The 57,671-nt window shown below is 38.3% G+C and carries 52 protein-coding genes, 2 riboswitches and 1 other annotated feature (1 of these 55 only partly in view); of the genes, 15 read left to right on the top strand and 37 right to left on the bottom strand.

The window, feature by feature from the left end; translation table 11 throughout:
• Positions 1–544: 544 nt before the first annotated feature.
• Entirely contained in the window at positions 545–895 is a 351-nt protein-coding gene (locus CD31_RS13075) for a YojF family protein (RefSeq protein WP_016993386.1), read from the top strand.
• A 13-nt stretch (positions 896–908) separates the two neighbouring features.
• Entirely contained in the window at positions 909–1,598 is a 690-nt protein-coding gene (gene bshB2, locus CD31_RS13070; RefSeq protein WP_016993387.1) for a bacillithiol biosynthesis deacetylase BshB2, read from the top strand.
• A gap of 40 nt (positions 1,599–1,638) precedes the next feature.
• On the opposite strand, the gene CD31_RS13065 is transcribed toward bshB2, so the two are convergent.
• Positions 1,639–2,382 carry a TerC family protein gene (locus tag CD31_RS13065; protein WP_016993388.1) on the bottom strand — a complete coding sequence of 248 codons (744 nt, stop codon included), beginning with the start codon at positions 2,380–2,382 and terminating at the stop codon, positions 1,639–1,641.
• A 300-nt stretch (positions 2,383–2,682) separates the two neighbouring features.
• On the opposite strand from CD31_RS13065, the gene ilvA reads away from it, so the two are divergent.
• Positions 2,683–3,945 carry a threonine ammonia-lyase IlvA gene (gene ilvA / locus CD31_RS13060; protein WP_036078191.1) on the top strand — a complete coding sequence of 421 codons (1,263 nt, stop codon included), beginning with the start codon at positions 2,683–2,685 and terminating at the stop codon, positions 3,943–3,945.
• 100 nt (positions 3,946–4,045) lie between these two features.
• Here ilvA and CD31_RS13055 read toward each other — a convergent pair whose 3' ends face one another.
• The 3 genes from CD31_RS13055 to CD31_RS13045 all read right to left on the bottom strand — a co-directional run bounded on the left by CD31_RS13055 (position 4,046) and on the right by CD31_RS13045 (position 6,969).
• On the bottom strand, positions 4,046–4,840 hold the full coding sequence (locus CD31_RS13055) for an ABC transporter ATP-binding protein (protein WP_036078189.1): 795 nt from the start codon (positions 4,838–4,840) through the stop codon (positions 4,046–4,048).
• Positions 4,841–4,871: 31 nt separating this feature from the next.
• Positions 4,872–5,861 carry an ABC transporter permease gene (locus CD31_RS13050; protein WP_016993391.1) on the bottom strand — a complete coding sequence of 330 codons (990 nt, stop codon included), beginning with the start codon at positions 5,859–5,861 and terminating at the stop codon, positions 4,872–4,874.
• Positions 5,862–5,946: 85 nt separating this feature from the next.
• On the bottom strand, positions 5,947–6,969 hold the full coding sequence (locus CD31_RS13045; RefSeq protein WP_016993392.1) for an ABC transporter substrate-binding protein: 1,023 nt from the start codon (positions 6,967–6,969) through the stop codon (positions 5,947–5,949).
• Positions 6,970–7,290: 321 nt separating this feature from the next.
• Positions 7,291–7,335: riboswitch (PreQ1 riboswitch) on the top strand.
• Between the two features lie 6 nt (positions 7,336–7,341).
• On the opposite strand from CD31_RS13045, the gene CD31_RS13040 reads away from it, so the two are divergent.
• Together CD31_RS13040 and trpB are read left to right on the top strand one after the other, a co-directional pair.
• The gene (locus CD31_RS13040) at positions 7,342–7,824 is read left to right on the top strand and encodes a QueT transporter family protein (RefSeq protein WP_016993393.1); all 483 of its coding nucleotides are present in this window, start codon (positions 7,342–7,344) and stop codon (positions 7,822–7,824) included.
• A 68-nt stretch (positions 7,825–7,892) separates the two neighbouring features.
• Positions 7,893–8,092: a binding site (T-box leader), on the top strand.
• A 58-nt stretch (positions 8,093–8,150) separates the two neighbouring features.
• A complete protein-coding gene (trpB, locus tag CD31_RS13035; protein WP_016993395.1) occupies positions 8,151–9,314 on the top strand; it encodes a tryptophan synthase subunit beta in 1,164 nt (387 codons plus the stop codon).
• Positions 9,315–9,356: 42 nt separating this feature from the next.
• Here trpB and CD31_RS13030 read toward each other — a convergent pair whose 3' ends face one another.
• The 3 genes from CD31_RS13030 to CD31_RS13020 all read right to left on the bottom strand — a co-directional run bounded on the left by CD31_RS13030 (position 9,357) and on the right by CD31_RS13020 (position 14,143).
• Positions 9,357–10,976, bottom strand: coding sequence for a long-chain fatty acid--CoA ligase (locus CD31_RS13030; RefSeq protein ID WP_036078187.1), 1,620 nt, complete (start codon positions 10,974–10,976; stop codon positions 9,357–9,359).
• 192 nt (positions 10,977–11,168) lie between these two features.
• The gene (locus tag CD31_RS13025; RefSeq protein WP_004225462.1) at positions 11,169–12,122 is read right to left on the bottom strand and encodes an L-threonine 3-dehydrogenase; all 954 of its coding nucleotides are present in this window, start codon (positions 12,120–12,122) and stop codon (positions 11,169–11,171) included.
• Between the two features lie 350 nt (positions 12,123–12,472).
• Positions 12,473–14,143 (bottom strand): methyl-accepting chemotaxis protein, encoded by a 1,671-nt coding sequence (locus CD31_RS13020; RefSeq protein WP_036078184.1) that lies wholly within the window; start codon positions 14,141–14,143, stop codon positions 12,473–12,475.
• 244 nt (positions 14,144–14,387) lie between these two features.
• On the opposite strand from CD31_RS13020, the gene CD31_RS13015 reads away from it, so the two are divergent.
• Entirely contained in the window at positions 14,388–15,554 is a 1,167-nt protein-coding gene (locus CD31_RS13015; protein WP_052125379.1) for an FtsW/RodA/SpoVE family cell cycle protein, read from the top strand.
• 57 nt (positions 15,555–15,611) lie between these two features.
• On the opposite strand, the gene CD31_RS13010 is transcribed toward CD31_RS13015, so the two are convergent.
• The 14 genes from CD31_RS13010 to CD31_RS12945 form a co-directional block, all read right to left on the bottom strand.
• Entirely contained in the window at positions 15,612–16,592 is a 981-nt protein-coding gene (locus CD31_RS13010) for an N-acetylglucosamine kinase (RefSeq protein WP_036078179.1), read from the bottom strand.
• Positions 16,593–16,604: 12 nt separating this feature from the next.
• Positions 16,605–17,606 (bottom strand): asparaginase, encoded by a 1,002-nt coding sequence (locus tag CD31_RS13005; RefSeq protein WP_016993399.1) that lies wholly within the window; start codon positions 17,604–17,606, stop codon positions 16,605–16,607.
• 18 nt (positions 17,607–17,624) lie between these two features.
• Entirely contained in the window at positions 17,625–18,776 is a 1,152-nt protein-coding gene (locus CD31_RS13000) for an ROK family transcriptional regulator (RefSeq protein ID WP_016993400.1), read from the bottom strand.
• Positions 18,777–18,790: 14 nt separating this feature from the next.
• A complete protein-coding gene (locus tag CD31_RS12995) occupies positions 18,791–19,672 on the bottom strand; it encodes a sugar phosphate isomerase/epimerase family protein (RefSeq protein ID WP_026023428.1) in 882 nt (293 codons plus the stop codon).
• Between the two features lies 1 nt (position 19,673).
• The gene (locus tag CD31_RS12990; protein ID WP_036078178.1) at positions 19,674–20,732 is read right to left on the bottom strand and encodes a Gfo/Idh/MocA family protein; all 1,059 of its coding nucleotides are present in this window, start codon (positions 20,730–20,732) and stop codon (positions 19,674–19,676) included.
• 13 nt (positions 20,733–20,745) lie between these two features.
• Positions 20,746–21,624 carry a sugar phosphate isomerase/epimerase family protein gene (locus tag CD31_RS12985; protein ID WP_036078176.1) on the bottom strand — a complete coding sequence of 293 codons (879 nt, stop codon included), beginning with the start codon at positions 21,622–21,624 and terminating at the stop codon, positions 20,746–20,748.
• Between the two features lie 18 nt (positions 21,625–21,642).
• On the bottom strand, positions 21,643–22,608 hold the full coding sequence (locus tag CD31_RS12980) for an ABC transporter ATP-binding protein (RefSeq protein WP_036078174.1): 966 nt from the start codon (positions 22,606–22,608) through the stop codon (positions 21,643–21,645).
• A complete protein-coding gene (locus CD31_RS12975; RefSeq protein ID WP_036078171.1) occupies positions 22,601–23,593 on the bottom strand; it encodes an ABC transporter ATP-binding protein in 993 nt (330 codons plus the stop codon). Before CD31_RS12975 ends, CD31_RS12980 begins: the two co-directional genes overlap by 8 nt.
• 11 nt (positions 23,594–23,604) lie before the next feature.
• On the bottom strand, positions 23,605–24,501 hold the full coding sequence (locus CD31_RS12970) for an ABC transporter permease (protein ID WP_052125378.1): 897 nt from the start codon (positions 24,499–24,501) through the stop codon (positions 23,605–23,607).
• A 13-nt stretch (positions 24,502–24,514) separates the two neighbouring features.
• On the bottom strand, positions 24,515–25,438 hold the full coding sequence (locus tag CD31_RS12965) for an ABC transporter permease (RefSeq protein WP_016993406.1): 924 nt from the start codon (positions 25,436–25,438) through the stop codon (positions 24,515–24,517).
• 66 nt (positions 25,439–25,504) lie between these two features.
• Complete coding sequence (locus CD31_RS12960) at positions 25,505–27,088, bottom strand: glutathione ABC transporter substrate-binding protein (protein WP_036078168.1); 1,584 nt, start codon at positions 27,086–27,088, stop codon at positions 25,505–25,507.
• Between the two features lie 488 nt (positions 27,089–27,576).
• The gene (locus tag CD31_RS12955; RefSeq protein WP_036078166.1) at positions 27,577–28,929 is read right to left on the bottom strand and encodes an aspartate aminotransferase family protein; all 1,353 of its coding nucleotides are present in this window, start codon (positions 28,927–28,929) and stop codon (positions 27,577–27,579) included.
• 33 nt (positions 28,930–28,962) lie between these two features.
• Positions 28,963–30,492 carry a CoA-acylating methylmalonate-semialdehyde dehydrogenase gene (locus tag CD31_RS12950; RefSeq protein ID WP_036078165.1) on the bottom strand — a complete coding sequence of 510 codons (1,530 nt, stop codon included), beginning with the start codon at positions 30,490–30,492 and terminating at the stop codon, positions 28,963–28,965.
• 22 nt (positions 30,493–30,514) lie between these two features.
• Entirely contained in the window at positions 30,515–31,927 is a 1,413-nt protein-coding gene (locus CD31_RS12945; protein WP_036078163.1) for an amino acid permease, read from the bottom strand.
• Positions 31,928–32,160: 233 nt separating this feature from the next.
• Here CD31_RS12945 and CD31_RS12940 point away from each other — a divergent pair, with 233 nt between their 5' ends.
• A complete protein-coding gene (locus CD31_RS12940) occupies positions 32,161–33,729 on the top strand; it encodes a PucR family transcriptional regulator (protein ID WP_036078160.1) in 1,569 nt (522 codons plus the stop codon).
• Positions 33,730–33,781: 52 nt separating this feature from the next.
• Here the strand turns inward: CD31_RS12940 and CD31_RS12935 are convergent, their stop codons facing one another.
• A complete protein-coding gene (locus CD31_RS12935; protein ID WP_036078158.1) occupies positions 33,782–34,576 on the bottom strand; it encodes a carbon-nitrogen family hydrolase in 795 nt (264 codons plus the stop codon).
• A 96-nt stretch (positions 34,577–34,672) separates the two neighbouring features.
• Between CD31_RS12935 and CD31_RS12925 the strand changes: the two genes are divergently transcribed.
• Entirely contained in the window at positions 34,673–35,842 is a 1,170-nt protein-coding gene (locus tag CD31_RS12925; RefSeq protein ID WP_036078156.1) for a pyridoxal phosphate-dependent aminotransferase, read from the top strand.
• 42 nt (positions 35,843–35,884) lie between these two features.
• On the opposite strand, the gene CD31_RS12920 is transcribed toward CD31_RS12925, so the two are convergent.
• Positions 35,885–36,388: a PPC domain-containing DNA-binding protein gene (locus tag CD31_RS12920; protein WP_036078154.1), complete on the bottom strand. Its 504-nt coding sequence runs from the start codon at positions 36,386–36,388 to the stop codon at positions 35,885–35,887.
• Between the two features lie 122 nt (positions 36,389–36,510).
• A riboswitch (SAM riboswitch) is annotated at positions 36,511–36,615 on the top strand.
• Positions 36,616–36,703: 88 nt separating this feature from the next.
• Here CD31_RS12920 and CD31_RS12915 point away from each other — a divergent pair.
• The 6 genes from CD31_RS12915 (at position 36,704) to CD31_RS12890 (ending at position 42,490) form a co-directional block, all read left to right on the top strand.
• Entirely contained in the window at positions 36,704–37,534 is an 831-nt protein-coding gene (locus CD31_RS12915) for a MetQ/NlpA family ABC transporter substrate-binding protein (protein WP_036078152.1), read from the top strand.
• A 105-nt stretch (positions 37,535–37,639) separates the two neighbouring features.
• Positions 37,640–38,665 (top strand): methionine ABC transporter ATP-binding protein, encoded by a 1,026-nt coding sequence (locus tag CD31_RS12910; RefSeq protein ID WP_036078150.1) that lies wholly within the window; start codon positions 37,640–37,642, stop codon positions 38,663–38,665.
• On the top strand, positions 38,658–39,329 hold the full coding sequence (locus CD31_RS12905; protein ID WP_004225517.1) for a methionine ABC transporter permease: 672 nt from the start codon (positions 38,658–38,660) through the stop codon (positions 39,327–39,329). Before CD31_RS12910 ends, CD31_RS12905 begins: the two co-directional genes overlap by 8 nt.
• A 13-nt stretch (positions 39,330–39,342) precedes the next feature.
• Entirely contained in the window at positions 39,343–40,122 is a 780-nt protein-coding gene (locus CD31_RS12900) for an enoyl-CoA hydratase/isomerase family protein (protein ID WP_052125377.1), read from the top strand.
• A 14-nt stretch (positions 40,123–40,136) separates the two neighbouring features.
• Positions 40,137–41,297, top strand: coding sequence for an alpha-hydroxy acid oxidase (locus tag CD31_RS12895; protein WP_036078146.1), 1,161 nt, complete (start codon positions 40,137–40,139; stop codon positions 41,295–41,297).
• Positions 41,294–42,490, top strand: a complete 1,197-nt coding sequence (locus CD31_RS12890) for a CaiB/BaiF CoA transferase family protein (protein ID WP_036078144.1) — start codon at positions 41,294–41,296, stop codon at positions 42,488–42,490. Before CD31_RS12895 ends, CD31_RS12890 begins: the two co-directional genes overlap by 4 nt.
• A 130-nt stretch (positions 42,491–42,620) precedes the next feature.
• Here CD31_RS12890 and CD31_RS12885 read toward each other — a convergent pair whose 3' ends face one another.
• The 14 genes from CD31_RS12885 to CD31_RS12820 all read right to left on the bottom strand — a co-directional run bounded on the left by CD31_RS12885 (position 42,621) and on the right by CD31_RS12820 (position 56,602).
• Complete coding sequence (locus CD31_RS12885) at positions 42,621–43,820, bottom strand: glycine C-acetyltransferase (protein WP_016992223.1); 1,200 nt, start codon at positions 43,818–43,820, stop codon at positions 42,621–42,623.
• Between the two features lie 58 nt (positions 43,821–43,878).
• A complete protein-coding gene (locus CD31_RS12880) occupies positions 43,879–44,955 on the bottom strand; it encodes a nucleotide kinase (protein ID WP_036078141.1) in 1,077 nt (358 codons plus the stop codon).
• Between the two features lie 101 nt (positions 44,956–45,056).
• Positions 45,057–45,692, bottom strand: a complete 636-nt coding sequence (locus CD31_RS12875) for a YczE/YyaS/YitT family protein (protein WP_016992221.1) — start codon at positions 45,690–45,692, stop codon at positions 45,057–45,059.
• A 120-nt stretch (positions 45,693–45,812) separates the two neighbouring features.
• Positions 45,813–46,307 (bottom strand): Cys-tRNA(Pro) deacylase, encoded by a 495-nt coding sequence (gene ybaK, locus CD31_RS12870; RefSeq protein WP_036078139.1) that lies wholly within the window; start codon positions 46,305–46,307, stop codon positions 45,813–45,815.
• A 24-nt stretch (positions 46,308–46,331) separates the two neighbouring features.
• Positions 46,332–47,060, bottom strand: coding sequence for a hypothetical protein (locus CD31_RS12865; protein ID WP_036078137.1), 729 nt, complete (start codon positions 47,058–47,060; stop codon positions 46,332–46,334).
• Between the two features lie 327 nt (positions 47,061–47,387).
• Positions 47,388–47,963, bottom strand: a complete 576-nt coding sequence (locus CD31_RS12860) for a VanZ family protein (protein WP_238542710.1) — start codon at positions 47,961–47,963, stop codon at positions 47,388–47,390.
• 123 nt (positions 47,964–48,086) lie between these two features.
• Complete coding sequence (locus tag CD31_RS12855; protein WP_016992217.1) at positions 48,087–49,625, bottom strand: acyl-CoA carboxylase subunit beta; 1,539 nt, start codon at positions 49,623–49,625, stop codon at positions 48,087–48,089.
• A 52-nt stretch (positions 49,626–49,677) separates the two neighbouring features.
• The gene (locus CD31_RS12850) at positions 49,678–50,460 is read right to left on the bottom strand and encodes an enoyl-CoA hydratase (protein WP_016992216.1); all 783 of its coding nucleotides are present in this window, start codon (positions 50,458–50,460) and stop codon (positions 49,678–49,680) included.
• Positions 50,457–51,374, bottom strand: coding sequence for a hydroxymethylglutaryl-CoA lyase (locus tag CD31_RS12845; RefSeq protein ID WP_016992215.1), 918 nt, complete (start codon positions 51,372–51,374; stop codon positions 50,457–50,459). Before CD31_RS12845 ends, CD31_RS12850 begins: the two co-directional genes overlap by 4 nt.
• A gap of 14 nt (positions 51,375–51,388) precedes the next feature.
• A complete protein-coding gene (locus tag CD31_RS12840) occupies positions 51,389–51,601 on the bottom strand; it encodes an acetyl-CoA carboxylase biotin carboxyl carrier protein subunit (protein WP_016992214.1) in 213 nt (70 codons plus the stop codon).
• 68 nt (positions 51,602–51,669) lie between these two features.
• On the bottom strand, positions 51,670–53,028 hold the full coding sequence (locus tag CD31_RS12835) for an acetyl-CoA carboxylase biotin carboxylase subunit (RefSeq protein ID WP_036078135.1): 1,359 nt from the start codon (positions 53,026–53,028) through the stop codon (positions 51,670–51,672).
• Positions 53,029–53,043: 15 nt separating this feature from the next.
• On the bottom strand, positions 53,044–54,678 hold the full coding sequence (locus CD31_RS12830; RefSeq protein WP_036078133.1) for an AMP-binding protein: 1,635 nt from the start codon (positions 54,676–54,678) through the stop codon (positions 53,044–53,046).
• A 43-nt stretch (positions 54,679–54,721) separates the two neighbouring features.
• Entirely contained in the window at positions 54,722–55,864 is a 1,143-nt protein-coding gene (locus CD31_RS12825) for an acyl-CoA dehydrogenase (protein WP_036078132.1), read from the bottom strand.
• A 120-nt stretch (positions 55,865–55,984) separates the two neighbouring features.
• Entirely contained in the window at positions 55,985–56,602 is a 618-nt protein-coding gene (locus CD31_RS12820) for a TetR/AcrR family transcriptional regulator (RefSeq protein WP_036078131.1), read from the bottom strand.
• A 374-nt stretch (positions 56,603–56,976) separates the two neighbouring features.
• On the opposite strand from CD31_RS12820, the gene CD31_RS12815 reads away from it, so the two are divergent.
• On the top strand, positions 56,977–57,671 hold the beginning of the coding sequence (locus CD31_RS12815; RefSeq protein WP_036078130.1) for a DNA topoisomerase III. The gene runs 1,495 nt beyond the window's last position; 695 of the gene's 2,190 nt are visible here — the first part of the coding sequence; its start codon is at positions 56,977–56,979; its stop codon lies off the right edge, out of view.

The raw sequence follows: 57,671 nt of genomic DNA, 5'->3' as shown, positions 1-57,671 counted from the left end.
AATACATAGCCTACACTAATTTTTAATAAAAAACCGCGACTCTCCGTCATAAAAGAGAGTCGCGGTTTTTATTATACTATGATAATGAGCTTCATCATTCTTCCCTTTTTCACAGCTACCAATTTTAGCCTGTTCAAGGAACGTCATCTATTGTACCAAGATAGAATTCGTTATTTCTGAAATAATACTCCCTTCAACAATTGGAGCTGTCTACACACACGAATTAGGAAGAAATCATGGTTGCAATATCTTTTCAGATGTGAAAACGGATACAATACGAAACGACACATTTTGTACATATTTATTTCCACATTCCCTATATTGATACATTACAATAATTTTTTCAAGAATATTGCTTAGGAACTTGTCATAGATTTAGAGATGATGATTTATTTCCCTTGATGTTTCACACTCTCAAAAAATTCGAATCCCGTGGCGCAGTGGTATATAAATACAATCAATTTTTCATATCAAAGCAATCAATTTCCCTTTGCGAATTTTTTTTACTATACTTAAAGGAGAAATGATCGAGAGGAGTGTTAAGATGCAAGAAGTACAAGTAGAGACGTTGCAAACATTGCTGAATTCTTTCGCCAACAAAGACGTTTATATTCATCTTGAGACGACAAACGGATCTTACGCAGCACACTATGATGAACAGTTTTTTAATGCAGGTGCTTTTATTCGTAATGCTAAAATTAATTATGAACTTGCTAAGGTTGTAGATCATGCACCTCATCGTGTTGGTTTAAAATTACCTCATGGCTGGGTTTATGCTCAGGGCATTACACATTTCGAATTAGATGATTTAGGCCGTTTATTAATGGCTGGACTAGACTACTCTGGAAAATTGGCGATTGCACTTGAAATTAGTGAAACGCCATTTACTTACTAAGGGGGACGACTATTTGAATTTACAACCACAACGTCATATTTTAATTGTGTACCCTCACCCAGATGACGAGGCTTTTTCAGTTGCTGGGACCATCGCCTACTATACAAAGAAAATGAATACACCTGTTACATATGCCTGTTTAACATTAGGCGAAATGGGACGTAATTTAGGTAATCCACCCTTTGCAACGCGCGAGTCTTTACCTGAAATCCGCCGTAAGGAATTAGTTGCAGCAGCAGAGGCAATGGGTATTCAAGATTTACGTATGCTTGGTCTACGTGATAAAACAATTGAATTTGAAGATGATGAGAAGATGGTAAAGCTAATGGAAGGGCTAATCGAAGAACTAATGCCCTCTTTAATTTTCACTTTCTTACCTGGCTTTGCTGTCCACCCAGACCATGAAGCAACAGCACGTGCGGTAGTTGAAGCTGTACGTCGTATGCCAAAGGCTGCTCGTCCACAAGTATTCGGCTGTGCCTTCGCCAATGATACGATTGAAAAAAATGGAGAACCACATGTTGTTTACGATATTCGTGAAATGCGAATGGACAAATTAAAAGCATTACAAGCCCATGCATCTCAGACTGGTTGGATGATGCAGGAAACTGAAAAACGTATTGATGACGGCGAACCAATGAGTGAGAGCTGGCTAAATGTTGAAAAGTTCTATATTGTTGACCCAGATAAATATGTAAAATAAAAAAAGTACTGTTCTCATTTTTGGAGAACAGTACTTTTAATTAGGCAGCTCTTACTCTCTTCATCATATGCACAATGATTGTAATGGAAAAAGCAATCACTAAGAAAAGGAAGAATAAATAATGAGGTATATGGACATTGAAGACACTCACTAACATTTTTAAGCCGATGACACCTATAATAATGAAGGCCGTTGCTTCAAGCTCTGGAATTTTTTCGATAATGATTAAAAAAACACCTGCAATGGTCCTCATCATTAATATCCCTAACATCCCTCCTATTAAAAGTACCCAAACTTGATCTGATATCGCAAAGGCAGCGAAAATTGAGTCAATTGAAAAGGCAATATCCATTAGCTCAACCGAAATGACAGTTGCCCAAAACGTGCCAAAAAGACGTACCATCCACCCTGACCTCTTTACCTCTTTCACACTATCCTCATTCCCTATATGAAGGAAATGAGCTATACAAAGCCAGCCTAAATATAAAGCACCTAATACTTTAATAAACCAAAATTCTACGAGATAAACACCTATACCAATAAATAAAAATCTAAAAAAATAGGCACCTAACATACCATACATTAATGCCCGTTTTCGCTGTTTATCTGGTAAATGTTTCACTAGTACCGCTAATACCAATGCATTATCTGCTGACAGCAAACCTTCTATAATAATTAATGAGGATATTAGTCCCCAGGAGACAGGGTCCATTAATACTTCTTGCCACATCGCAAAATCAAAAAATTTCCAATATGTTGATAAAATTCCTTGAATGATTTCCACTACATACCCTCCTACTTGGCCTAAGCTAATCTAGTATATGCTTGACCATTTTTGTTATGAGAGTTGTATTTTTTAAGATTGATTCAACAGAGTTTGAATGATTTTCCTCACTTAAAATGCACTATTTGGAGGTCTCACACATCGCTTTTTTGACAAAAAAATAGGCTATATAAAGATAAAACGCTTACATCTTCAAATAGACACGGAAAATTTAGAATTTACTAAAAATTAATCACAAAAAGCAAATAAAGTGTGCTATCATAGATAAATGTTTTAAACGTATAACGGAGGATGAATACTATGGAAGTTGCTGATACTAGAACCGTGCAAGTGGAGAATGTCTTGATTGCACATCATTTTTTAAAAGATGTAGTTGTGCATACACCACTACAAAAAAACGACTATTTATCCGAGAAATACGGAGCTAATATTTATATTAAACGCGAAGATCTACAGCATGTACGCTCATTCAAGCTTCGTGGTGCCTATTATAAAATTAAAAAAATCGAGGATGAAGCACGCAATGCTGGAGTTGTCTGTGCAAGTGCAGGCAATCATGCACAAGGAGTAGCTTATGCCTGTGCCCAATTAAAAATTCAAGCAAGCATTTTTATGCCTCAAACAACGCCGAAGCAAAAAATAGACCAAGTGCGTATGTTTGGACGCGAATATGTAGAAATTATTTTGGCGGGAGATACATTCGATGATTCTGCTGAAAGCGCGTTAAGCTATTGTGAAGAGCATGGTAAGATTTTCATTCACCCATTTGATGATTTCGATGTCATTGCTGGTCAAGGGACGGTAGCCGTAGAAATTATGAATGATATGGAGGAGCCTATCGACTACGTATTCGGTAGTATTGGTGGTGGTGGCTTAATGTCAGGCGTGTCTGCCTACATTAAAAATCTCTCTCCTTCTAGCAAAATTATTGGTGTGGAACCCGCTGGTGCTGGTAGTATGAAGGCTGCCTTTGCTGAAGGTGGCGCAGTTGCCCTTGATTGGATTGATAAATTCGTGGATGGTGCTGCTGTAAAATGCGTCGGTCACCACACTTATGATGTTTGTCGTCGCTATTTAGATGATATAGTTCTTGTACCTGAAGGCAAAGTATGTACGACCATTCTAGATCTATATAATAAACACGCAATTATCGCTGAGCCAGCTGGAGCATTATCAGTGGCAGCTCTTGATTTTTATAAAGAAGAAATTAAAGGTAAGTCAGTTGTTGTCATCATCAGTGGCGGTAATAATGACATTGGACGGATGCAGGAGATTAAAGAAAAGTCACTTATTCATGAAGGCTTACTTTACTACTTTATCGTCAGCTTCCCTCAGCGTGCAGGAGCATTACGTCAATTCCTCACTAGCGTACTAGGACCAAACGATGACATTACTACCTTTGAATATACGAAGAAAAACAATAAAGAAAGTGGCCCTGCACTAGTCGGTATTGAGCTAGGTGATCGTGCTGAATATGAAGGACTACTTGCCCGAATGGATGAATTCGGCTTTAAATACAAGGAAGTAAACAACGACATTCAACTATTTGGCTTACTCGTTTAAAATGAAGAGTCTCACTTCACTGCAAGTGAGGCTTTTTTATGTTTATCTTTCATTTTATTACCCTAAAAAACGCCCATACTATTGTATGAGCGTTTCGTTATTAGCCTAATAGAGCACGGTCTGAATTCATTTTTTCACCACGAATACGTTCAAACTCAGCCATTAAATCAGGGATTGTTAATTCATGTTTGCGATCTTCACCAACTTCTAAAATGATTTGGCCTTTGTCCATCATAATAAGACGATTGCCTAAATCTAATGCTTGCTGCATATTGTGCGTTACCATTAATGTCGTTAAATTATCTTTTTCCACTAAATACTTCGTAATACGAGTAATTAACTCTGCACGTGATGGATCAAGTGCAGCCGTATGCTCATCCAGCAATAAAATAGATGGCTTTGTAAAGGTAGCCATTAAGAGCGACAAAGCTTGACGTTCCCCACCTGAAAGTAAGCCTACCTTAGCAGAAAGGCGATTCTCAAGATTTAGACCAAGCATCTCTAGTGATTCTTTAAAAAATTCCCGACGCTTTTTATCCACACCATTACGTAGCCCTCTATGCTTATTGCGAGAGTATGCTAGTGCTAGATTTTCTTCAATTGTCATCGTAGGCGCGGTTCCCGCCATTGGGTCCTGAAAGACACGACCAATGTATTGAGAGCGTTTATATTCAGGCAAACTTGTCACATTATTACCATCAATTAACACTGTCCCAAAATCGGGTGTTAAGGCACCTGAAATCATGTTCATCATCGTTGATTTACCTGCACCATTACTACCAATGATTGTCACAAAATCACCTGGCTTTAAATGTAGGTTTATCTCTGCAAGTGCAATCTTCTCATCTGGTGTTCCTTCATTAAATACCTTATTAATACCATGTAATTTAAGCAATGCCTTTTCCTCCCTTCTCTACTGTTTTTACTTACGAAAGTTCTGCAGCTCGTTTGGCTTTACGTTTACGTTCTTTATTCTTATTGATAAATTGCGGTAAGATCAGCGCCAAAATAACAATGATCGCCGTAATTAATTTCATGTCTCCTGAATCAAGGAAATCTACACGTAATGCTAATGCTAATATAATACGATAAATGATAGCTCCTGCAATGACTGCAAAAGTTGTACGGATAATAGTTTTTGTCCCAAAAATTGCTTCACCAATAATAACGGATGCGAGACCAATCACAATCATACCAATCCCCATGCTAACATCGGAGAATTTCGAGTATTGTGCGATTAAAGCTCCAGAAAATGCGACAAGTGCATTGGAAAGTCCTAGCCCCAAAATGATAAGTGTATCTGTATTTGCTGAGAAGCTGCGAATCATTCGTTTATTATCACCAGTTGCTCGGATAGCTAGCCCGACCTCTGTCTTTAAGAACCAGTCTGCTATTAACTTAATTAAAATCGTGATGATTAATACAACAATCAGCACACTCCATGTACCTGGTACATGCTGAAAGCCTATGCCTTTTAATAGGTTATTAAGAGCAGCATCGATCCCTAAATTGCTCCAAAAAGCTTGAAACTTCGAAAAGATGGTTTCAGAGTTTAATAGTGGAATATTCGGGCGACCTATCGTATTTTCTGCAGTTAACCCCATGATACGTAGATTAATCGAGTATAAAGCAATCATCATTAAAATCCCTGATAATAACGGATTAATCTTTCCCTTCGTGTGAAGAATTCCTGTCATACATCCAGCAATAAATCCAGCAACAATTGCCACTAAAGTCGCTAAGATTGGGTGGTAGCCAAGCAAAACCATTGTTGCTGCCGTTGCCGCCCCTGTTACAAAGCTTCCATCAACCGTTAAATCCGGAAAATCTAACACCCGAAATGTTAAATATACACCAAGTGCCATAATTGCATAGATGATTCCTTGCTCCACTGCGCCAAATAATGCTAAAAACATCGTTGAATCATCTCCTAAATCTCTTTATTATTTATATCGCTTGTAAAATGAAGATAAAGCGGGGATAGTTCTCCCCCGCTTCGTTTTACTGTTCTAGAATTTCGGCACCCCAAGAATCTTTAATTTCGATTCCTAAATCATCTGCAACTTTTTTATTGATTAATAGTTTCAGATTTTGTGGGTATTGTGCGGGTGTATCGGCAGGTGTAGCTTCACCTTTTAAAATTTTCACAGCCATTTGACCCGCTTCATAGCCGATATCGAAATATTCAAAACCATAAGCGGCTAAACCGCCACGTGCCACAGAATCCAGTTCTCCTACGATTAATGGCAGTTTATTCGTATTGGCAACATCAATTACCGATTCTAATGCAGAAACTACTGTGTTATCAGTAATAATATAGAAAGCATCTACCTTACCAATTAGAGATTCTGTCGCTTGTTTTACATCTGCGGAAGTGGATGCTGATGCTTCTACCACCGTTAAACCTTGTTCATCCATAACCTTTTTCACTTCTGAAACTTGTGCAACTGAGTTTTGCTCACCTGCATTGTAGACCATCCCTACCTTTTTCGCACCAAGTTCTTTTAGGAATGCTACTGTTTTAGAAATCGTTTCAGGATGTAAATCGATTGTGCCTGTAATATTTTTCCCTGGCTTTTCCATTGAGTCAATTAACTGTGCACCAACAGCATCTGTAACCGATGTAAAAATAATTGGAATATCACTTGTTGCTGTTGCAGCGGCTTGTGCAGAAGGTGTAGAGTTTGCAAAAATTAAATCTACGTTTGCACTTACTAGATTGTTAGCAATTGTTGTGTTAAGGCTATTATCCCCCTGTGCAATTTGTGGATCGTAGTCAACTTTTAAGCCTGCATCTTCAATTGCTTTTTTAAAGCCTTCCGTTGCTGCGTTTAACGATGGATGCTCCACAATTTGAGTAATCCCGATTTTATATGTTTTATCATCTGCATTTCCGCTCTCACTTGCATTGTTTGATTCATTTCCTTTTGAATCTGTTGTACCTGAGCCACTGCTACCACAAGCAGCAAGAAGCAACACTAATCCAAAAAGAAGGAATGACAACTTCTTTACATTGCTTTTCACAAATAATCCCCCCGATTATATTCTCGAATATCTATCGCACTTTATCCAAACAAAGTGTGAATGTATCGCTATATTATCGTTATTATCGAGCTCCGTCAACAACATTATGAATGTTCTGACTTTTAAAAGTGACAAAATATTTTAGTTTTTCATTTAATTTGGCGCTTTAAACCGCTAAACTACGCTGTTTTAGTTATTCGATTTCTTTTTTCAACATAGTAAAAAATATTTATGACAATTTTGCGACGATAGGACATTATAGACAAAGTCTGACATTTGACTTCTACTAGATATCTATAATAAAATATTTACTTGTGTGAAAGCACCGTGGTTCGTAACCATCCCACGAAAAAAAACTAAGGAGAAATGAATATGAAGATAAAATTTTTAGCAGCAAGTGGTATCATTGCGGCTCTCTATATAGCTGTAACCATGCTTGTTGCACCATTTGGTTTTACAGAGGTTCAGTTCCGAGTTTCTGAGATGTTTAACCATTTAGTGGCCTTTAATCCACGCTTTGCCGTAGGGATTATTATTGGAGTATTGATCTCTAACCTATTTTCACCACTTGGCATTTACGATTTAGTGTTTGGTGTAGGTCATTCAATGATTACACTCGGACTGTTTATTTTAATCTGCAAATTTGTCAAAAATATTTGGGCACGTTTAATTATTAATACATTGCTCTTTACATGTACTATGTTTATTATTGCCTTTGAGCTGAACTTGGCTTTAGAGCTACCATTCTTTTGGACTTGGCTAACAGTCGCTGCGGGTGAATTTGTTGTATTAGCTGTAGGTGCACCGATTATGTATGTATTAAACAAACGCCTTCACTTTAAAAGTTTGATTTAACTGACGGGTCTTTTTAGATTCGTCTTTTTTCTTGACACTATTCTGAAAATACTCTACAATTCTTTCTAATAAATGCAAGGAAGAAGAGTAGTAGCAAGCATTGTTACTTCAAGAGAGCTGGTGGTTGGTGCAAGCCAGTAGTACAAACTTGTGAATGGACTTCAGAGCAGCCTTATCAAATGTAAGGCCGTTTCGCTCCCCGTTACCGGAGCAGGAAAGCGCGCAAAAATTGCGAATGAAGGTGGCACCACGGTTACTCGTCCTTTTTATAAGGGATTGGAGTGGCTTTTTTTTTGGAAAAATTAGCATAGAGGAGTCGAGGAAAGATGAGTACAGTAGTAGAGAAAAAGGGATATTTCGGTGAATTTGGTGGAAGCTTTGTTCCAAAGGAGCTTCAAAATGTTTTAAATATACTAGATGAGAATTTTCAAAAGTATAAAGAAGATGATGACTTTAAACAAGAATTAGATTACTATTTCCGTGAATATGTCGGTCGTAAATCCCCTCTTTATTTTGCAGAAAATTTAACAAAGCAATTAGGTGGCGCAAAAATTTATTTAAAACGGGAAGACCTTAACCACACAGGCTCCCATAAAATCAATAATGTATTAGGACAAATTCTACTAGCCAAACGTATGGGCGCAAACCGTGTGATCGCAGAAACTGGTGCAGGTCAACATGGTGTAGCAACAGCTACAGCGTGTGCCATGTTTGGAATGGATTGCACGATTTATATGGGCTTGGAGGATACAAAACGTCAGGCATTGAACGTATTTCGCATGGAACTTCTCGGCGCAAAAGTTGTAGCGGTTGATAAAGGGCAAGGCCGCTTAAAGGATGCAGTAGATGAAGCATTTGCTGACTTGGTAGAAAACTATGAAACAACATTCTATTTATTAGGTTCGGCAGTTGGACCACATCCCTTCCCATCAATGGTTAAACATTTTCAATCAGTGATTAGCCGCGAAAGTCGTGAACAGATTTTAGAAAAGGAAGGAAAGCTGCCAACAGCTGTTCTTGCCTGTGTAGGAGGCGGTAGTAATGCAATTGGGGCATTTGCTGACTATATTGCAGACGAAGATGTTCGTCTGATTGGAATAGAGCCGGATCAAGCTGCTACCTTAAACGAAGGAACACCAGGAGAGCTACACGGCTTCAAATGTTTAGTTCTTCAGGACGCAGAAGGTAATCCACTTCCTACCTATTCAATAGCAGCTGGTTTAGATTATCCAGGTGCTGGGCCTGAGCATAGCCATTTGAAAACAATTGGCCGTGCTGAGTATGTGACCGTGACAAATGAAGAAGTTTTAGAAGCCTTCCAAGTACTTTCTAAGGTAGAAGGTATTATTCCTGCTCTTGAAAGCTCACATGCAGTTGCCCATGCTCTAAAATTAGCACCAACTTTATCACCTGAGGAAAGCATTATTATTAATATCTCTGGTCGTGGCGATAAAGACGTTGAACAAGTTTTCCACATGTTAGCTAAATAATAAAAAAAGAGCGACTTCCATTTATGGAAATCGCTCTTTCACCTATACCAATGATTTAGGATAAATTTCAGCTACATTATCTCGCAGCTTCGCTTTCAGGAATTTCCCGACAGATGTCTTTGGAATTTCTTCTAGAAATACGACTGCATCTGGTACCCACCACTTGGCAAATTGATTTTCTAAAAAGGCAAGAAGCTCTTGTTCAGTTACTGATTGTCCCTCTTTCAATACAACACAAGCTAATGGACGCTCCTGCCATTTAGCATGAGGCATGGCAATGACAGCTGCTTCAAAAACTGCATCATGCGTCATTAGTGCATTTTCCAAATCAACAGAGGAAATCCATTCCCCACCTGATTTTATAAGATCCTTTGTACGGTCCGTGATTTTAATAAAGCCATCCTCTGTTCGTACTGCAATATCACCAGTATATAACCAACCATCTCGATAGGCATCTGCTGTTCGTTCATCACGATAGTATTCGTCGGAAATCCATGGGCCTTTTAAACGTAATTCCCCCATCGTTTCGCCATCCCAAGGAACCTCACCCGCCTCATTAATAATACTAGATTCGATACCTGCCATTGTCATCCCTTGCATCGCTCGAGCTTCAATACGTTTTTCAATCGGCCAATCATCCATCCACGACATATAATTGGACAATGCCACGATTGGTGTAGTTTCCGTCATGCCGTAGACAACAATATAAGGTATTCCGTATTTTTCCTCAAATGTCCGAATGAGTCGAGTTGGTGAAGCCGATCCACCACAGCAGATCGCTCTTAAAGAACTAATATCTCGTTCTTTCTTTTCCTGCTCCTGTAAGGCGCCTATCCAAATGGTTGGTACACCAGCAGTTAATGTAACCTTTTCTTGTTCGATTAAATCCATTATTAATGCTGATGTAAATTGTGGACCTGGCAAAACTTGTGTAGCACCAACATTAACACTAGCAAAAGGTAAGCCCCATGCATTTGCATGAAACATTGGTACAATTGGCATCACAACATCTCTTTCCGCAATTCCCATAGAGTCAGACATACTCAGCATGATACTGTGTAATACTAGACCCCGATGGGAATAGACAACTCCCTTTGGATTCCCTGTCGTGGCACTTGTATAGCACATACCGGCAGGTGCTTCTTCGTCAATATCCTCTGGAAATTGAAATTCTTCATCAGCAGTAGCTAATAAGTCCTCATAGGATAAAACATTTTGTAGTGTAGTCTTGGGTAAAGCTGGTTCATCCGTCATAATAATATAGTGTTTCACTGTCTTAAGTTTTGGCGCAATATTTTCAATGATCGGTAATAAATCAACATCGACCATTAAAATCTCATCTTCTGCATGATTAATAATATAGATCAAATGCTCTTCTGATAAACGAATATTTACCATGTGTAAGATTGCCCCTGAGCAAGGTACAGCAAAGTAGGCTTCTAAATGCCGATGCTGGTTCCACGCAAAGGAGCCGACTTTTGTTCCTCTTGTCATCCCAAGCTTCGTAAGGGCATCTGCTAAACAACGCGTTCTTTTCGCCCACTGTCCATATGTTAAACGGTGTATTTTGTGTGGGCTTGTCCGTGAAATAATTGATTTTCTTGCAAAATAGCTCTCTGCTCGTTTGAAAAAACTAGTTAAAACTAATGGTGCTTGCATCATAAAACACATCATCCCTTCATTTGTGAATTTCCCCTTGTGAAATCTTCATAGCATCAATTTAACTGAATACTATTAATATTCCGAATATTATTATATTTTAATTTCATAATTTAATCTATATATTCCAATAATTTTCTTTTATATACATATATAAAACGGATGAAGTCTAGTTCTTCACCCGTTGTCCATCTATTATGAAATTGCTTTTTTATGCAGTTTAATTTTTAATTTCTCTAACATATCTACCGTCATTTTAGCTAAATCATACTCAGCTTTGAAGCCCCACTCTTTTTGAGCCGCTTCAATATTTAAAGAGTTTGGCCAGCTATCTGCAATGGCCTGACGAACTGGATCTACCTGATAGCTCATTGTGAAATTCGGTAAGTGCTTCTTAATTTCTGCCGCGATTTGCGAAGGTTCAAAGCTCATAGCTGTAATATTAAAAGCATTGCGATGAACGAGCTTACTACCGTCTGCCTCCATTAAATCTACGATAGCTTGTAGAGCATCTGGCATGTACATCATATCCATGAACGTACCTTCTTGAATATACGATGTATACTTGCCTTGTTCGATTGCTTCATAGAAAATTTCTACTGCATAATCTGTTGTACCACCACCTGGAGGCGTTACATAAGAAATTAATCCTGGGAAGCGTACTCCACGTGTATCAACACCAAAACGATTGAAATAATAATCGCATAATAACTCACCCGCTACTTTATTTACACCATACATGGTTGTTGGTCTTTGCAAAGTATCCTGTGGTGTATCTTCCTTAGGTGTAGACGGACCAAACGCACCAATTGAGCTTGGCGTGAAAAATTGCATATTTAGCTCACGTGAAACCTCCAACGCATTCATTAACCCGCCCATATTTAAATTCCAAGCTAACAATGGATTTCTTTCTGCTGTAGCTGATAATAGCGCAGCTAAATGCATCATTGTATCTGCACCGAAGTCCTTTGCTAAATCATGCATTCTTTGTCCATCTGTCACGTCCAATATTTCAAATGGGCCCTTAGTATGTTCAAGCTTTCTAATGTCTGTAGCAAGTATATTGTCCTCTCCATAAATACCACGAAGTTTTTCTACAAGCTCAGAACCAATTTGACCAAGTGCTCCAGTAACAATAATCTTTTTCATTTCCCAAAACCTCCACATGTGAACAATTGTACTTCTGTAAAGTACAAAAATGTATTGATAAACATTGATTTAATAACACTTTCAATGAAATTCATTATAATGTGTTCGTTTTGAAAATACAACAATTATATTAATAATATTCCTTACAAAGAACATACAATCCCTTATTCACAGTATATGAGGACATAAAAAATATTGTGCTACAAAAATATATAAAACACAATTGTACACCTCAAAAATACACAACATTTACGCTTTCATTAGCTAGTTTTGTAGCCATGCAAAAAAGAATCTTCTTTGCTATTTTTTGCAAAGAAGACCCCTTTTCAATATTATTCTTTACTATTAAATTATATCGAAAAACGTTTGACAGCTATTTGCAAAACTTTTGATACTTTGCGCAATTCCTTAATATAATTATGGAACTGTTGCTGAGCTGTTAATTGATCAGCTGTTAATGCAGCAACATGCTTAGTAGACACGGCATTCGTATCGGATAAAGCTGTCAGCATACCTGCATCCTCACTTACCTTCTTCGTGTGATTGGCAATCTCTTGAACTGTAGCAGATACTTCCATAATATAAGGCTTAATCGTATGTACTTTTTCTAAAATTTGATCAAAACTTGACGCAGTTTGTCCTGTGACAGCTACACCTTTTTCAGTCGCTACTAAAACGCCTTCCATCATTTGTACCGCATAACTCGAATCTAAATGGATGTTCTGTACAATGGATGTAATCGTTTGTGTCGATTGAACAGTTTGCTCTGCAAGCTTGCGAACCTCATTAGCCACTACTGCAAAGCCTTTACCATGCTCTCCTGCTCTTGCGGCTTCAATAGATGCGTTTAAAGCCAGTAAGTTAGTTTGTGCTGTTATTCTTTCTATTACCTCAATCATTTGATCAATCGATGCAGCCCGCTCTACTAAATTAAAGATAGCTGTATTAGATTTTTCAACTGCCTGCTTAATAGCTTGCATTTGTGTTAAATTGGCCTGTACAATTTCAGTTCCACTTTCTGCATCTCTGGCCGTTTTTTGTGCAAAACTTTCTACAACCTGAACCTTTTCTAAAATAACCTGTACATCATTTAAAACTTCCTCTAAGGAAGCAGTATTCGAAGCTAATTTATTAGAAGAAGCAGACGTTGATTCTGAAATCGATTGTACATCCTTCGCTATTTTTAATGTCGTTGTTGATGATTGCTCAGAGGATTTCTGCAATTTCCCTGTCATTTCTTCTACTTCATAGGCACTGTCTGTCACCGTATGGAGTAGTCGTTTCACCTCTGTTACCATTTGATTGTAAGACAAAACTACTTCACCAAGCTCATCATGAGCCACATAACTTGCATTGGCAGTGAAATCACCTTGTTCTGCACGTTTTAATAATGATTTTAGCTGACGTGTTGGTACATTGACTGCCTTCGTTGCGATAAAGCCTATAAGGATAACAAGCAAGACAACCGCTAAGCATACACCACCTAATAACCAATAACCGAATTGCACATCTTTTTGATAAGCCTGCTGTTGGTCTTTTGCTCTTTGAACCAAATAATTTTGCGTATCTTCTAATAATGCATGACTCTCCTGACTAATTGGTAAGAATATTTGCAAATAAAATGGATCTAGCTCATCATGTTTCAATTGTTTAAAATCCTCAATGGCTTCTTCCTGCTTCTTAAGCAATGACTTATACTTCTTAATTTGATGACTCATCTTTTTATCAATTTCATGGCTATCTAGTTGCTCTAAAGGCTGTGCCATGTTTTGTAAAATGGCTGTCATTTCTTTTTCGTCACCTTTCGAATCTACTATAAAATCTAGTCGGCGCTGTGATTCTTCAAGCTCATTTAGCCATCCAATTGGGACAAGTCCCTGTGTGTAACTCTCACTTGCATGCCACGACATTTTCCTTAAATAATCTACACTGAATACACCTAGCAATACATTCGATAATACACAAACAATCATGAGTACAAGTAACTTGTCCTTCACCTTAATGAAACGGAAAAAATGCATGGTCCTTGGCTCCTCCTCCAACTCTTACCAATAATGATAGTATAGAGATATAAAGCCAGTGTTATGTTTTTGTAAATTTTGATCGAAATATTAAGAATTTATACCCATCATTTAGTTCTTTTTAGGTAATTTAACTCGCTAAATTAGCCATACTATAGCTTCTTATTCATACTATTATTTGAAAAAACATCCGCAACCTTCCATACATTGTCAGCGTTGATAATAGAGAATGGAGGTGTTACATTTGACGCAATTGAAGAAGTTAGATTGGAGTTTAGTAATAAGTCTTCTAATACTCGGCGCTATTAGTTGCCTTTTTGTCCATTCTAGTAGTGTAAATTTTGAACAGTATGCAAGCTCCTTTATTATCAAGCAATTCTTATTTTATCTCATCGGATTAACCATCATGTTTGGAATATCCTTACTTGATATTGAACAGCTAAAGAAGATTGGATGGCCCTTTTACTTCCTAATAGTTGCTTTAACGGCTGGGCTTATTGTTGCACCTGAGAGCATTGCTCGGACGATCAATCAGGCAAAATCATGGTATCAAATCCCGTTTTTAGGTTCTCTCCAACCATCAGAGTTTTTAAAATTCGCTTTTTTAATAGTTGTAAGTAAGGTCATTATTGCTCATCAAGAAAAAAATGTCCGCCCCTCTTATCTAGCAGATTTTTGGCTACTTGTAAAAATCGGGCTAATTGTCCTTCCTCCTACACTACTTGTTTATAGGCAACCCGATACAGGTATGGTTATGTTGTATATGGCGATGATTTTACCAATGATTTTCTTTTCAGGTATTCATAGAAAGCTTCTAGTCGTATTTACGGCTGTTCCTCTAGTTATTATCAGTACGCTAGTAGTGCTCTATGTCCGATTTAATGAATTTTTTACAGAGAAGGTTTTAGGTGCCCTATCAGGACATCAGATTTCAAGAATTTATGGATGGCTTCAGCCTTATGAATATACAGATTCTTCTTTTCAAGTACGCCAAGGCTTTATGGCCATCGGATCAGGAGAATTTGTGGGCAAGGGCTATCTACATAACAATGTCTATGTACCAGAAAAACATACCGATTTTATATTCTCCGCTATTGCAGAAGAGCTGGGTTTTGTTGGAGGAGCATTTGTAATAGCTCTACTATTTTTTGTTATCTATCGTATTGTTGTTATTACGGTAGTAGCGCGAGACCCCTTCATGACCTTAATGGGTGCAGGTATTTCAAGCTTACTAGCCTTTCAAATTACTCAAAATATCGGCATGACCATTGGGCTTTTACCTGTCACAGGTGTCACCCTACCTTTTTTAAGCTATGGTGGAAGCTCGTTACTATCCAATTTTATGCTTATTGGAATCGTCATGATTATTCATAATTCATATAAGGGTTATATGTTTAAAGTAGGGGACTAACAAAAGTGCAAGTAGAGAAAAATTCATGCATTCTCTACTTGCTAGATTAAAGGGGGATTAATTCGTTAAAAACTCCTTCATACTCGCATTATATTGATCGATAAATAGCTGGGCTTCCTTACTTGGTAATTTTAATGCAGCTAAAGCGGCACCACCTACAGGTAAGCTATAAGCACCCACGAAGTCATACTGATTACTATTCTTTTTATCAATAGTGATTAACTTTTTAATAAATAGCTCCAATTCATTAAAAACGCCACCAGCTAAGACTACTTTGACTCGCTTATCTGTGAATGGATTTTTTTTGTAACAAGCATCTATACTTTGATAAAAAACATAGCACACTTGATCAATAATTGTATTGGCTTCTCCATCACCACGTTTAGCACATTCAATTGCTATCTTACTTAAAGGAGATATGGTATCACGCGGATGTGCTTCACCATAGACCACTTCAATTATCTGCGGAACGGATTGTAATTGAAAATATTCTAATACTGCTGCTGTTAGAAGCGTTTCAGGACCTCTTTTATCAAATGCTTTAAATACCGCTTTTAATGTACGAATGCCAATATCATAGCCACTGCCCTCATCATCAAAAATATAACCCCATCCTGCTGTACGCTCAATTCTTCCCGAATAATCAATACTAAGTGTAATCGCACCCGTACCAGAAATCTGCACAATGCCAGGCTGACCCAATGTTCCCGCATACAGCGCGTTCAACCCATCATTCGATAGTGATAGTTGACAGTCTTTCGGTAAAAGCGAGGTTAATAATGCATGGGTAATTTCTTCATTATTATTTTCTGTTACACCAGACAGGCCCGCATGGCACTTTGTAATGTGTTGAAATTCGTGAGGTTGTTGTCTTTTTAAATCATTTATTAATTCTGTTATCGTCTCAGTAAATTGCTCGAAGCTCATGGATGTGGGATTACTTTTTCCTGTTTCTGCTAGCGCCATAATTTGCCCACGACAAGTTGAGATTGTCGCAAGTGTTTTTGTTCCACCACCATCAATTGCCAAAACATACAAGTGCCTTCACCTCTATACGATTTTAATTGTAGAAACAATTTCTCCTACCTCAACCCCTGCATCATTACGCACAAATGCAGGAGACAATGCTTTAATACGGTCAATTGTTTCTTGATTTGTATACTGAATTTGTTCCAATACAGAAGCAATTACATTCGGCCATGGACTTTCTGAACCATTCATAATTTTCAAGGCAAAACTTAATCCTTCGTTTCTAAGAGCAAAACAGTATACGCCCTGTGCCCCGCCCTTTGCCACAATATTGGGGTCCTTTAATAATGCCGTACAAATAAAATTTTGTGCTGCAATGATAGGATTCTCTTGATTCATTACTGTCGTAAGCTTTATTACTGCTTCACGAATCAGTCGATCATCAATTAATTCTGGTCGTGCTAACTTTAAATAAGCAATGGCCATGTTTTTTAACGGAATCGCAAAGACGGGCGCACCACAGCCATCAATCCCTGTACGAATTTTCTCTACCTCATATTCACTTAAATAAGCAATATATTTTTTTATCATCTGTTGCAGTGGATGTTCTGGATGACAATATTGCTTGACATCATAGCCATTTGCTAAACATGCAGTTAAAAATCCTAAATGCTTGCCAGCGCAATTATGAAATAGTTTCCTCTTTTCAAATCCCTGTTGAATATACTTTGTTTTAGGTTCCTCATTTAATGGATAGGATGCTGCACAAATTAACTCATTTTCATTAATAGGAAGTTTTTCCAGCAAAGAGACTAATGCCTCTTGATGATATATTTCGCCTCTTTGTGAAGCTAGAAATAATGCACTTTCTTTTGAAGTAATCCCGTACTTTTCTATAAAATCAGTCATAAAAATGGGAATGGCTTGAAATGGTTTTGCTGCAGAACGAAAATACACAGGCTCATAATCTTGACCTACAGAGACGAATTCTTCCTTCGTTAGATTCACAGCACTTATTTGTCCATAATGCACATTTTCCATTAATCCTGAACGATACTCCTTTAAAAATTCTGAGTAAGCCACGAATCAACCAACCTTTCTTTAAACAGACAGCAACTGCTTTTGTGCTTGTAATGCCGCTCCTTTAACAACCCCTTCTTTTAATTGATTGGAAAACTGTAAATCAAAGTAGGGTTGTAATTCCTTCCATATATACTGTTTACACTTATCACTAAGCAGTTTTTGAAATGTCACATTGTGCTCAATAATTTCTCCACTGACGATGACAGCCTCTGGTTCGTATAAACAAACTAGATTATTGATGGCAATAGCTAGAAAAGTAGCTACATCTTGCTGAATATCAACCGCCCATTGCTCGCCTTGATCAACACAATGCAAAATCTCTTCTATTGATTGAATATTAAGATTTTTAGGTGTTCTTTTTAACAGCGTAACTTCAGAAACATACATGGATAAGCACCCTCTTTTACCACAGTGACACATCTCACCAAAGGGATTAATCGTTATATGGCTTATTTCTCCAGCTTTATTTTGAATGCCACGATACACTTCTCCATTTAATAATATAGATGCTCCTATTCCTGTTCCGATTCCGACTAAAATACAATTTGAATACAGTGGTGTATAGATATCACCAATTTCAGCAATAATTTGCATTTTTAATTCATTATCTACGATGACTTCACAACCAAAAACTCCATTTAAATCTTCTCTTATATGGCAGTTTTCCCACTTCAATTGCTCAGAGGAAACGATTATCCCTTCCTCGTTATTGATTACTCCTGGAATTCCTATCCCAATGCCTAGTAATTTATCGTGAGCAATCTGATATTCTGTCATGATATTTTCTATAGATCGTTTTAGTAGATGTATAGCTTCTTCGTATTGATGCTTGATGTTACATTTGATTTCCTGAAAGGCAATAAGCTTCCCTAAGAAATCTAATATACCTATTCGAATAGTAAAACAGTCAATTTCTATACCAATCGTATATAAAGCATCTTCGCGCATATGAATTAACGTAGGACGTCTACCAATGGCTGTTTCTTCCGATACCCCTTCAAGAATAAAGCCTTCAGCTTCTAGTTCTTGCACAATACGCGTAATGGTTGTAGGGCTCATTTTTGTATATTTTGATAATTGAATTCTTGAAATTGGCGCCATCTGCCTTATTGCGTCAAGCACAATATATTTATTTTGTCTTCGCATTTGTACTTGATCTTGCTTTTTCAAATTAGATTCAACCCCTATTTAAACTTTTCTATGAATTGTACAGCTTCTTTGATGTCTTTTTCGGGATTTGATCTCACTTCTCGTTCAATAGTTAAATAGCCATTGTATCCGATTTCTTGTAAAGCTGAAAAATAAAGCTCGAAATTGACATCTCCATGACCTAATGGAAGTTCTCTGAAAAACTCTCCATTTTCCACCATTTCTTCTATTTTATCATGAGATGTTCCAGAATCGTATCCTAAGTACCCATACACATCTTTAGGATTCGTTGGTTGCAGTTGAATACCATCCTTTACATGTGTATGTACAATATATTTCTTTAATAGTTTGACTCCAGCTACAGGATCATCTTTTGTTACCATCACCATATTGGCAGGATCAAAATTAACCGATACACCATTCGTTGATAGCTTATCTAAAAACCCTTTTAATGTTTTACTCGTTTCTGGCCCTGTTTCAATCGCAAAATAAGCATCTAATGATGTAGCATATTGTCCTAATTCTTCGCAGGCTTCCAGCATTGTTTGATAAATTGGATCATTTTCATCTTCAGGAATAATACCAATATGAGTTGTAACAATGGATGTTCCTAGGTCTTTGGCTAATTGCAGTATTTCTTTTGATTTTTTTATTTTTCTGGCATTTTCTGCTTTGTCTTGGAAGCCATGACCACCTAAATCTCCACATAATGCGGAGATTTCTAGACCTAGCCCTAAGATATACGCCTTCAATTCTGCTCTTTGTTCAGCATTTAGGTTATCGGGGTCCAACTCACCTGAAACGGCATACATTTGTACCCCCTGTGCACCAACTTCTTTCGCCTTTAACAAACCTTCACGAATAGGTAAACGAAAGCTGTCTACTATCACACCGATTTTATTATCCAATTTCACCATTTTAATAAACAACTTCCTTTCCTTCAGTTGCAGAAATATAAATACCTTCTAAGATTTTCATAATTTCTACTCCATCCTCTACAGGTGCAACTGAATCATAATGATGAAGGCAACAATCAACAAATGAATTGATTTCATTTTGAAAGGCTGTCGCAAAATCAAATGTTAAATCGTTAATTTGAGGATGAATATTTAAAATCGTATTATGCTCTTCACTTACAATTTTTAATTCTGGCTCTAGCTCTGCACCACCGTTCGTGCCATATAGCTTAATACTTATTTCATCTTTTATGGCATGTAGTGTATAGGAAACGTCTACCATTAGTGACGCTCCATTCTCAAATGTAATGAGGGCATTTGCTAAGTCTTCTACTGTGTTTTTAGTTGCATCATAGTCTGCAGCCTTGTAAAAAGATAAATTTTCTATATGATTTCGATTTCCTAACTGATTGTAAGTATGACCTGTTATACGTTTCACCTTTGGTCTCCCCATTAAGTACCAGCATATATCAATTACATGTACCCCTAGATCAATTAAAGGTCCGCCTCCAGATTTATCAATTTCTGCAAACCAGCCTCCTGGATTCCCTAATCTTCTTAGGCAGGAAGCTTTGGCATAATAAATATCGCCCAATTTGTTATCGTCGATGAAGCTTTTCAGTACTTTGGTATTTGTGGCAAACCGTCTTACATAGCCCACTTGAAATACTTTCTGATGCTTTTCTGCAACCTTTTGGATATTTAGAGCCTCTGCATAAGTCATAGATAGCGGCTTTTCTATTAGAACATGTAAGTCATTTTCCAAAGCAAGAATCGCCAATTCGGCATGTGTATTATTCCATGTACAAATACTTACAGCATCCACATTTTTATCTGCGAATAGCTCTTCTTTTGAAGAAAAAACATGTGTTGCTCCAAATTGAACTGCTTTTGCTTTGCCTCGTTCAATAGAAGCATCATACACGCCATATAACTCAACGAATGGATTATTCGAATAGGAACCTAAGTGAAAATCTGAAATAGAACCTGTGCCAATGACACAAACTTTTAATTTGTCCATGTTCTTTCCTCCTTTAGAGCTTGCATTCGTCCCATAAACGACGTACATTATCCATCCCTATTTTTGAACCAACTTGGCAATCTTCCATCCCTTCAAACTCAATAGTAAGATAGCCATCATATCCACTGCCTTTTACGAGTTTAATAATTTCTCGAATATTTATATCGCCATGTCCCACAATAGCACCTCTGATGTAGTTGTTATGAACTGTACGGAACCATTCGCCCTCACCTGGATTTTCATAATAAGGACGAATATAAAAATCTTTAAAATGCACCGTAGCAGCATAAGGGACGTTTTTCATAACACCAATTAGAGGTTCTTCATCAATACATAAAAAATTACCGATATCTAAAGTTGTTTTAAAGTTGTCTCTGTTTACCGCATGAATTAATTGTTGTACACGATCACTTGTTTGAACATTAAAGCCGTGATTTTCAATCGTTGTCGTAATATTAAATTGTTTCGCGTAATCTGCAATTAACTGACAGCCTCTAACCATCTCTTCGAAGTGCTCGTTGTAATAATGAATGGACGTTTGCTCCTTTGGTAAAGTAAAGAGAGTAACGTCATGGCGCATAATGTGAATGCCCATATGATGTACGACATCAACATGCTTCTTTAAACGTTCAACCTCTTCTAAAAAAGCTTCCTCCGTATCCTGAATAAAGTTAGCTGGTAACGAATAGGCGGATAGCTCTAATCCTAGCTCTGCTGCTTTATCTTTTATTTGAGTTGCAAGTTCATAGTTATCTACAACGGTAAATTCATAGGGTACTAATTCTACATGCTGTCCACCGTTGTCTGCTACCCATTGTAAGACATCCAGTACATTCATTTCCCCCTGTCTCATTTTTTTGACCATACTATATGTGCTTAACCCTATTTTCATTTCTATACACCCTTTCGATTAGTTGACAAAGTGACATGCGACACTTTGCTCTTCGTTAATTTTTTTCATTTCCGGAATAGCTTGCTTACATATATCTGATGCAAAGGGGCACCTTGTGTGGAAGGTACAACCACTTGGCGGATTTTTAGGATTTGGAATATCACCAGTTAAAACGATCTTCTTTTTTCGTAATGTTGGGTCTGCGATCGGTACGGATGCAATGAGCGCTTTTGTATAGGGATGCTTTGGTTCATTAAATATGGTTTCTTTACGCCCGATTTCTACAATGGACCCTAAATACATGACCCCTATATAATGGCTAATATGTTCTACAACACTTAAATCGTGAGAAATAAAGAGATAAGATATTTTATATTCTTGCTGCAATTGCTTTAATAGATTCAATATTTGCGATTGTATAGATACATCCAACGCAGAAACGGGCTCATCAGCAATAATTAATTTTGGCTTTGTTATTAATGCGCGTGCAATACCTAAACGCTGCCTTTGTCCTCCACTGAACTCATGCGCATAGCGATCAGCATGTTCAGCATTTAATCCAACGACTTCCAGCATTTCAAGCACTAGTTTTTCACGCTCTGCTTTTGAAAGTTTTGTATGAATTTCTAAAGGCTCCCCAATAAGCTCCTTGACCTTCATTCTTGGATTCAAAGAGGCATATGGGTCTTGAAAAATCATTTGAACAGTTTGCCTTAAATGCTTTAATTCAGATTGCTTTGCAGTTGCTACTTCTTTCCCGTCCACAATGATACTTCCATTCGTTGGTGCTATTAATCTAGTGATTAATCTACCTGTAGTAGATTTACCACAACCACTTTCCCCAACTAAACTAAACGTCGTACCTTCTTCTATTTCAAAGGAAACATCTATGACCGCGTTAACATATTGCTTTTTTTGAAATAGCCCTCCTGCTATTTGAAAGCTCTTTTTTAAATTCTCCACTTTTAATATACTGTTAGGCATTTACTTCCACATCCTTTTTCACATATAGCCAGCAGCTACATTGGCGAGTAGCTGAAATTTTTACTGTCGGTGGACTCTCCTGATGGCATATAGACATCGCTTGATTACATCGTGGAGCAAATTTACAACCATTCGGCATATTTTGTGGGGATGGTACTTGACCATTAATAGATTCTAATACTTCTTTGTTATCACCAATTTTCGGTACGGATGCAATTAAACCTTTTGTATAGGGATGCTTGGGGCTAGCAAATAACTCAAAGACATCTGCTTCCTCTACAACCTGCCCTGCATACATTACAACTACTCTATCGCACATTTCCGCTACAACACCTAAATCATGTGTGATTAATAAAATAGCTGTTTCATTTTCTTCCTTTAGTTTTTTCATGAGCTCTAAAATTTGAGCTTGTATCGTGACATCAAGCGCAGTGGTTGGTTCGTCAGCAATAAGTAAATTAGGATGGCAGGCCATAGCCATTGCAATCATAACTCGCTGGCGCATTCCTCCTGATAGCTGATGTGGATATTCATAAATGATTTCCTCAGCTCTTCCTATGCCAACGCTTTTTAGCATTTGGATTGCATGATGCTTACTTTCGTTCTTCGGCAGCTTTAAATGCATCTCAATTGCTTCCATTAACTGCTTGCCTATTTTTAAGACAGGATTTAAAGAGGTCATGGGCTCTTGAAAAATCATGGCCATTTGCTTGCCACGAATCTTCCGAATTTCTGATTCGGACATTTTCGTCAAGTCATGTCCATTGAAATGTATAGAGCCATTGACGATTTTGCCTGTAGTACCGTGAAATAATTGCATGATGGATAACGATGTTAAGCTTTTTCCACTACCCGATTCTCCCACTAAGCCTAATATCTCTCCTTTACGGATGGAAAAATTGACACCTCTTAAAATCTTGATTTCCCTTTTATCACGCGTAAAGGACGTTTCTAAGTCACTTACTCGCAATACATGTTCTGGCATAGGCATTCTCCTTAATTATTTTTTATTTTTGGATCTAAGACATCTCGTAATCCATCACCTATTAAGTTAAATGCTAGTACGGTTAAAAATATGGCAATGCCTGGCATGATGACTACGTGCGAAGATGTCCCTAAATAGTCGCGCCCACTACTTAGCATTACTCCCCACTCAGGCATCTCAGGGCTTGCACCTAAGCCTAAAAAACTTAAACCAGAAGCTGCTAAAATGGCTGTTCCTATACGCATTGTGACAAAAATGATTAATTCACTAATGGTTTCAGGGAAAATATGTTTCCACAGCACTCTAACATGTGAAGCTCCCATTGATTGTGCTGCTTCTACGTAAACATTCTCTTTCGCATTCAATGTAGCACCTCTGACTAAACGTGCAAAAGATGGCACACTAAAGATCATCACAGCAATGATGACATTATTAATACCAGGACCCAATAAGGCTACAATGGCAATTGCTAATAATAAATCTGGGAATGAAAACAATACATCACAGCTACGCATGATGATTTTGTCAATCCACCCACCAAAGTAACCGCTAATTAAACCTAAAATAGTTCCTAGTATTAAGCCTAAAAATACGGCACTAAAACTCACCATCAAGGATATTTTTGCACCTACTATCAAACGACTAAAAATATCTCGACCATACTCGTCAGTTCCTGCCAAATGACTTGCACTTGGTCCCTCTAATAAAGCATCATAATTCGGTTCAAAAGGGTCGTACGGTGCGATATAAGGACCAATAAAAGCGACTACAATTAACAACACTATAAAGATACTTGCTACCAAAGCAGCCTTTTGTTTTTTAAAAGACTTCCAAAATTCTTTAAGAGGAGAGTATTTTTTTTGTGTATTTTGCACTTGGCTATTTTGCATAGTAGTTGGTGAAGTCATTTTGTTCCCTCCCTTAAGAATTTAATTGGATTTTTGGATTTAACACGGTATAAAGCACATCAACTATTAAATTGACTAAAATAAATTCAAATGCAAATAACAGCAGTGCAGATTGAATGACGGGATAATCTCGAAAGGCAATCGAATCGATTAGAAGTCGTCCCATCCCTGGAAAACTAAAGACTGTCTCCACTACCACCGATCCTCCTAATAGAAATCCGAATTGTAGGCCGGCTACTGTTACCACAGAAATTAAGGAATTTCTTAAAGCATGGGTCACAATAACAGAGTGTTCTTTCAGTCCTTTTGCTCTCCCTGTTCTTATAAAATCTGCTTGTAACGTTTCCAGCATAGAAGAGCGAGTAAATCGAGCAATCATTGACATAATGCCAGCCCCTAAGGTCAAGGAGGGCAAAATATAACTAGAAAAGCCATCTAATCCACCTGTTGGAAATAACCCTAGCTGCACTGAAAATAATTGAATCAATAATAAGCCCAGCCAAAATCCTGGAATTGAAATACCAGAAACAGCCGTTACCATTCCAAAATAATCAGGCCATTTGTTTTTATTGATGGCTGAAACAACACCAATTACCAAACCCATTAATGTAGCCCAAAACATGGAAAGGAAAGTAAGATGAAGAGAAGGCATAAACCTTGTTTTAAACATATCTATGACAGGTAGTCCTGTTGTTAAAGATGTTCCAAGCTCACCCGTCACAAGATTTTTCATATAATCCACGTATTGTTTAAGAATGGGTTTATCTAAACCTAACTCATGGCGTACGTTTTCAACATCTTCTAGCGTGGCATCCTTCCCAGCTACTAACCTTGCAGGGTCACCTGGTATGAAATGAATAAATAAGAATGTTAATATGGAAATGACGATTAATATTGGTATCATTTCAACAGTTCTTCTTGCTATATACTTCCACATGCTGCCTTCCTCCTTTCTATTTTTGTAGAAAAGGAATTGACGAGCATCAATTCCTTTTATTGTTCATTACTCGACTTTGGCATTCTTCACATCAAGTCCACCTGTAGGGTTTACTTGCACACCGCTGACATTTGAACGTACACCATATACAACCTCATCTACCCCTAAGAAAATCCAAGGTGTATCTTGATAAACAATTTCCTGTAACTTTTCATATAATTCAGCTTGGCGATCTACATCTGAAATGGAGTTAGCTTCATCCATTAATTGATCTGCCTCTGTATTATGATAGTAAGCTGTATTTGCACCATTCGGTGGGAATGATACGCTATGGAAAAGAGGCTTTGTCGCATTCGTTATATCCGAAGCATAGGCTGACCAGCTCACATACCACATTTGTAATTTCGCATCCTCTGGTGTTTGTGCACCATAGATTTCGTCTGATAAAGTACCTTCTTCCATTGATTTAATTTCTACTTTTACACCGATTTGACCTAACTGTTGTTGAATAAACTGCATACCCTTCATCGTATCTGAGTTTGTGTTCCCCCAAATTTCAATATCGAAGCCATCAGGATAGCCTGCCTCAGCCAATAATGCTTTTGCCTTTTCAATATTGTGTTCATACATTTTTTGCTGCTTATAATAAACGGTTTTGGAAGGAATAATGGAGTCTAATGGTAAACCTAGTCCAGCATTCACCACTTTTAAATAAGCATCCTTGTCCACCGCATAGTTAAAGGCTTGTCGAACTTTAATATCATCCAAAGGTTTTTTATAGGTATTTAATGAAACGTAGTGTGCAATTGTAGAAGGGACCTTATTTACCTCTACACCTTTACTATTAGAAAGCTCATCAATATTTTGAGCTGGCACTGGATAGATAACCTGTGCATCACCCGCTTTTAGCATCGCTACGCGTGAGCCATTTTCTGGCACTGGTTTATAGGTGATTTTAGCAACACGTTCTCCTCCATCCCAGTAGCCGTCAAAGTTTTCAATTGTTAAATGATCTCCTTGTACCCATTCAACAAATTTATAAGGACCTGTACCAACAGGTTTTTTAGGTATATCTGCTGAATTTTCTTTAATCATTTTTGGACTAATCATTTTGGCAACTCCGAAACGTGTAATCATTGGTCCATATGGTTCTTTTAAAGTAACTTTAATTTCATAGTCGCCTAGAATTTCAACATTGCTGATTAAGCTAAAACCACGAGAATATAAACGTAAGCTTTCATCATTCATGATTCGCTCAATGTTGGCCTTTACAGCCTCAGCATTAAACTGTTCCCCGTCATGGAAAGTAACCCCTTCTTTAAGTTTGAACGTATAGACAAGAGCGTCTTCACTAATTGAATAATCATCTGCTAAAACCTTAATAATTTGACCATCTGCATCGAAGCCTAACAATCCTTCTAGCATTGTCTCCTGTACAGAACTCGAATTTGTATCCCCAGTGTTATGCGGATCCATTGAAATAAAGTTTTCATTTACAGCGATAACAAGTTCATTTTTTGAACTAGCTGTACCTGATTCTGTAGTAGACTTGTCCCCAGTATTTGATGCGTTAGAATTGTCTTTCTCTGAGCATGCCGCTAAAAGCAATGTACATAGAATTACAAAAACCAATTTTTTAACATAATTCATCTCATCTACTCCCTTTGTAAAAATATATAAAAATATTTCTTATAACTTAAATTAAGAAATATAATTACCAAAATGAATTTATTTTCTCCACTGATGAAAATAAATAGGCAAAAAATAAACTATATTTTCTTAAGATTAGACAATTCAATTCAGGAAAGATATTGCTTCCTCAACTATCACAATTGCTTTTAACTCAGAAAGTATAGTTCAAAATACAAGGTATATTTATTCCACTGCTGAAAATAAGTGATTAAAAAAATATTCCCTCTCAGACCATTGTTTTATTATCAGAAAATTTCATTATTTTTAACAACTATAAACGATGAAATCTAATATTTCCAGTATTTTTTTAATAAATTTCAGAATTTTATATTTATTTTTATTGAGCTATAATAATGCTCCCTACAGCTGATTGTTGCTCCAAAGCCCATTAATAAAAGTTCTAAAAGCCCTTATGATATGGCTTTTAGAACCTACATGAATAGTTACTATAGCGTATTTATACTATTCACAACCACACTAAGTATGCGGTCAAGATCTTCTTGTGCAATATTAAGTGGTGGCGATAACGTTAAGACGTTATTAAATCCTGCTACAGTAGCTCCATTTTTCCCAATGATGACACCTTGCCCTTTACATGCTGCAATGACTGCATTCACTTTCTCCACAGGTAAAGGTTCTTTCGAGATTTTATCTACAACTAATTCAATTCCAATCAATAAGCCCTTACCTCGTACATCCCCCACATTTGGGTGTTGCTGCAATTCTTGCTGCAATGTTTTTAGTGTTGCTGCACCAACTTCCTTGGAACGGTCAAATAATGCCTCTTGCTCAAGAATCTCAATATTTTTTAATGCGACTGCACATGCCACCGGTGAGCCACCAAATGTATTTACATGGCGGAAATAGCCGTATGCATCTGATCCAGTAAATGCCTCATATATTTCACGCTTTACTGCTGTAGCTGATAATGGTAAATAGGCACTTGTAATTCCTTTAGCCATGGTAATAATATCAGGCTGTACACCATAATTCATAAATCCAAATGGCTTTCCTGTACGACCAAAGCCACAAATAACCTCATCCACAATCATTAAAGCGCCGTGTTTTTTACATACTTCTTCAATACCTTTTAAATAGTTTTCTGGAGGCATAATGACACCACCACCTGTAATAATAGGCTCTAAGATCATCGCTGCAATTGTGTCGCCCAGCTCCCATGTCATCGTTTTGTCTACGGCCTTTACACTCGCTAAATCTAATGGCGCAGTAGTATCACTTTCATGCTCACGGTATTGATCAGGTGGTGCAACATGGATAAAGCCAGGTGATAGAGGCTCATATTTATATTTACGCTCCGCCTGCCCTGTTGCCGCTAAAGCCCCAAAGGAGTTCCCATGATAAGCACGGTAGCGAGAGACAATTTTATAGCGCGAGCTTTGTCCTTTTTGCTGGTGGTATTGGCGTGCTATTTTAAAAGCTGTTTCATTCGCCTCTGAACCACTGTTAGAGAAGAAAATAACATAATCTCCACCAAGCATTTCATTAAGTTTTTCGGCTAGTTCGACTGCTGGTAAATGTCCCTGAGATAAAGGTGCGTAAGCATTTTTCATCATTTGCTCATGTGCTGCATCCGCTAATTCTTTACGACCATAGCCAACATTGACACACCATAGCCCAGCCATCGCATCAATATATTCCGCACCATCTGTATCTGTGATTTTTGCACCATCAGATTTCTCTACTACATACGTGGCTTGCGGATTATAGGGTTTCATCGAATGCCATACATATTGCTCATCCTTTGCTAATACATCACTTTTAAGATTGATCTGCGTCATCGCCAAACACCCCTCATTATTATTTTCCTTACATTAGTTTTTCACATCGTTATTACTCGGGAACGCAAAGGAGCTTGTTGTATCTTCTGTTTCATCTGGCCAGCGCTCAGAAATCGTTTTTGCCTTTGTAAAGAATCTCGCCTGATCTGGGCCAAACATATGCCCTTCACCGAACTTAGAGCGTTTCCATCCACCAAAGTTGTGATAGCCAACTGGAATTGGTATTGGTACATTTACTCCTACCATGCCCACTTCTATTTCTTCTTGGAATTTACGCGCCGCTGCGCCGCTGCTTGTAAACATTGTGACACCATTGCCAAGCTCATGATCATTTATTAAGTCGATAGCCTCTTGTAGTGAGTCAACCCCCACTACAATACGTGCTGGACCAAAGACCTCCTCTTTGAAGATCGTCATTTCTGGTGCTACATGATTAAGTAGAGTAGGACCAAGATAAAAACCATTTGATGATTCACATACTTTTGGATGTCTTCCATCGATGACAAGATTCGCTCCTTCACTGACCGCCCCATCGATATAACGTATAATCGTTTCCTTTGATTGTTTAGTGATGACAGGACCAAAATCGACGTCTTGCTCTGTATAAGGCCCTACCTTTAGTTGGGATATTTTATTTTTCAATATTTCTGTAAATCGTTGCTCCGTATCCTTCCCTACAACGAGTGCACCAGAAATAGCCATGCAACGCTGAGATGCTGCACCATATGCTGCTCCTAAAAAGGCATTTGCTGTCTGTTCTAAATTGGCATCAGGCATTACAATCATAAAGTTCTTTCCACCACCAAATGCCGCAACACGTTTATTGTGCTTTGTCCCAGTTTGATAGATATATTCAGCAACAGGCGTTGAGCCAACAAATGAAATTGCTTGAATCTCTTTGTTTTCTAATAGTTCATCGACTGCCTCTTTATCTCCATTAACCACTGTCCAAATACCGTCTGGTAGACCTGCCTCCTTCCATAATTGGCTCAAATATAATGCTGAAATAGGTACACGTTCAGATGGCTTTAGAATAACGGCATTTCCTACCGCAACAGCCATACTTGTAATAGCCAGTGGTACCATAACAGGAAAATTAAATGGTGCAATGGTTGCTACTACACCAAGTGGCGATTTGGCAGAAAAAGCATTAATATTTCCACCTACATTGACCGAGTACTCTCCTTTTAGCATTTGTGGGGCACTGATTGCCATATCTACAGATTCAATACCACGAACAATTTCACCTTTCGCATCTTCCTTAGTTTTTCCACTTTCCTGGCAAATCACATTGATAAGCTCTTCCTGTCTTTCTACTAACAGCTGACGGAATCGATGTAATACTTCTACCCGCTTCCCAATTGATGTTTTTTTCCATGCTGGAAAGGCTTCCTTTGCAAGCTGAATAGCATGCTTTACCTCATCTCTTGAAGCAAGGGGTACTCTTGCAATGACCTCACCTGTTGACGGATTGAATACTTCAGAGAATCTGTTACTTGTTCCTGCTACCTCTTCTCCTTTGATAAAATGTGTTAGCGTTTTCATTTCTTGCTGAACTGTCATATAGGACCACTCCTTCATCGTCTTATTGTTCAAAATCAAACCCGTCTTTTGTGAATAGGGAACTTGATTCATCGGCTTGTTTAATCACCTTTTTCTTTTGAGTAAGCATATAGAAAATCATTACAATGGCCACAATAACGCATGTAAATAAAATTTGTGAACGCATTGACTCTATAAAGAACATGGCAATGAGTAATGCTGTTGTTGCTATTATTGTGAAATACGTTAAATATGGAAATAGCCACATTTTCACCTTTAATAGCTCTGGATTTTCTTGTTCAATCTTCCGTCGCATTCTTAATTGTGAAAAGGCAATGATTAAATAAAGAATCAACGTAATGGCACTGCAGGAACTTAATAAAAACATAAATACTTTATCTGGCGAAACGTAATTCATAATGACCGCAATATACGAGAAAAATGTTGCGGCAAGTATGGCATTGACAGGTGCACCATTTTTGTTTAATTTTAAAAATGCTTTTGGCGCTTCTCCTTTTTCCGCTAAAGAAAATACCATTCGTGATGTAGCATAAAGTGCTGAATTTAGACATGATAATACAGCAGTTAAAACAACAAAATTCATAATTTGTGCGGCTGCAGGAATACCAATATAATCAAGTACCGCTACATAAGGACTTGTTAAAATATCTGAGGAATGCCAAGGTAATAGCGTCACTACAACTGCAATAGAGCCCACATAGAAAATTAAAATACGCCAAGTAATAGAATTGGTAGCTTTTGTGACAGCAGCTAACGGTTCATCCGATTCACCAGCAGCAATCGCAACGATTTCTGTCCCCATAAATGAAAAAATAACGATAACGACACCCATTAGAACAGCACCAAAACCATTTGGTAAAAAACCACCCTGCCCAACTAAGTTGGTCATACCAACAGCAGTAAAGTTTGGAGCGATACCAAAGATAATAAAGGCACCCAGACCTAGAAAAACGACTATACTTGCAACCTTAATAAGAGAGAACCAATACTCAAACTCACCAAAAGCTTTGACAGAAAGAACATTTGTTAACGTAAGCGCTACAGTTAAGAACAGACTTAATAGCCATAAAGGAATCCCATCATACCAATATTGAATAATGGCAGCTGCTGCTGTTGCCTCTAAAGCAATGGCGATTACCCAGAAAAACCAATATAACCATCCAATCATAAAACCTGCCCACGGACCAATGGCTTCATGTGCATAGTGAGCAAACGATCCACTCGTTGGATTGACTGCCGCCATCTCACCTAGCATACGCATAACTAATACAACGATAATTCCTGCAAATATATACGATAAAATTGCCCCTGGACCAGCTAAGTTAATGACCGAGCCACTCCCCATAAATAGTCCAGCACCGATTACACCGGCAATCGCAATCATCGTCATATGCCGCTTCTTTAATCCTCTTTGTAAATGCGTTTGTTGCCCCATATCTGTCACCTCTTTTAGTAGATTGCTTGATCGCTTACAAAAATCTTACATCTTTCATAACATTGAAGTAATAGACAAACTGTAAAATTCTATACTTTTGTTTTATACATAATGTAAAATAGACTAAATATTCTTAAAATAAATTAAAAATGATTTTATGAGATAATTTTCAGCATTAAGTAGAAATTATTGAAATCAAACCAAATGGATGCATGTCAAAAGGAGGGGCAAAATTGAGCCCATTTCAACTAAAAGTACTAGACGTTTTACAGAATAAATATTTTCAAAATGCGGAGGTAGTTGCAGGTCATGAGGGATTAACAAGGAACGTTAAATGGGTACATGTACTAGAAATCATACATGTTGATAATTTTTTAGTTGGTGAAGAGTTAGTATTAACTACAGGGCTTAGTCTCCAACATAGTATTGAGGACTTTGTATCATTTATTGAAGCCATCATTCAAAAAAATTGTGCTGCCCTTTGTATTGAATATGGAACCTCTATTCAAGCAGTACCTGAAGCGATTTTAACACTTGCCAACCGCCACCAGTTTCCTATTATTGTTTTCCATGAAGCAGTTCCTTTTGTTCGTATTACACAGGATTTACATAGCCAAATTATCAATCAGCAGTATCTATTGATTTCTTCACTAGAAGCTTACTCACAAACATTGAACAAAAATGCAGTATTGGGACAAAACACGGACGACATTTTACAAAATATGTATAACGAATTAAAAATACAAATTATGTTTTCCATTAAGGGAAGAGAGCCTATCTTTTTCCCGAATATGGCGCATAAAAAGCGGCAGCAATTCCTCACATTGAATCCATCGACTCAGCAATTTAAAACTGAGCCTATTTTTCTATTTGATCAACATTATGCCGATTTATCAATTTATCGAGAAGATGGGCTTTTCTCCGAATTTGAATTATTAATATTAGATCGTACGGCAACAGCGTTGGCACAACTTTTAATGCGAGAGTTTTATATTGAGGAAAAAAAGAATATTGAGGATGCTTCGATTTTAGCTGATTGGATTGATCAAAAACTGTCTAAGGAGGAAATCTACAAATTTATCGTTACACATTATGCTAACTATACACAATCTAGTGGAACTGTCTTTATTTTGGCCTCTCCTAATACGTTGACAAAGGCTCAGGAGGATGTTGTCTATAGTAAGCTTTATTATCGTAATCTCTTTGAGCAACATGGCTTTATTCCATTTTTATTTGAAAGAAAAAGCTATGTTATTTTTATTTTACTGCATACAAAAGATAGTAAAGCCGTTCGTGATATGTTAAACAACATGTTTTCCTCCTTGGCCAAAACGGAATTCTATAAAAAGCAGCAAGCTCAAGGTTATCAGATAGCCATTGGAAAGGTCGTTTGTGATGTAGATGAAATTCCTAAAAGCTATCAAACTGCACTAGAAACCTTATATATTTGTCGAAAAGTACAAACGTCCTCGTTCTTTTATGATGATCTGCATTTATATCATTTAATTTATAAATTACAAATGCAGGTGGATTTACAGGAAGTGATTTATGACTATTTACAGCCCGTTATTGAATACGATGAAAAATATAATAGCAAGCTTCTCGAAACATTGCAGGTATATTTACAAACAAATGGCTCTAAACAGCAAACAGCGAATCAATTGTTTATTGTTCGTCAAACACTCTATCACCGCTTAAAAAAGCTTGAAAGTTTACTAGGGAAAAATTTCATGAACGGGCATAACCGCATTACACTTGAATTTATGCTACTAGCCAATTCATTGATTGAGGATAAGAGCTAGAAAAAAGTAGGCACGCCCAAAAGGGAATCTCCCTTCTAAGCGTGCCTCTTTTTTACCCTTTCACAACTACATCCTGATACAGTCCAGGTCTACGATCATCGTAAACAGGGATTCTTCCACGTACCTCATCGACGATAGAAAAGTCTACATCAATCACAGCTACTTCCTCATCCTCAGCACCAATCCAAAGTACTTCTCCCCAAGGCTGAATAATCATAGATTGCCCATTAAAATTTTCTACCTTTTTCGAAATACGATTTACTGCAATGACAAAGCATTGATTTTCAATTGCACGAGCCTGCAGCAATGTTTTCCAATGGTCAATCCTTGGAGTTGGCCACTGCGCTGGTATAAATAATACCTTTGCTCCTTGTAATGCATGTGCACGTAACCATTCTGGGAAGCGAATATCATAGCAAATGACACCCGCAGCTTCAATATCATCTAAAGCAAAACGATTCATTTCATCCCCTGCTTCCAAGTAAAGATGCTCGTCCATTAAACGGAAAAGATGTGCCTTGCTGTATTCTCCAACAAGTTCTCCATTACGATTAAAGGTATACATCGTATTATAAAATTTGTCGCCTTTCTTTGTTGAAACAGAGCCCCCTACAATATGTACATCAAGTTCCTTTGCAAGTTTAGCCAAAAAGGCCTTTGTCCGCTCACCATTGATATCTGCTAGCTCAGGTAGTTTCTCTAAAGCATAGCCTGTATTCCACATTTCAGGTAACACGATGATTTCTGCCCCATTTTTTGCAGCTTCACGAATCTTATCCTCGGCACGTTCAAAATTTTCTTCAACTTTGCCAAAGCCAACATTTAATTGAATACATCCGATTTTCATATCCATTCCTCCTCTAGACAATTAGTAGAAAAAGTAATACTATTTGCTTCATATTCTTCAATAATAATTATTATATTCTGAAAAAGGTGATCATGCATGGAATTCTCTAAAAAACTACAGCAACTACCCACTCAATTTTTTGCAGCACTCGTTCAAAAAGTAAACTTGGCTCTAGAAGAAGGGCGTGATGTCATTAACCTTGGGCAAGGAAATCCCGATCAGCCAACGCCTATTCACATCATTCAAGCATTACAGGAAGCAGCTGAAAATCCTCAAAACCACAAATATTCACCATTTAGAGGTCTCGCTGAATTACGCCAAGCTGCTGCGGACTTTTATCAACGTGAATATCAGGTAGAACTAAATCCAGATACAGAGGTAGCGATTCTTGGTGGAACAAAAATTGGTCTAGTTGAGCTACCTTTAGCTGTGTTAAACCCTGGTGACACGATGCTCTTACCAGACCCTGGCTATCCAGATTACCTATCAGGTGTTGTACTAGGAGACGTCAATTTTGAAGTAATGCCCCTTTTTGCTGAAAATGATTTCTTACCTGATTATCATGCATTACCTGATGAAGTGAAAGAAAAGGCAAAGCTTCTTTACTTAAATTACCCGAACAACCCTACAGGTGGTACAGCATCACTTGCGTTTTTTGAAGAGACCGTTCGCTTTGCGAAGGAGCACAATATTATCGTATCACATGATTTTGCTTATGGAGCAATAGGATTTGACGGTAATAAACCAGTTAGCTTCCTTCAAGCAAAGGATGCAAAAGAAGTAGGAGTTGAAATGTATACATTATCGAAAACCTATAATATGGCTGGCTGGCGTATAGGCTTCGCTGTAGGGAATGCCGAGATTATTGCTGCTATTAATCTAATTCAGGATCATCTGTTTTGTAGTCAATTCCCTGCCATTCAACAAGCCGCAGCAGTAGCACTGACGGCTTCCCAACAATGTGCGGATGAATTACGAGCTACTTATGAGCGTCGCCGCAATGTACTCATTGAAGAAGCTCGAAGAATTGGCTGGCATGTTACGGCTCCAAAAGGCTCCTTCTTCGCATGGCTCCCTGTACCACTAGGCTATACAAGTGAACAGTTTGCTGACCTTTTGCTCGAAAAAGCTGATATCGCTGTAGCAGCAGGTAATGGCTTCGGTCAATATGGTGAGGGCTATGTGCGAGTAGGGTTGCTGGTTAGTGAGGAGCGCTTACGTGAAGCAATCCATAGAATCGAGCAATTACAATTGTTTAAAAGATAATGACGCCATATCCTGTAGCTATCCCTAGCTACAGGATTATTACTATTTTTCAATTTTCCTTGGTTGCCCTAAACCATTTTCTAATGGATAAAATTGAACATGACCTGTTTCATCATCCCATTTTCGAATATGTTGAATCCCTTGTACCTCTGCCAACACGATGTCAGCAGTAATAACAGGGTTGCCCCCTTTTATTAAATGCCCACCCGATACAACACCCCATTGATCGCTCATAGAGCCATGGAAATGTGTCTCATATCCACCATCTCGCTTACATACCACACCTGAACCTTGAATAAATTCTAATGGTCCCTCTTTTTCAATCATATCACTAAAACGAACTTGAATTGGAGCTGTTGCATCTGGCACTAGATAAACAAAGCTACTTTTTTGAAAGCTGCCAATACAGCTTACAATTGTGGCTGACTCTATACTATTCTCTTCGCAAAGCGCTTCAATCCCTTCAATGATATCTGTTCCCGTTAGAAAACGAGCACTAATAACCTTACCAAATGAACCTATACCATAATTAACTCTTACAGACATTGTTATCCCTCTTTTGCGTCGAAATATTATAATTATATAAAAAATTTAAAAATTATTTATTGACTTACTATACCCTATAAATTATATTAGTTCTATCGGAATTACAAAAAAATATTATAAATCTCTTATCAAGAGTAGCTGAGGGACTGGCCCTATGAAGCTCGGCAACCTCCTTTTTAAAGGAAGGTGCTAAATCCTGCAAACGATCTTCGTTTGATAGATAAGAGAGGACATCTTTTCATGAGCCTCTCTTAATTTGTAAGAGAGTTTTTTTATTTTCAAGAAACCGATAAAAACAATCTTGGAGGTATTTTCATGAAAAAGAAAAATAAATTTTTAGTAGGTTTAGCAAGTCTAACATTAGTAGCAGCTTTAGCAGGCTGTGGCTCTAAAGAAGATAGTAAAGGCCAAGCTGAGGCAATTAATGAAAAGAAAATCGTCGTAGGTGTCACTTCTGGTCCTCACGAGCAAATTGCAGAAGTAGCAGCTAAAGTAGCAAAAGAAAACGGGCTGGAAGTAGAGCTAAAATCATTTTCTGACTATGTTTTACCTAATACATCCTTAGCTGAAGGTGATCTTGATGCGAACAGCTATCAACACGAGCCTTTCCTGGATACATTTAATAAAGATCATGATACAGATTTAGTACCAGTGGGCAAAACGATTTTAAATCCAATGGGTATCTACTCGGAAAAATATAAATCCTTTGACGACATTCCTGACGGTGCAACGTTTGGCTTACCAAATGACCCAACGAATGGAGCGCGTGCCCTCTTTGTTTTACAGGAAGCTGGCTATATTAAGTTAAAAGATGGCGCAGACTTAACAGCCTCGATCCGTGATGTAGAAGAAAACAAAAAGAATTTAAAATTCATTGAATTAGAGGCAGCTCAAATTCCTAAACAACTTAGTGAAGTAGATGTAGCAGCTATTAATACAAACTTTGCATTAGAAGCTGGCATTAATCCTAAAGATGACTCTATTTTATTGGAATCTACTGATTCTCCATACGTGAACTATATTGTTGTGCGTGCTGAAAATGAAAATGATCCAACAATTAAAAAGTTCGTTGAGGCTTATCAATCTGATGAGGTACGTCAATTCATCGAAGAAGAGTTTAAAGGTTCTGTAATCCCTAGCTGGTAAAACATTCAGAAAGCTTCTAAAGCCGAAGAATCTGCCGAAATTCCTCTATAGGAAAACGAGCAGATTCTTGCTTTTTAGAAGGTTGAGAAAGGAGCAAATAATCGCATGATTCAATTACAAAATATCTCAAAAGAATTTAAATCGAAAAAAGGCATCATAAAAGCTGTGGATGGCATCAATCTTCATGTAAAAAAGGGACAAATTCATGGAGTAATCGGCTATAGTGGTGCTGGGAAAAGTACACTCATTCGTTGCGTTAATCTACTAGAACGTCCTACAGCGGGAAAAGTAGTGATAGACAATGTAGACATTACGACCCTTTCTCTTCATGAATTACGTCAAACACGCCAAAAAATCGGGATGATCTTTCAGCACTTCAATCTACTAAAAACAGCAACGGTTTACAATAATATTGCTGTTCCCTTAAAGCTGCTAGGCTATAAAGAGGCGGAAGTAAAAAACCGAGTAGCTAAGTATGCCGAAATTGTCGGCTTAACAGATAAACTAGATAGTTACCCAAATCAACTTTCAGGTGGTCAAAAACAGCGTGTGGCTATTGCACGTGCCTTAGCACAGGAACCAGAGATTTTACTTAGTGACGAAGCAACAAGTGCACTTGATCCTGAAACAACGGAAGCCATTCTTGAATTGTTGTTAAAAATTAATCGGGAATTAGGCATTACGATTCTGCTCATCACCCATGAAATGAATGTAATTCAAAAAATTTGCGATGAGGTTTCTGTTCTAGAGTCAGGGAAAGTTGTGGAATTTGGCACAGCGATTGAACTTTTTGCAAAACCGAAGCACCCTACAACGCGAAAGTTTTTGAATACAATTTCACAACGTAATTTATCCCCTTCTCTTATTGAGCAATTAAATGTTTCAGGAAGTGTAATCCGTTTAACATTTCTTGGTGAAAGTACTGGTAAGCCATTATTAGCAGAAGTCACTAAGATATACGATGTGCAACCAAATATTTTAACAGCTAATATTATTGAATTAAAAAACGGTATTGTCGGCAATATTGTGGTGCATCTACATGGCGAGACGCATATTGTCCAAAAGGCGCTCACGTATTTTTCAGAAAATGGCGTAGCAGTGGAAGAATTAGGAGGTGCGTTCAATGAGTAGTATCCAAAGCTTCTTTACAGATTGGTCAGATGTTATTGGCAAAGCAATTATCGAAACATTTCAAATGGTCGGAATTTCATTGTTGTTCTCCATTCTAATTGGTATTCCATTAGGGCTATTAATCGTTTTAACTCGACCAGGACAATCCTTTGAAAATAAATTTTTCTATCAGTTTTTTAATCTATTCATCAATATTGTTCGCTCTGTTCCATTTATCATTTTATTATTCTTCATCTTACCTTTTACCAAGCTAATTGTTGGTACAACAATTGGTGTTAAAGGTGTAATCGTTCCGTTAGTTGTTTACACGGCTCCTTATATTGCACGACTGATGGAATCTGCCCTTTTAGAAGTGGATTCAGGAGTGGTAGAAGCCTACACAGCCATGGGTATTAAACGTCGCCATATAATTTGGCATGTATTATTACGTGAAGCTCGACCATCTATTATTTTAGGCTTAACGATTGCCACAATAGGATTAATTGGTGCAACAGCAATGGCGGGAATGGTTGGTGCTGGCGGTTTAGGTGACCTTGCCTATCGCTATGGTCATTTACGCTATGAGGTTGATGTAATGTATGCAACTGTCTTTATCTTAATCATCCTTGTACAGAGCATTCAATCCATCGGTAACCGCTTCGCTGCGAAGTTGAAAAAAGATTAAGAGGAGAATGAAGATGACAAAGGAAATTTATGTAGAGAAAAATGGCTATATTGCAACGTTAGTATTAAACCGCCCAGAAAAACGAAATTCTTTATCAAGGGCAATGTTTCAAGCTATAGCAGACCACCTTGAGCAACTACGTGTAGATTCTACTATCAAGCTCTTAATTGTTCGCGGTGTCAATGAAGTAGCCTTCTCATCTGGTGCAGATATTAGCGAGTTTTTAGATGTTCGTTATGCTACAGACAATGCCAAAGCCTATAATGAATTGGCTCTAAAGGCGATTGATGCTCTTTATAAAATTCCGCACCCGACAATTGCTATGATTCAGGGCTTAGCAATTGGTGGTGGCTTAGAGTTAGCAAACGCTTGTGATTTTAGAATAGCAACACCTAAGAGTAAGCTAGGTATCACCGCTGCAAACATAGGTATTGTCTATAATTTAGAAAGCACGAAACGTCTCATCAATATTGTTGGTGTCGCTAAGGCAAAGGAAATTTTGTACACAGCTACTATTTTTACAGCTGAAGAAGGAAAAAATATTGGTTTAATCACGGCCCTACACGAACCAGAGGATATTGAAAAGGCCACAGTGCAATTCGCTGAACATTTATTAAGTAAATCATCCATTGCAAACGCAGGCATCAAAAAAATTATCCAAGCAATTGTAGATGGTGAAAATGAAGAAAACGATGAGCTGGCACAGTTAGTTTTGGATTCATTTAGTTCAGACGATTATAACGAAGGTATTCAAGCCTTTTTAAATAAAAGAAAGCCTATTTTCAATCAATAAGTGAGGTAGTAACGATGACAAACATAACTGATGGCGATCTACTCTTAAAAAATATAACTGCACAAGCCCCCTTCCCCATTTGCTTTGCAGATTTAGAAAAGGCCGTAGCGGAAAAAATCGAAGCTGGACCTTTTGGCTACATCCGCTCAGGTGCTGGCGGTGAACAAACACTGCGCAATAATCGTGCAGCTTTTGAGAAGTATTCCATTGTTCCCCGATTTTTAAATGATGTGTCAAAAGTTGATACATCGGTTCATTTGTTTGGTAAAACATATCCAACTCCTTTGCTTTTTGCTCCTGTAGGCATGAACGGAATGGTTCACGATGAAGGTGAGCTTGCCGTTGCACGTGCCGCCCAGTTTTTAAATATTCCTTATATACAAAGCACCGTTTCCACTTTTGCTCTTGAAGAAGTTGCTCTAGCTGCCCCTTCTGCAACAAAATGGTTTCAATTATATTGGTCTACTAATGAAGAAATTGCTTTTAGTATGGCTACACGTGCAGAGGAAGCTGGATTTGAAGCGATCGTTTTAACTGTCGATACCGTAATGCTTGGCTGGCGTGAAGAAGATGTACGCAATCAATTTTCACCATTGAAGCTAGGCTATGCAAGAGGAAATTATATGAATGACCCCGTTTTTACAGCCACTTTACCTGATGATTCATTCGAGTCCTATGTACAAGGTGTCTTGCAAAATGTCTTCCACCCAACACTTAATTGGGCGCATGTTCGAGAGTTAAAAAAACGTACAAATCTTCCTATATTATTGAAGGGAATTTTACATCCTGAAGATGCAAAGCTAGCTATCGACAATGGTATTGATGGCATTATTGTATCAAACCATGGCGGCCGTCAATTAGATGGCGTGATTGGTTCACTTGATGCCCTTCCTGCTATTGCGAAAGTTGTGCATGGACAAATTCCTATTATATTAGATAGTGGTGTATATCGTGGCATGGATGCCTTAAAAGCACTTGCTTTAGGAGCGGATGCCGTTGCAATTGGTCGTCCTTTCGTCTATGGGCTAGCCCTTGAAGGACAACAAGGCGTCCAAAAGGTGATGACCAATCTTTATGATGAATTAAAGGTTTCCATCGCATTAGCAGGTGCCACCTCTGTCAAAGGATTACGTAATATCACATTAGTCAAACAGGATGGGACTGAGGTTAAATGAAACAAGCATTACAAGGATTAAAGGTTGTCGATTTATCACAAGTCTTAGCGGGTCCTTATTGCACCATGGTGTTAGCAGATATGGGTGCTGAAGTTATCAAAATTGAAAAATATCCAAATGGAGACGATACCCGTACAATGGGTCCATTCGTTAATGAAGAAAGTCATATGTATATGATGGTTAATCGTAATAAAAAAGGTGTCTGCATCAATTTAAAAACGACTGAGGGACTGGCTTTATTTAAAGAATTAATTCAATCTGTTGATGTACTTGTGGAAAATTATCGACCAGGTGTCACGAAAAAGCTTGGAATTGATTATGACACATTAAAAGCCATCAATCCGGGCCTAATTTACTGCTCTATTTCCGGTTATGGTCAAACAGGTCCTTATAGTCAAAAGGGTGGCTATGACATTATGGCTCAGGGTCTGAGTGGCTTAATGCATATGACAGGTGAAGCAGATGGCCGACCTGTAAAAGTTGGCTTTGCGGTGAATGATATTGCCGCTGCACAAACAGCCTTACAATCCATTTTAATGGCCTATATCTATAAGCTTCGTAGTGGTGAAGGTCAATATATTGATGTGTCCTTAGTGGAGTCAGGTCTTGCGTGGACTGTTTGGGAGGCCGCTGCTTACTTCGGACAAGGTGAGTTACCTGAGCGAACAGGAACCGCCCATCGTGTGTCAGCGCCCTATCAAGGTTTCAAAACACAGGATGACTATATTCTAGTAGGTGCTGGCAATCAAAAGCTATGGGAGATTTTTGCTGTAAAGGTTGTCAATCGACCTGATTGGTTAGACAATCCTCTCTTTGCTACCAACTATTCACGTGCCCAACATGTGAAGGAGCTGGAAGCAGAAATTGAAAGCGAGTTAATCAAGCATAAGGCTATCTACTGGCTCGAACTATTGGATAAGCACGGTGTACCATCTAGTCCAATCTATTCTTATGATCAAACATTAAATGACCCTCATATACTAGAGCGTGGCATGGTACTGTCCTATGAGCACCCTACTGCTGGATCAATGAGAACATTGGGCTTCCCAGCTAAGTTTTCACAAACACCTGGACAGCTAACAAATGCAGCCCCTACTTTAGGGCAACATAATGAAGAAATTTTACAGGCATTAAATATTTCTGATCAAGCTATTCAACAGCTCAAGGCAGCCAAAATAATTGGGTCAAAATAAAGTGATTGTCTATTTTTAGATCGCTATCAATTAGATTTAAGCTTCTATCGGTCACTTTTTTGATTCTATCCTACACTTTTTCATTTCTATCATGCAAAAAGGCTTCCCCATTCATGAGGAAGCCTTTTTCTTATTGAATAACGCCTAATTCACGACCAACCTTCTCGTAAATCGCAATTGCATCATCAAGCATTTCTTTTGTATGTGCCGCTGTTGGCATATTCCGAACGCGTCCTGTACCTTTTGGAACTGTTGGGAAGACAATCGATTTTGCATAAACGCCTTCTTCAAATAAACGTTTTGAAAATTCCTGTGTCAACTTTTCATCCCCAATGATACATGGTGTAATTGGTGTCTCAGACGCGCCAATATTAAAGCCAAGCTTCTCAAGCCCCGCTTTTAAATAGTTGCCATTATCCCACAGCTTATCGTGTAGCTCTGTTGAATCAATCAGCATTTGCACGGCTGCTGTAATAGCGGCTACATCACCTGGTGGTAATGCTGTTGAGAATAGGAATGGGCGTGAGCGAACTTTTAGCCAATCAATTAAATTTTTCTTACCTGCTACATAGCCACCTACTACACCAATGGCTTTTGATAATGTACCAATTTGGAAATCAATTTCTTTTTCTAATCCAAAATGCTTCACAGTTCCTTTTCCTTTACCTGTTACACCTGAACCATGTGCATCATCCACATACGTAATCAAATCAAACTCTTTCGCAATTTCCACAATTTCAGGTAATTTAGCAATATCACCATCCATTGAGAAGACACCATCTGTGATAACCATGATTTTATTGTATAAACCTGATTCCTTTGCTGCCTTTGCCTTTGCACGTAAATCCTCCATATCAGAGTGATTAAACGCGATGATTTTTGCCTTTGATAAGCGACATCCATCAATAATAGAGGCATGGTTTAATTGATCAGATAGAATGGCATCATTTTTATCCATTACAGCCGAAATAGCTGCCATATTACAATTAAAGCCAGATTGATAAGAAATAGCCGCTTCTGTTCCTTTAAATTCAGCAAGCTTTTCTTCTAATTTTACGTGCAAGTCAAGTGTCCCGTTGATTGTACGAACAGCACCTGCTCCAACACCGTATTTATCAATTGTCTCTTTGGCAATACGCTTTAATTCTTCATTTGTTGCTAAACCAAGATAGTTGTTAGAGGATAAGTTAACAAGATTTTTTCCACGGACCTGAATAATCGGGCCATTTGCTCCCTCTACTGGATCGATTTCATTGTATAAGCCTTGTTCATGTAGGGCTTGTAGGTTTTCATCTAAAAATGCATTCAATACTTTTGACAAGCGTATCATCCTTTCCTAGGAAAACTGTTCTCGCTCCTAGTTTAGCACATGCAAGCCATTAGCTACATTACTTTGTTAATCTTTCGAATAGTGGCGCTGTTTTTTCACGCCATAAAGAAGCGGATAGACAATTATCTAATAGGCGACGGACGGTATATTCTGCTTCTGCATATCGTTTGGAATGGCCCATCGCATCCTGTATAGCTTCTTTGTATTGCGCTCGCACTGCTTCAATCGCAGTTTCTGCTTCCTCTGAAAGCTCACAATGTTGCCCAATATCAAATATCTTATCCCCTAATCTACCATCCTCTGGATAAAAGATATGTGGCTCTGTACTATCAAAGATACAGAAATTTAGCTCTGGGATAATGACCATATCCACAGATCCCGCATCTAAGCCACACCAAACAATTTGTGCATCAAGCCCTCTTGCATTTGCCTCATCCGCTAAACTTTTCATTAATGAAGATTTACCTGTACCTGGCTTGCCTTTAATCATGAAGCGAGTCGTGATACTCTTGGTGATACTTTCCACTGTATTTTCCGCACCTCTAGGAGTTAACGTTCCAAGTAAACGATGTGTTCGGATACCCGATTTATTCAAAACAATGGATTGAAACACTTCATTCTTTAAATTTTCTACCTGTTCATTTAATGCCTGCCAGTTCATACAACTTTGTGTGACAACCTCCCAGTCATCATGTAGCTTGATTGCTTGATCCAGTTTTGCTATGCATTTTTCACGCCAAGTTGCACGCTCCTGCATCGCCTCAGCAAGTTGTTCTCCAACCTTTTTAAGCTGTATATCCTCTAAGCAGTCATAGAAAGACATGACACGATGCTTTGTACCGAGTAAAGTTGGCTCGATATTCCACTCAGATGCCCATACAAAAAGTCTGTTACAGCCTTTTACATAAACGGCCTCAACAACTTCCTCTAATAAAGCATGCTTAAACCACTCGACGGCAAAGCCCTGTTTCACATAGAAGTATCCTAGTTCTTTTAACAGTTCTGAACCTTTAAATGTGGCAGGCCCTTGCAAAAAATAAACAAGCGCCGCTTCTTCCATCATTTCTTTATATAAATGCTTCACACCTTGACCAGTCAATGCGTGTCCAAAATAATACGTTACATTTCCGTTCAAATGTCGTTCCTCCTTTAGCTTCCGCCCTGCATTATATGAAGGAACACCAAAAAAGATGAAAAGCCACTTCTATCTATGACAGATAAAAGTAGCTTCATGAATTAATAGAAAGGCTTCATGCCCTCCATATTTCCAATACATTTCATTAATATTTTACGACAATATGGTAATGAATATTGCACAATATAGCCTGAGGTTAAGGCGATCAATACCGTCCCCACGCCAACTGGCCCACCTAGAAGCCAGCCAACAATTGTTACAAGTACTTCAATTCCCATTCTTGCTGTCTTAATAGATCCACCAAATTTTTCAACAAGTATCATCATTAAGGTATCCCTTGGTCCTGCGCCCATATTCGGTGCAATATACATCCCACAGCCAAAGCTCAAAACAAATAAACCAATAATAAAATATGTAATTTGTAAGCCATATACATCCGTTGAGGGCAACAGCCAGTTAAATACATCAATGAACGAGCCGATTAGCAGCATATTGAGCCAAGTACCTATCTTTGGCCATTGACGTAATACAATGGATGTTGAAGCAACTATAAAGAGTCCTGTTACAATAGACCATGTGCCGATACTTAACCCAAAATTTTGAAAGAGACCTACATGTAAAACATCCCATGGGCTTGTGCCAACGATTTTCCCCTTTATCGACATCGTGATTCCAAGTGACATCACAATTAAGCCACCAATAAAAAAGGTCCAACGCCACCCCATTATTCTACGCATTCCTTATCCTTCTCTCTATGAATAATATTGCTATTACTTTATCATACTTTCAACCAAAATTAAGCTATTGTGCTTGATCTAAACCTTTCATCTTAACACATAAAAAAACTACCCATTCTCTCACTCATGGGTAGCTGTAATTGAGGCAAGTTGTGCCTTTGTTATAGTTTTCAGATCATCTACTTGAACATGAATTTGCATACCAATTTTCCCAGCACTAACAATTATACTACCTTGTTCTTGAGCAGATGCATCAATGACCGTTGGATATAACTTCTTCATCCCTACTGGTGAACATCCACCACGAACATAACCAGTATGGCTAAGTAGATCTTTTACCGCTAACATTTCGATTTTCTTTTCCCCAACCACCTTTGCCGCTGCTTTTAAGTCCAGCTCCTCAGCTACTGGAATAACAAATACAAATAGCTTTTGTGCACTTGCTTTTGCTACTAATGTTTTAAATACCCGAGCAACAGGCTGTCCTATTTTCTCAGCTACAGAAACACCATCAACTTGACCGTCCCCTGTTTCATATTCCATCACATCAAAATGCATTTTTTGTTGTTCTAATAAACGAATCGCATTCGTTTTCGCATGCTTTGCCTTTGCCATGTCAACAATCTCCTATCTACAGCATCAGGCTATCAAAGAGAACATAGAATCCTTGTCTGGACGATAGCCATTTTTCGTCATTTGAACGTGAGCCGCATATCTTTCCGATGCCTGTTTGAATGCTCTTAACTTGAATGCAGTCTCATAATTCTTACCGAAAATTGTATCTGCAAATGGGTCCAATTTCAATTCCTTCGCGTAACGTTCAGGAACCTTCACTTCGATGATGTCACGTACAAAAGATGGTTCGCTTTCATTTGTGGTAACCTCGTCACCATTTGAATTATTTAACATATGCTGTATGTGAGCATCAACGCTTTGCGCCACACGTAAATCTTGAGGAGAAGGCTCTGCTGATGACAATGCTGCATTACGTACCTGCTCTAAAATGGGCAGTAGTGTGTCACCTAGTTCTGAATCGGATATATGCGAGGAATCAGCGTTATCATTCATTCCTACCTTATAGGTTTGCTCATGGGCCCGTACATTCTTTTCTGTTTGCTGTAAATCTTCCATAATGGCTTGCTGCTGAGGAGTTACTTCTTTTGACTCTTCTTGCTGTTGCTCATATAAATCTTGGTCAGTACGCCCTAACAGTAAATTTTCAAGTTCAATCAATAATGGGTTTTTCTTTGGCTGAAAATACATCGCATTTTTTCTATAGGCATCTCCTGCCTCTTTACGCTGCAGTATTTTTTTACGATTATGCTGGGATGAAATTCTTTCTTGTTCCATTAAATTTGTTATTTTCATAGTTTTCACCTCGCCCTTTTATCTTCATATGCTAATAAGTTAATAGATATGAACTTTCTTTCTCACACTCTATCTATACCATTTGAATAGTTTCTGTACACTCATTATCGGAATTTTCACTATTAAATTCAAGCACTAATTACTACTAACCTCCTAAAGAGATACTAATCATTTTCAAAAATAGGTATAAAGAACCTCATCTGACTAATACTTTTCATATTCATTTATTAGCTCTCTACTATTTTCAATAAAATTTATTACATATACACTAAACAAATAGTGTTAATCAACATAAAAAAACAGTCCTCTCATTCTGGACTGCTTTTCTCATTTTTTGGGTTTAATCAATATACCTTTATAAGCTAAGTAACCAAGCCATGCACCCATTGTATTTAAAATTAAATCATCAATATCCGCAGAACCAACGGTAAAAATAAATTGAACGGTTTCGACAGCAAGACTAGCAAAAAAGCCCAAACAAATAATAATCCATGCTTTTCGGAATTTCTTCGATAGTAATGGCAGTAAAAAGCCCATTGGAGTAAAAATTAACAAGTTGCCAAGTAAGTTAACGATTATAATTTCCCAATTAAAATATTGAGAGTAGTTTATATAACGGAGAATCGTTTCGAAGGGAATAAAATTTGTAGTTAATCGCCAACTACTATAATCAAACAATCCTAAGTCACCTATAGAGTAATCTCCTTTAAATAAAATGACGACTACATCTACTAGGCGATCAATAACCAATTTATAAAAAGCCATAAATGAATAGATACTAAATAAAATCCAACCTGCTACCTTTAGCGGCAAATAATATGTATCAATGACATCCCGATATGGTAATGGGAGCTTGGCATTATTCTGAACATCCGCTATGTTGTTTTTAGACAAGCTTAACACCCACTTCCCTTTATTCCTTCCCATATTTTAATATGCTCAACTATAGCTTGCAAGTAGCTGAAAAAAATTATCATCCAAAAAGGCTGTCTCCTACCAGCAGAGACAGCCTTGCAATAAGTATGTTTAAACCGGGTTTACCCCATGCTTACGTTGTGAGAATAATAAGTATTTTGACATATAAAGCTCTAAGCGATTTTCTAGTACCTGGCGTAGCTCATTAGGCTCAATTACATCATCAATGATAAGCTCTGAAGCTAATCTATACACATCAATTTCCTCTTGATATTCTTTACGTTTCTCGGCAATGAAGCTTGCTTGCTCTTCTTTCGGAAGTTCTGCAATTTTATTGGCATAGACGGCATTGACAGCAGCTTCTGGTCCCATTACGGCAATTTGTGCATTTGATAAGGCAATACAACAGTCTGGTTCAAACGCAGGACCAGCCATTGCATATAATCCTGCACCATACGCTTTACGCACAATGACCGTTAGCTTAGGAACAGTTGCCTCACTCATGGCAAAAATCATTTTAGCACCATGACGGATAATTCCTGCTTTTTCAACCTGAGTACCAATCATAAATCCTGGAACGTCTGCTAGGAATAACAGCGGGATATTGAAAGCATCACAAAGTGAAATAAACTTCGCCGCTTTATCAGCAGAATCATGGAATAGCACGCCTCCCTTGACGCGAGGTTGGTTAGCGATGATCCCAACTGATTGTCCATTAATTCGCGCAAGCCCTGTAATTAATTCTGGTGCAAATAATTTCTTAACCTCACAAAACGAATCTTCATCGATAATACGATCAATTAGCTTATACATATCAAATGGAACATTTTGGTTTTGAGGTATTAATTCTTCAATAGATTTATCAAATGAAGCCGGCGGTTTGGGTGTCTCTACCTTGCTACGCTCTGCATAGTTATTAGGGAAGTATCCTAAATATTTGCGCGCATAAGTAATAGCCTCTTGTTCGGATTTAACAAGCACATCTCCACAACCTGAAACAGAACAGTGCATTTTTGCGCCACCCATTGTTTCTAAATCTACTTTCTCACCGATAACCATTTCGGCCATACGAGGAGAACCTAAATACATAGAAGCATTCCCTTCTACCATTACCACGATATCGCAAAATGCAGGAATATAGGCACCACCTGCAGCCGAAGGACCAAATAATAAGCAAATCTGCGGAACTTTTCCTGACAGCTTGACTTGATTGTAGAAAATGCGACCTGCGCCTCTGCGTCCTGGGAACATTTCAAGCTGATCTGTAATACGCGCACCTGCCGAATCCACTAAATAGAGTAATGGACAATTCAACTTTTCAGCGGTTTCTTGAATGCGAATCATTTTTTCAACTGTGCGTTTTCCCCAAGAACCTGCTTTAATCGTTGAATCGTTCGCTAGCACACAAACTGTACGACCATGGATTTTACCAATACCAGTGACAACACCATCTGCTGGTAAATCTCCTGCTAAACAGTTCGCATAGAGCCCATCCTCTGATTGAAGACCATCATCAAGTAACAGTTCAAGACGCTCACGTACAAATAGCTTGCCTTGTTGTGCATTTTTGTCATGATATTTTGGTAATCCACCTGCTAAAATTTTATCTTTCATTGTAGGTGGTGTATTTTCTGTCGAGATATTGCTCATGTTAATTTCCTCCCTTTGCCCAATCGATTACACCAAATGATTTCTTGGCGTTTTATTTCCCTGAATATTGTGGCGCTCGCTTCTCTTGGAAGGCAAGTAAGCCCTCTAATCGGTCTTCTGTTGGGATCAGTGCACTATATGCAAGTGATTCAATTTTTAATCCGGTAGCTAAATCTACCTCAACACCTTGATTGATCGCAACTTTGGCTTGCACTAAAGAAAGTGGTGCATTTTTTGCCATTTCCAGTGCAAGCTGTTGTGCTTTATTTAATACCTCATGTCCTTCATAAACATACTCGATAATGCCATAATTTTTAGCTTCTTCGGCATTCAGCCTTCGCGCTGTATAAATTAATTCCTTTGCTTTACCAAGACCAATTAGACGTGGAAGTCGTTGTGTTCCCCCAGCTCCTGGAATAATACCGAGCGATGTTTCGGTTAAGCCCAGCTTTACATGTGTAGCCGCAATTCGTAAATCACAAGCTAGTGCCAACTCCAAGCCTCCGCCAAAGGCTACGCCATTTAGGACAGCAATGACAGGCTGTGCAAGCGTTTCAACTTTTGCCACAGTGGCACCAATCAGCTGCACAATCTGCTTCACTTGTCGATCAGACATGCCTTTACGTTCCTTTAAATCAGCACCTGCACAAAATGCCTTTTCGCCTGCACCTGTTAGAAGGACTACGCGCACTGCTGGATCTCCATTGATTTGATCAAGCGTGTCAGATAGCTCATGAAGTAATTGAACCGACATAGCGTTAGCAGCTTCTGGTCTTGAAAGAGTAATAAGTCCAATACTACCTTCTAGTAATTCAAAACGAACGAGTTGTGTCATAGTTGATTTGCACTCCTTTCATTGCGGACAATAGCCATTTGCTTTGATGCAACAGCTTTGCCTAACTTCTCTTCAATAAAGAGTGCTGCCTCAAGCACCTTTTGTCGATCTACCCCTGTTTCAATACCCATCTCATCGAATAAATACAATAAATCTTCTGTGGCTACATTGCCTGAGGCACCTTTTGCATATGGGCAGCCCCCTAGCCCACCAAGCGCGCTATCAAACTTGGTAATACCCATTTCTATGGATTTCATAATATTGGCTAGTGCTGTACCACGTGTATCATGAAAGTGCATGGCAAATTTCTCAGCAGGATACCTTTTTAGTAATTCTTCTAAAAGAAACTCAACCTGTGTCGGTACACCCACACCAATTGTGTCGCCAAGCGATATTTCAGTCACACCCATCTCCAATAACTTTTCCGTTACTCGTAATACCTTGTCAGGGTGTATATACCCCTCATAGGGACAACCAATAACCGTTGAGATATAGCCTCGAACATGTTTCTTTGCAGCCTTAGCTCCTACTACAACTTCTTCTAATATGGGAAATGTATCTGCTATGGTTTTATTAATATTACTTTGGTTATGACTTTCACTAGCAGACATAAAAATACTTACTTCATCTACTTCAGCCTGCAATGCACGTTCTAAGCCACGCATATTGGGTACAAGTGCCGCATAGGTAATATCCTTATGTCTTTTAATGGCTTGCAGAACCTCGACTGCATCTGCTAATTGAGGAATCCATTTAGGATGCACAAACGATGTCACTTCAATATAATTTAATCCTGTTTGACTTAATAAATTAACTAATTGCACTTTATCAGCTGTTGTAATATGCGTTTTTTCATTTTGTAAGCCATCACGTGGACCAACTTCTTTGATTATGACTTGCTTAGGTAGCTGCATAAACAAGCCTCCTCTTACTCAATTTCTAAAATATCATCATCAACGTTAATGAAGTCGCCCTCATTGGCAATGATTTTTGTCACTACGCCATCCTCTTCTGCTGCAATTGGAATTTCCATTTTCATCGATTCTAAAATGGCTACATCTTGACCTGCTGCCACTTTCTCCCCCTCTGTTACGACGATTTTCCATACTGTTCCTGCCATGCTTGCTTTTACTGTTGCCATATTCATTCACTCCTAATTTTTTAATCATGTATTCGTCCCTCTATGGAAGCACGAATACATGAAAATTGTTATTTTGTTTCTGCTAATTGCGGTAAATAATATTGCTCAACAAATTTTGTCGTCGTATAGCCTTTTAAAAATTGCTCATGTGTGACGGTTTTTAACAGCATTGGGATATTCGTTTGAATCCCCTCCACTTTGTACGCCTTTAGCGCTTGTGCTAATCTTTCACAGGCAATTTCTCTTGTTTCCCCCCACACCACCAATTTACTAATCATTGGATCATAGAATGGTGTTACCACTGAACCTGATTCAACACCACATTCATGTCGAACGCCTTCACCTGTCGGTAATTCAAGGGTCGTAATGGTACCTGGAGACGGGAAAAATGTCGAAGGATTTTCAGCATATATGCGCACTTCAATCGCATGCCCTTCTTTAGTAAGACTTTCTCTTGTAAATGCAAGAGGTTGTTTTGCCGCAATTTTCAATTGCTCTTCTACCAAATCAAGCTTCGTAATTTCCTCTGTTACGGGATGCTCTACCTGTAGTCTTGTATTCATTTCTAAAAAATAAAAGTTTTGATTTTCATCAACCAAGTATTCGATTGTTCCAGCATTGACATAACTAATATGCTTCGCCGCCTTAACTGACGCTTCTAGCATTTTTTCTCTTGTCTCTTGTGAGATAAACGGTGATGGTGCTTCTTCTACTACTTTTTGATTTCTTCGTTGAATAGAGCATTCTCGTTCAAATAATGGAACGACATTGCCTTGATGATCAGCAATAATTTGCACTTCAACATGGTGAGGGTTAGCAATGAATCGCTCCATATACATCGTGCCATCACCAAAGAATGATTGTGCACGCTTTTGATTGCCCTCAAAAGCTTTGGCTAGTTCCTCAGCATTTTCAACTAGCTGCATACCGATACCGCCACCGCCTGCCGATGCCTTTAACATAATCGGATAGCCTAAACGCTCCGCTATGTCAGTGGCTTCTTCTACATCCTTCACAGGCGCTTCTACACCCTCTACAATCGGTACACCAGCAGCTTTCATTGTCTTACGAGCCTCTAATTTACTGCCCATTGAAGCGATCACATCAGCACTTGGACCGATAAACACTAAACCTGCCTCTGTACACCGTTTTGCAAAATTTGCATTCTCTGATAGTAAACCATAGCCAGGATGAACAGCCTCTGCGCCACTTTCTAGTGCAATTTCTAGAATGCGGTCGATGTTTAAATAGCTCTGTGCAACAGGTGGCTTCCCTACACAGAAAGCCTCATCTGCATCTTTCACATGTAAGCTTTCAGCATCTGCCTCTGAATAGATAGCAACCGTATGAATATTTAGGCGCTTGCATGTTCTGATCACACGTCTAGCAATTTCCCCACGATTTGCAATTAATACCTTGTTGAACATATCTACTGCCCCTCCTTACTTTACGGTCATAACGAAATCTTCTCGTAATTTATATTTTTGAACTTTTCCAGATGCAGTCATTGGATAGTTATCAATAAAGAAAATATGTCGTGGAATTTTATGTCTTGAAATTTTATCCCGACAATAATCTCGGATTTCTTCCGCTGTTGCCTGCTCTCCTTCTTTTAAAACAATCCAAGCCGCCGCTTCCTCACCATAAACAGGATCAGGAACACCTGCAACCTGAACATCTGAAATTTTCGGATGTGTATAAAGGAACTCCTCAATTTCACGAGGGTATAGGTTTTCACCCCCACGGATAATCATATCCTTCAAGCGACCTGTTACACGGACATAACCGGCTTCATCCATTGTTGCTAAATCACCTGTATGCAACCAACCATCCTCGTCAATCGCCAGATCTGTTTCCTCTTGGTTTTTATAGTAGCCCTTCATCACATGATAGCCCCTTGTACACAGCTCTCCCTGTTCATTCGTCGGAGCTTCCTCGGTAGTTCCAGGAACAACAATCTTTACTTCTAGGTTTGGTAATGCGCGGCCAACTGTCTCCACCTTTAACACTAACGGGTCATCCGTTCTTGTCTGCGTAATAACAGGTGATGATTCTGTTTGACCGTAGCATATTGTTATATCTTTCATGCCCATCTTCTCAATGACCGCTTTCATAACTTCAATTGGACAGTTTGATCCTGCCATGACTCCTGTCCGTAAAGTTGAAAGATCGAAAGATGCAAAATTCGATAAATTCAGTTCACTAATGAACATTGTTGGCACGCCATGTAATGCAGTACATTTCTCTTGTTGAACGGTTTTTAGTACCTCTTCAGGTGAGAATTCCTGCACTGGTACCATCGTTCCACCACTCGTTGTAATAGCTAATGTTCCTATGACACAACCAAAGCAATGGAAGAATGGAACTGGGATACATAGACGATCCTCTGCCGTTAAACGCATACATTCTGCAATGTTAACAGCATTGTTGACTAAGTTAAAATGCGTTAGCATTACTCCCTTAGGAAAGCCTGTCGTACCAGATGTATATTGAATATTAATGACATCATCATAATGGAGAGATTGCTCTCTCTGATCTAACTGTTCCTCGGTTACTTGCTCGGCAGCAGTTAAAACATCTGACCAATTAAGTACACCAGGGTATTTATTTTCACCGATTAAAATAACATTTTTTAATAAAGGTAGTCTCTTTGATTGCAAATTACCTGGTTCACAATGTACAAGCTCTGGACATAACTCTTGCAGTGTATTGATAAAAGAATGGTCTCGATAATTTTCAATTAGAAAAATCGTTTTAGCATCAGATTGCTTCAATAAATACTCCAACTCACTCGCACGGTAATTCGTATTTACCGTTACAATTGGAGCACCCATCTTCCCTGTACCAAATTGAAGCTGTACCCACTCAGGAACATTCGTCGTCCATACTGCGATATGGTCTCCCTTTTCAATTCCAAGAGCCATTAAACCTCTCGCTACGTAACGTGCTTGACGGTTTAGCTGCTCATAAGTCATGCGTAAATTTCTGTCAGCATAGACCAATGCTTCATTCTGCGGGTACTTTTTTGATTGTTCATCTAGCAATTGACCAATTGTTTGATACACAAGTTCTGCCATGAAGATCCCCCTTATTTATGCTATTTAACTTAACTGATGATGATTAACAGCCAATTAGACGAGAAATAACGAGACGTTGAATTTCAGATGTTCCTTCACCGATTTCCATTAATTTAATGTCACGTAAATGACGCTCTACATCGTATTCTTTCATATATCCAGAACCGCCATGAATTTGGATTGCCTGATTACATGTACGGAAGCCCATTTCAGAAGCAAATAGTTTAGCCATTGCAGCTTCTTTGCCAAATGGCTTCTTTTGATCTTTTAACCATGCTGCTTTATGTACTAGCGTACGAGCAAGCTCTATTTCCATCGCCATATCAGCTAATTTAAATTGGATCGCCTGTAGCTTCGAAATAGGTGCACCAAATTGCTCACGTTCCTTCGCAAATTTTAGTGCCTTTTCATAAGCAGCCTGGGCAATTCCAACAGAAAGAGCAGCGATGGAAATTCGACCACCATCAAGTGTATTTAAAAACTGGCTAAAGCCACGTTTTTCATCCCCTAATAGATTTGTTCTTGGGACACGAACATTTTCTAACACAATCTCACATGTATTGGAGCCACGTACACCCATTTTGTCATAGTTACAGTTGATTGTTACACCTGGTGTGTTTGTTGGCACAATAATAGAAGAAATAATTTTTTTACCATCCTCACGTTTACCTGTTACCGCAGTTACAATAATTTGTCGAGCATATCCTGCATTGGTAATCCAGCATTTCTCTCCGTTAATGATGTAGTCATCACCATCAATAACAGCTGTAGTACGTGTGCCACCAGCATCTGAACCTGCATTTGGCTCTGTTAAACCGAATGATCCTAATGTCTCACCCTTAGCTAATGGAACTAGCCACTCTTGCTTTTGTTCTTCTGTACCGAAGTTGTAAATTGGTGAGGCTCCTAAGCTAACAGCAGCTGCATAGCTTAACCCTGTGCCCCCACATGCTCGACCAATTTCCTCTACAGCTAAAGCGTAGGACACCGTATCCCCACCTGATCCACCATATTCTTCAGGAAACGGGATACCCAATAAGCCTAGTTCTGCCATCTTCTTAAAGCTCTCTATTCTCATTGTTGATGTCTCATCAACCTCACGAGCATACGGTTTAATCTCCTTCTCAGCAAAATCACGCACCATGTCTCGAATCATTTCTTGCTCTTTTGTTAATTCAAAATTCATCCCTAATCCCCCTATTGTTGAATTTGCCATAGTAGATGTAGCTCAAGAACAATTGCTTACAGTGAAATACCGACTAGTCGGTTTGTAAAAACAAATAATAAAACCAGTGTTTCCTACTGGCTACCCCTTTATTATAAATTGCTTCGCTTCTCCCATGGCTTGTTCTGTCACAATTGCCCGTAATACCATATCGGTAAAAACATCTGTGATTTGCTCCATCGTTAATGGTCCTGATTGCTTAAACCATTTGTACGTCCAGTTAATCATCCCGACAATTGCCATTGTTACAATTGTACAAGGTAATTCGGTACGAAAAACCTTTGCTTCCTGACCCTCTGCTATCACTCTTTGTAAAATATCACGATAGTGATCTCGCTTTTTATGGATGATGTCACTATATTCATCTGAGAGTGAACGACTTTCTTCATAAAAAATCGTAATATGTGCTTGATACATATCAAATACTTGTGTCAGTGTTTGCAGCATGGCACACAAACGTGTGATGGGTGTATCGAATTTGTCATATGCAGCTTGCGATTGTTGAATGACATATGAAATAAAGACATCATGAATTTCATACAACAGTTCATCTTTTGATTTAAAATTATGATAAAATCCACCCTTTGATGCCCCAATATATTCCACAATACGATCCACGGTTACATTGTGATAACCATCTTGTTGAAACAATTCAACTGAAGCGTCTACAATTCTTTGTTTTAACGTTTTCTTTACCATAGGCCCTATCATCCTTCATCTAGCTCTATACTTCATCACTCCTTATAATCAGGAAAAACCATTAAACCCTTAGAGTATTCTATTTTTTCCTAATTATAAAAATACTATGACAACATAAATATAGCATTCTCAAAATTTGGTGTCTAGCAACAAAATAGATTTTTCGCAAAATTACGAGCAAAAATTTTACATAGAACAGAAATTAAAAAGCTAAAATCACATATACACCATATGAAGTTTCTTTGCTCTTCATGACAAATTTTCCTCCCTTTCTTTTCTTTGCCTATTAAATGCATTTTACATTGCAGTTAAACTGCGAACCCACTCAACCTATGCTATATTTAAAACCATGGAACTATGAAAGGGTGTTAACAATGGCAAAGAGCGTAGTAATCGCTGAAAAACCTTCTGTAGCACGTGATATCGCACGTGTACTGAAGTGTAATAAAAAGGGAAATGGTTTCCTTGAGGGAGACAAATACATTGTTACTTGGGCGCTTGGACATCTTGTAACACTGGCAGACCCTGAAAGCTATGATGTGAAATATAAAACATGGAATCTAGAAGATCTACCTATGTTACCTGATCGGTTAAAATTAACTGTTATAAAGCAAACTGGAAAGCAATTTAATGCGGTCAAAAGTCAGCTTACACGTAATGATGTCAGTGAAGTCATTATTGCCACAGATGCTGGGCGTGAAGGTGAATTAGTGGCACGCTGGATACTCGATAAAGTAAAGATTAAAAAGCCGCTTAAGCGCTTATGGATTTCATCTGTAACAGATAAGGCAATTAAAGATGGCTTTGCCAATTTAAAGCCAGGCAAAGCATATGATAATTTATATGCCTCTGCTGTAGCTCGCTCAGAGGCTGATTGGTATATCGGGCTTAATGCTACTCGTGCTTTGACTACCCGCTTTAACGCACAGTTGAATTGTGGACGTGTACAAACGCCAACGGTAGCGATAATTGCTACACGTGAAGATGAAATTAAAAACTTTAAGGCACAAACTTATTATGGTATTGAAGCGCAAACAACTGACAACTTGAAGCTCACATGGCAAGACCA

It is taken from the genome of Lysinibacillus boronitolerans JCM 21713 = 10a = NBRC 103108 (assembly GCF_000772935.1).
GTDB classification, from domain to species: Bacteria; Bacillota; Bacilli; order Bacillales_A; family Planococcaceae; genus Lysinibacillus; species Lysinibacillus boronitolerans.
The sequence above is the reverse complement of the archived record's forward strand: the minus strand, read 5'-3'. Positions and strand labels throughout refer to the sequence as shown.

Bases quoted from the DNA above. Each gene is read 5' to 3' on its own strand.
- CD31_RS12945 (WP_036078163.1), bottom strand. From the start codon at position 31,927: ATGGGGCAACAAACGCATTTACAAAGAGGATTAAAGAAGCGGCATATG.
- CD31_RS12925 (WP_036078156.1), top strand. From the start codon at position 34,673: ATGGAATTCTCTAAAAAACTACAGCAACTACCCACTCAATTTTTTGCA.
- CD31_RS12865 (WP_036078137.1), bottom strand. From the start codon at position 47,060: ATGAAAATAACAAATTTAATGGAACAAGAAAGAATTTCATCCCAGCAT.
- CD31_RS12970 (WP_052125378.1), bottom strand. From the start codon at position 24,501: ATGACTTCACCAACTACTATGCAAAATAGCCAAGTGCAAAATACACAA.
- CD31_RS12915 (WP_036078152.1), top strand. From the start codon at position 36,704: ATGAAAAAGAAAAATAAATTTTTAGTAGGTTTAGCAAGTCTAACATTA.
- CD31_RS12825 (WP_036078132.1), bottom strand. From the start codon at position 55,864: ATGAATTTTGAATTAACAAAAGAGCAAGAAATGATTCGAGACATGGTG.
- CD31_RS12980 (WP_036078174.1), bottom strand. From the start codon at position 22,608: ATGCCTAACAGTATATTAAAAGTGGAGAATTTAAAAAAGAGCTTTCAA.
- CD31_RS12955 (WP_036078166.1), bottom strand. From the start codon at position 28,929: ATGACGCAGATCAATCTTAAAAGTGATGTATTAGCAAAGGATGAGCAA.
- CD31_RS12845 (WP_016992215.1), bottom strand. From the start codon at position 51,374: ATGCAGCTACCTAAGCAAGTCATAATCAAAGAAGTTGGTCCACGTGAT.
- CD31_RS12855 (WP_016992217.1), bottom strand. From the start codon at position 49,625: ATGAGCAATATCTCGACAGAAAATACACCACCTACAATGAAAGATAAA.
- CD31_RS12965 (WP_016993406.1), bottom strand. From the start codon at position 25,438: ATGTGGAAGTATATAGCAAGAAGAACTGTTGAAATGATACCAATATTA.
- CD31_RS12895 (WP_036078146.1), top strand. From the start codon at position 40,137: ATGACAAACATAACTGATGGCGATCTACTCTTAAAAAATATAACTGCA.
- CD31_RS12900 (WP_052125377.1), top strand. From the start codon at position 39,343: ATGACAAAGGAAATTTATGTAGAGAAAAATGGCTATATTGCAACGTTA.
- ilvA (WP_036078191.1), top strand. From the start codon at position 2,683: ATGGAAGTTGCTGATACTAGAACCGTGCAAGTGGAGAATGTCTTGATT.
- ybaK (WP_036078139.1), bottom strand. From the start codon at position 46,307: ATGGCAAAGGCAAAGCATGCGAAAACGAATGCGATTCGTTTATTAGAA.
- CD31_RS13030 (WP_036078187.1), bottom strand. From the start codon at position 10,976: ATGATGCAAGCACCATTAGTTTTAACTAGTTTTTTCAAACGAGCAGAG.
- CD31_RS12990 (WP_036078178.1), bottom strand. From the start codon at position 20,732: ATGGACAAATTAAAAGTTTGTGTCATTGGCACAGGTTCTATTTCAGAT.
- CD31_RS12885 (WP_016992223.1), bottom strand. From the start codon at position 43,820: ATGATACGCTTGTCAAAAGTATTGAATGCATTTTTAGATGAAAACCTA.
- CD31_RS12960 (WP_036078168.1), bottom strand. From the start codon at position 27,088: ATGAATTATGTTAAAAAATTGGTTTTTGTAATTCTATGTACATTGCTT.
- CD31_RS12875 (WP_016992221.1), bottom strand. From the start codon at position 45,692: ATGCGTAGAATAATGGGGTGGCGTTGGACCTTTTTTATTGGTGGCTTA.
- CD31_RS12890 (WP_036078144.1), top strand. From the start codon at position 41,294: ATGAAACAAGCATTACAAGGATTAAAGGTTGTCGATTTATCACAAGTC.
- CD31_RS12835 (WP_036078135.1), bottom strand. From the start codon at position 53,028: ATGTTCAACAAGGTATTAATTGCAAATCGTGGGGAAATTGCTAGACGT.
- CD31_RS12840 (WP_016992214.1), bottom strand. From the start codon at position 51,601: ATGGCAACAGTAAAAGCAAGCATGGCAGGAACAGTATGGAAAATCGTC.
- CD31_RS13050 (WP_016993391.1), bottom strand. From the start codon at position 5,861: ATGTTTTTAGCATTATTTGGCGCAGTGGAGCAAGGAATCATCTATGCA.
- CD31_RS13040 (WP_016993393.1), top strand. From the start codon at position 7,342: ATGAAGATAAAATTTTTAGCAGCAAGTGGTATCATTGCGGCTCTCTAT.
- CD31_RS12920 (WP_036078154.1), bottom strand. From the start codon at position 36,388: ATGTCTGTAAGAGTTAATTATGGTATAGGTTCATTTGGTAAGGTTATT.
- CD31_RS12830 (WP_036078133.1), bottom strand. From the start codon at position 54,678: ATGGCAGAACTTGTGTATCAAACAATTGGTCAATTGCTAGATGAACAA.
- CD31_RS12995 (WP_026023428.1), bottom strand. From the start codon at position 19,672: ATGGTGAAATTGGATAATAAAATCGGTGTGATAGTAGACAGCTTTCGT.
- CD31_RS13020 (WP_036078184.1), bottom strand. From the start codon at position 14,143: ATGCATTTTTTCCGTTTCATTAAGGTGAAGGACAAGTTACTTGTACTC.
- trpB (WP_016993395.1), top strand. From the start codon at position 8,151: ATGAGTACAGTAGTAGAGAAAAAGGGATATTTCGGTGAATTTGGTGGA.
- CD31_RS12850 (WP_016992216.1), bottom strand. From the start codon at position 50,460: ATGACACAACTCGTTCGTTTTGAATTACTAGAAGGTAGTATTGGACTT.
- CD31_RS12935 (WP_036078158.1), bottom strand. From the start codon at position 34,576: ATGAAAATCGGATGTATTCAATTAAATGTTGGCTTTGGCAAAGTTGAA.
- CD31_RS13075 (WP_016993386.1), top strand. From the start codon at position 545: ATGCAAGAAGTACAAGTAGAGACGTTGCAAACATTGCTGAATTCTTTC.
- CD31_RS12985 (WP_036078176.1), bottom strand. From the start codon at position 21,624: ATGAAAATAGGGTTAAGCACATATAGTATGGTCAAAAAAATGAGACAG.
- CD31_RS12975 (WP_036078171.1), bottom strand. From the start codon at position 23,593: ATGCCAGAACATGTATTGCGAGTAAGTGACTTAGAAACGTCCTTTACG.
- CD31_RS13025 (WP_004225462.1), bottom strand. From the start codon at position 12,122: ATGAAAAAGATTATTGTTACTGGAGCACTTGGTCAAATTGGTTCTGAG.
- CD31_RS12820 (WP_036078131.1), bottom strand. From the start codon at position 56,602: ATGGTAAAGAAAACGTTAAAACAAAGAATTGTAGACGCTTCAGTTGAA.
- CD31_RS12950 (WP_036078165.1), bottom strand. From the start codon at position 30,492: ATGACAGTTCAGCAAGAAATGAAAACGCTAACACATTTTATCAAAGGA.
- CD31_RS12905 (WP_004225517.1), top strand. From the start codon at position 38,658: ATGAGTAGTATCCAAAGCTTCTTTACAGATTGGTCAGATGTTATTGGC.
- CD31_RS12910 (WP_036078150.1), top strand. From the start codon at position 37,640: ATGATTCAATTACAAAATATCTCAAAAGAATTTAAATCGAAAAAAGGC.